Below are 55,763 nucleotides of genomic sequence, written 5' to 3' on the forward strand. Positions count from 1 at the left end.
TCGACTTCGCTCAGGGCGAATGGAGGAGAGGAAGGCGCTTGGGTCGGGGAATTGGGCGGCCTACACCATCGCGCGGGCCGCCCTTTGCCTTAAAAGCGGAAAGAAACGGTCCCGCGCAGGCTGTGCCAGCGCATCTTGTCGTCGCTGCGGCGGAAGTCGGTGCCGCTGGTGTTGGGTGCGATCAGGAACGGATTGCTGGCGAGCAGGACCGGGCTGCCGGCGAGTGTGGTGCCGGCGGTGACGCGGACGCGGGCGTCGTCGTCGCGGTATTGGTGGAACATGTATTCCATGCCGATCGAGATGTTCTTGGTCAGCTTCTGCTCGATGCCGCCGCCGCCGAGGATGCCCCACTGGTTCTTCGACCCGCTGGCCGAAAACGCGTTGGCGGTGTTGGTGGTGAAGAACAGATTGTCGATCTTGGCATAGCCCGCACCGAACGTGCCGTAGAACAGCGTGGTGTTGATGGCATAGCCGGCGCGACCGCGGACCGAGGCCTCCCAGTCGACCTTGCGCGCCATCGTGTAGCTGGCGGGCGTGGTCGAGAAGCCCGAGGTGCTATCGGTGATCTCGGTCTTGCCGAATTCGCCGACGACGCCGACGACGATGTTGCCGCGCTGTACGTCGAAGCCTGCACGGCCGTAATAGGCCCAGCCGTCGTCATCGTTGCGGCAGCCGTACGCAGCGGCACCGGTGCGGGCCGAGCCGTTGCAGAAGCCCGGCGAGAACGCGTTGGCGCCGGTGATCGTGTTGACGCTGTCGCTGAAATTGCCGTCGCCGTTGCGGTCGAACAGGATCGACGAGCCGACGTCGTTGGGCTGGACGTCGTAACCGCCGGCCGCACCGATATAGACGCCCGAAAACGGACGATCCGCGGTGGTTTCCTGCGAGATGAGCTGAGCCTGGGCCGGGACGGCGGAAAGGCCCGCAACGGCGAGGCCGGCGAGCGCGGTGAGCTTCGTTAGGTTTTTCATGGTCATTCCCCAAACAAGGATCGCGGCGCTCCTGAATGCGCCGCGATTCCGAGGTTTCTGTTCAATCCGTGACGACGATCACGCGTTGGCGCCGCTGGTCCGAAGTGAATCGGTGCGGTTGTTGGTCCCGTTGGGGAAGAAGCCCCCGCCGATCCTTGCGGTATTGGTCAGGTAGGCGATGTTGTGCACCTGCGCGACCGACCGGCTGTAGGCCAGACCGTTGGCGTCGGTCGGCACGATGTTCGAGACCGTCGGATCCGTCCCGGTGATGCCCTGGTCGATGTCGCCGATCACGCCGGTTGCGCTGTTGGTGACGGTGCCGTCGAGGCTGTCGCGCGCGTCGCTGATCCGGTTGGCGGCGGTGATCAGCGACGGGGTCGGGTTCGGCGTCTGCAGACCCTTGCGGTACAGGATCGTGCGGATCAGGCCGGCGTGATACGCCTCTGCCGCGAGGATGCCGGCGGCCGCCTCGAGATAGGTCTTGTTGGCGATCAGCGCGGCTGCGCCCTTGTAGGCCGAGACGCCGACGTCCTCGAAGATATACGCGCCGAGGAGGAAGCTGTTGTCGTCGGCATAGGGGTTGAAGACGCCGGTCGCACCGACGACGCCGGCCGCGCGGGCGGCCGCCGTGAAGGCACCCGGAGCGGCAGCGGTGCCGGCCGAGATGTCGATCGCGGGCTGGGCGACGGCGGCGGTGCCGAGCGCGGTGCGCAGGAACGCGACGTGCGCGACTTCGTCGATCGCGATTTCACGCGCATATTCACGGACGACAGTATCCTGGAACGGAACCTGCGCGCCGCCGGTGACCGCACCCTGCGTACCGGTGCCGGTGAGCAGGCTGGCGTTCAGGCCCACGCCGAATGCCGCGAACGCATAGAACTGCGCTTCGAGATATTCGAGGTTGAGCGCGAAGTTCAGGATGTCGGCATCGTTGAGCGTGGCGGCGGGGGCCGGCGTCGGCGTGGGGGTAGGTCCAGGCGCGAGATCGGAATCGTCGCTGCCGCATGCCGAGAGCAACGTCGCGCCACCGATCGCGAGTGCGGATCCACCGGCGAAACGGAGGAAGTTGCGACGTTCGTTGCGACGGCCGGCGATCGCGTCGAAGAGTTCCAGCTTGGTATTGAGATCGGTCATTGGGTTAATCCCTGAAAAGCGAAGATGAGCGTTGGGCGAGGATGCGATCGGCGGATGTGATCCGGCCGATCGATCAGGCTGCCGCGGTGCTCGTCTTGATGTTGCCGTTCATGCCGTTCGGGTAGAACCCGCCTGCCGATGCCGCACCGCTGTTGAGATAGACGATGTTGAGCACCTGGCTGGCCGAGCGGCTGTACGCGACGCCGTTGTTGTCGAGCGGGACGATGTTCGACACGGTCACCGCGGCCTGCGTGGTGGCGAGGTTGATCGGCGTCGCGCTGTACGACGAGATGCCCTGATCGATGTCGTTCGCACCGAAGATCGTCGTGTTGGCACCACCGCCGTCGAGGCTGTCGCGCGCCCGTGAAATCGCATCGGCGGAGGTGCGCAGCGACGGGGTCGCGATGCCCTTGCCGTACAGCGTCGTGCGGACGATCGCGGCATGATACGCCTCGACCGCGAGCAGGCCGGCGGCGGCTTCGAGATACGCCTTGCTGGTCAGCAACGGCGCGGCGCCCTTGTAGGCGGTCACGCCGACGTCCTCGAAGATGAACGCGCCGAGCAGGAACGCTTCGTCGGTTGCGTACGGGTCGAACGCGGTACCGGCGGGAACGAGGCCGGCAGCCTGGGCGGCAAGCGAGAACGCGCTGGTCGGCGAGACGCTGACGTCGATCACCGGTTGCGCGACGGCGGCGGTGCCGAGCGCGGTACGGAGGAACCTGACGTGCGCGATCTCGTCCTGGGCGATCTCGCGGGCGTATTGCGACACGATCGGGTCGGTGAAATTGACCTGGCGACCGCCGCGGACAGCACCCTGGGTGCCAGTGCCACCGAGCAGGCTGTTGTCGAGGCCGGTGCCATAGGCGGCGTAGGAGTAGAACTGAGCCTCGAGATATTCGAGGTTGAGCGCGAAGTTCAGCACGTCCGCATCGGTGATGGTCTGTGCCGACGCCGACGTGGACAGGGACATTGCGGTCGCACCGGCTGCGGTCATCGCAGCGGCGCCCAGCGCGGTCTTGAAGAATTCACGTCGTTCGCTGCGCCGTTCCACTCGCGCATCGAGGGCTTCGATCAGGTGCACGCTCTCGGTCATATCAGGGTCCTCCCCTTGTTGTTGCAGACGTCGGAGTTATTGAAACAATCGAACAGTCTGGACCGATCAGAGCAACACCCTGTCGCCAAGGCCCGGCTCGTAACGCGCTCTATTGCGGGCAGAAACCTGCCGTCCAAAGCGAGAAACGGACGTCATGGGGAGATGGACGCAGGATTAACGAGGGTGTGTGAAATATATTTTTGGGGGTGCGGGGAGGTGTGGTGGGGCGGCGGCGTCGGGTAGGCCTTTGCCGCACGGATCGCGTTCTCGTGGATCTGCTCCACCCCAACCGCTCCCCTGAAGGGGAGGGACTTTTGGTTGCGTCTGTTGGAGGCCTTGGGGCCGCCATGCGCGGAGACTTTACCTTACGATCCTCCCCCTTCCGGGGGAGGATCGATGGGTCTGGGGTTTGGCTTAGTTTGCCCCGGACCGGCCAGGCCGGGCTTGGATTAGAAGGTGTAGGTCAGGCCTACTGCGCCGAGCCACTGGTCGGCATCGCCGACGTCGGCGACGATCGGGCTGTCCTTGTACTTACCGAGCATGCGGCCGTAGAGCACGCCTGCGCCGACGCCGAAGCCGTGGCGGAGATCGCCCGACAGGCTCTGCACCACGAACAGCGACGCGTTGACGCGGCGGAAGCCACTGTCATTGACGTCGTAGGTGCGCAGGCCGCTGGCGAGCGTACCGATGGGCGTCACCGCGGAATAGGTGCGGCCGAAGCCCTTGCCAACGTAATCCGCCGACACGCCGAGCGAGACGAGCGTACGCACCGACAGCGGCGTGGTGTAGTTCACCTGCGGCGTGACGACGTAGCTGTCGTAGGTGCCCGAAACGTCGTGGACATAGGCGACGCGCGCGGTGAGCGTGTCGTAGTCGCTGGTGATGACGCCGGTCCGGGCGACGCCGACATAGCCGCCGAGTTCGAACGCGGTGTCGATCTTGCCGAGCGCGCGGACCTGGCGGTTGTCGATATCCCCGGTGCGATCGCGACGGACCCCGCCGATGACGCCGACTTCGTAGCTGGTGCCGACTCCGCCCGTGTTCGGGATCAGGTTGAAATAGAGTTGCGTGCCGCGGAGGAAGAAGTCGTGGCCGCGGACCGTGCCGACAAAGGCGCCGGCAGGGGTGAAGGAATTGCTGTCGGCGCCTTCGTAATCGGGCATCGACACCACGCCGAGCGCGACCGTGACGCGGTTGTTGTCGCGCGGGTCGGTGATCGGCGGCGACGGGTTCGGGTCCGTCTGGGCGAAGGCTGGCGTGGCGGTCGCGAGCACCGCGATTGCGGCAGACGTGAAGAGAGTGAATGCGCGCAAGGAAATGCTACGGAGAAAAGGTTCCATCGCGCAACGCCGTACGACCCTTTTCGGTCCGTTACGATCGGTCAGAAGATGTAACGCATTTTCACTTGTTGTATTTCGGCATCACCGGCGAGCATGAACCGGGCCGCCGAAAAGCGCGGCGGACCGAACCGGACGGCCGCATCGCGCGAAAAGCCATAGCCCTCGCGCGGGATGCCGGCGAACGTATCCAGCTTTGCGTTGCTGTTCTCGTCGTGGATGATCGCGAGCGCATAGCCGCGCTGCGGCAGGCCGGGGAAACTGGTCGTGCGTACGCTCGCGGGGATCGACCGAGTGAGCGCGTTGGCGTCGTCGACGCAGGCGGGGAAGTTGGCGGGATCCGCGGTCAGGCAGATCCGGATCATGCCCTTTGCCGACCGGACGTTGCCGACCTCTACGTCAAGCCGCGTGACCGGCGCCGCCGCCGCCAGCATCGCCCATGCCATGACGCCGGCCGTCACCAGACGCGATTTTCGCGCCATGCCGGGCATGCGCTTTCGCGTGCGCCTTGGCGAAGTCGCCAAGCCCGTTGTCGGTGCCGCAGAGCCGATCCCAGACGCGGAAATATAGCCCATAATTGCATCCGTATTGTTCATGATGACGTTGATGATGGCTGGCCGTTATCAGCCATCCCCCCAATGCTCCCCGCCACATGAACCTAGGGAAAATCTCCCACCCCATGTGGTTGGTCACTCCCATAACCGTCATGATCGTCAGGACCAAACCCAGTGCGCCGACATGGATCGGAATCAGGAACACCAGTAGCGGAATTACCACAGCGCCGGTGATCGCCTCGATCGGGTGAAACGCCATCGCCGCCCATGCGGTCGGTGGGCGGCTGGCATGATGGAGCGCGTGCGCTAGCTTGAACGGCTTCGGCCGATGCATCCAGCGATGCGTCCAGTAGAACCAGGTGTCGTGCGCGAACAGGAACAGCAGCACCGAGACGGGCAGGTACCAGAGAGGATAGGCGTGGACGTCGGTATAGACCAGGGTCCAGCCACGATTGTCCCAGCCCCAGGCGACGATCCCCGCCGGGACGCCGTAGATCGCGGCCGATGCGACGCTCCACAGGATCTCGCGCCGCATCTGCGTGTCTAGACCGGTGTAGAGCCCCGGATGGCGGGCGCGCGTCGCAGCGGCGAACGCCCCAGAGACGATCAGATAGCGCACCCCGACGATCACGGTCATCGCGGTAGCTGAGAGCAGAATGGCGAGCCACATAGAGGCGCTTATACAGACGTTTGCAGCGCGGGGTAATGGGGAACGGGGCGATAATGCCTCGGCTAGAATGCCGCGCCCAGATACGGCGTTCGTCGCGGCGCTTTCGTCTGCCGAATCCTTCTGCTACTCAGACAAATAAAATTACGAAGTAGAGGATGCTTAATGTCCGAACCATGCTGCACCGGCCCTTCCCGCAGGCGTTTCCTGACTGGCGTGGGGACCGGCGCGTTGCTGGCGAGTTCGTTCGCGATGGGCCCGCACGCGGCATTTGCATTCGTACCGCAAGGTCCGCAGGCGCCGCAGCCGACGACGTTGCCGACCGCGAGATTGCGGGCGTTCGACTTGGCGGACGTCACGCTGGGCGAGGGGCCGTTCCTGCATGCGCAGCGCAAGACCGAGGCGTATCTGCTCGCGCTGCAGCCCGACCGGATGCTCCACAATTTCCGCGTCAATGCCGGCCTGGCGGCGAAGGCGCCGGTTTACGGCGGCTGGGAATCGGATCCGCTGTGGGCGGATATCAACTGCCACGGCCATACGCTGGGGCATTACCTGTCGGCGTGTGCGCTGGCGTATCGATCGACTGGCGACCGGCGGTTCAAGGCGCGGATCGACCATATCGCGCGTGAGTTGGCGGCGTGCCAGACGGCGTCGGGGAGCGGGCTGGTCTGTGCGTTCCCGGACGGGCCGGCACTGGTGGCGGCGCATCTGCGCGGCGAAAAGATCACCGGCGTGCCCTGGTACACGTTGCACAAGGTGTATGCGGGCCTGCGCGATGCGACATTGCTGGCGGACAGCGACACGTCGCGCGCGGTGCTGCTGCGGCTGGCCGACTGGGCGGTGGTCGCGAGCCGGCCGCTGAGCGATGCGCAGTTCGAGACCATGCTGGATACCGAGCATGGCGGCATGAACGAGGTGTTCGCCGACCTCTACACGATGACCGGGACCGCCGACTATCGCACGATGGCAGAGCGGTTCTCACACAAGGCGATCCTCGCGCCGCTCGCGAAAAGCCGCGACCATCTCGACGGGCTCCATGCCAATACGCAGGTGCCGAAGATCATCGGCTTCCAGCGGGTCTGGGAGGTGACGGGCAAGCCGGAATACCGCGATGCGTCCGAATTCTTCTGGAAGACGGTGGCGCTGACGCGGTCGTTCGCGACCGGCGGGCACGGCGACAACGAGCATTTCTTTCCGGTGGCCGATTTCGCCGAGCACGTCCTGTCGCCGAAGGGATCGGAGACGTGTTGCCAGCACAACATGCTGAAGCTGACGCGCGCGCTGTTCCTGCACGATCCGCAAGCGGGCTACGCCGATTACTACGAGCGGACGCTGTATAACGGGATCCTCGCGTCGCAGGACCCGGACAGCGGCATGGCGACGTACTTCCAGGGTGCGCGGCCGGGATACATGAAGCTGTATCACACGCCGGAGAACTCGTTCTGGTGCTGCACCGGCACGGGGATGGAGAACCACGTCAAATATCGCGACTCGATCTATTTCCACGACGACCGCGCGCTGTACGTGAACCTGTTCGTGCCTTCGGCGGTGCGCTGGAAGGACAAGGATGCGGTGCTGACGCAGGTGACGGCGTTCCCCGATGCCGCGACGACGACGATGCGCTGGACGCTGAAGCGGCCGACCGACCTGACGCTGAAGCTGCGCCATCCGGGGTGGAGCCGTAGCGCAGTGGTGCTGGTGAACGGGGTCGAGGCGATGCGGTCGACCAATCCGGGGCGGTATCTGGAGCTGGCGCGCGGGTGGCGCGACGGCGACACGGTGGAACTGCGGCTGGATATGCGCGCCGGGGTCGAGCGATCGCCGGCCGCGCCGGATATCGTCGCCTTTACCTATGGGCCGCTGGTCATGGCAGGCAGCTTCGGGCGCGAAGGGTTGGCGCCGGGATCGGACATCATCGTCAACGAGCGCAAATATGGCGAGTATAACGCGGCGCCGTTCACGCCGCCGACGCTGGCGGGCGATCCCGAGACGATCGCGCAGGACATGCGCAAGGGGGACCGCCCGCTGGAGTTCACGATCCTCGCGGCGGACCGGCAGCCGGTGCGGATGGTGCCGTATTTCCGGGTCGCGCATGAGCGGTATGCGACATACTGGCCGATCGCGCCGGCCTCGACCTGAGCCGGCCGGACAATCTGCGTATTCGCGGCGAATTCCGTGCGGTTGCAATAGCCTCTATGCAGTGCGGCGAAACGTGATAGCCTCCCTTCCAGAGCAGGATGACCTGCCATTCGGAGAGTGATGCATGGCTGACCACAGCGCCGCGCGCGGAAATACTGGTACGAGCGGGGACCATAAGGGGCTGATCTACGCGATCACCGGCGGGATTTTGGCCGTGGGACTGTTGTTGATGGCGTTCTACGACCGGGCGGGCGATCCCGGACCGGCCGCGTCGTTGCAGAAACCGGTCGTCACCGCGCAGAAATAGCGACGGGCGCGACTCGGTCGAAGATCAGGATCGGCGCGTCGCGGTAGGTACCCGTGGTGCGCAAGCGATAGCCGAGTCGGTCCGCGAGACGGATCGAGGGGGCGTTCGCAGGATCTATGATGCAGGTCGTCCTGGGGATCCGTGCGTCGGTCCAGGCGAGGATCGCGGCGAGGGCTTCGCTGGCGTAACCGTGACCCTGCGAATCGCCGTTGAGAGCCCAGCCGACTTCGGGTGTCGCGTCGATCGATGGCATGATGGCTCTGCGAGCCTCGATCAGGCCGAGTTCGCCGATCAAGTGACCGGTGGCGGTGTCGCGCGCGACCCAGCTGCCATAGCCGAAGAGCGTCCATTGGCCGACCGAGCGGAGCAGGCGGATCCACACGTCCTCGCGCGATCGCGGCTGGCCGCCGATCATCGTGTAGACGCGCGGGTCGGTCCACATCGCGGCGCAGTCTTCGAGGTCGGTGGCGACGTGGCCGGTGAGCGTGAGGCGTGCGGTGGTCAGCGTGGGGGCGGATGTCGGCTGGGGCATGGCGTGCTGTCTAAGGGCGATTCTGGTGGAGGGGTATCCGGCGCGGAGTTTCTGCCTCGGCGGAAGGGGGGGCGTTGGCCGGATTGAGCCACTTGCGTTCGAATGTGCGGAAGCCGACCCACCCCCAGCCCCTCCCTTTCAGGGAGGGGAGTAGGTTCGGCTTTCCGCTTCCCGCAGCGATAACGGACGGCTGTAATTCGCCCTGCAGAGGAGGTGTCGCCGACGGTGACGGCGGTGATGGATACGGAGCAGGCGTTATCGCTTTCCTCCTCCCTCCGTCTGGCGAGGGCCAGCCACCTTTCCCTGATGGGAGGATCGTTGGGGAGCCAGCCCTGCTCCCCTCCCTGGAAGGGAGGGGAGCAGGTTCGACCTTCCTCCTTCGGACGGAGCAGACGCTGAGGTTGCGATCCTCCCCGCCAGTGGGAGGTGTCGCTGACGGTGACGGAGAGGCGGGCACGGAGCAGGCGTTCTCCCCCCCCCGTCTGGCGAGGACCAGCCACCTCTCCCTTGCGGGGGAGGATTGGTAGGCGTGCCCTCCGGCAACGCAGGTTGCCTTCTCAGGCGATTGCTTTGCAAAGGTTGTTTTCGAGGCTCTCGGTTTGCGCTAGTCCGAGGCATGGCATCGACGATCTCCTGCGACGTTGCGATCGTTGGCGCGGGTTTGGCCGGCGGGATGATCGCGCTGGCGCTCAAGGCCAGGCACCCGACGCTGGACGTGCGGCTGATCGACGCCGCGCCGGTGGTCGGCGGCAATCATCTCTGGTCGTTCTTCGGCAGCGACGTGGCGCAAGCGGATCGCTGGATCGTCGCGCCGCTCGTGGTGCATTCGTGGCAGGGGTACGACGTGCGCTTTCCAGCGCATGAGCGGACGATCGACGCGACCTATTTTTCGATCGAAAGCAGCAAGCTCGACCGCGAGGTGCGCCGCGTGCTGCCGCCGCATGCGCTGATGCTCGGGCGGAAGGTGTCTGGCGCGAGCGCGACGGCGGTGGTGCTGGCGGATGGCGACCGGATCGAGGCGACCGGCGTGATCGACGCGCGCGGGCCGGGCGACCTGTCGTTGCTCGATCTCGCGTGGCAGAAGTTTCTCGGGCGCGAGCTTGCGTTGAGCGTGCCGCACGCGAGCCCGCGGCCGATGGTGATGGATGCCACCATTCCGCAGATCGACGGGTATCGGTTCGTCTACTGCCTGCCGTTCGGCGCCGAGCGGATGTTCGTCGAGGACACCTATTATAGCGACACGCCCGATCTCGATATTCCCGTGCTGGGCGCGCGGATCGACGAATATGTTGCCGGGCGTGGTTGGTCCGTGGCGAGCGTCGAGCGTGAGGAATCGGGGGTACTGCCGGTCGCGATGGGCGGTGATTTCGAGGCCTATTGGCGGTCGGGTGGCGCGCATGTCGCCAAGGCCGGGATGCGTGCGGGGATGTTCCACCCGACGACCGGCTATTCGCTGCCCGATGCGGTGCGAACCGCGTCGATGCTGGCGGACCTGAACGATTTCTCGGGCGCGAAACTCCACGATGCGACCCACGCCATGGCGCGGGCGACGTGGAAAAGCCGCGGATTCTACCGGATGCTCGACACGATGTTGTTCCGCGCCGCCGAGCCGGAGGAACGCTACCGTATCCTCGAGCGCTTCTACCGCCTGTCACCATCGCTGATAGGCCGTTTCTACGCCGGACGCTCGACCCTCTCCGACAAGGCGCGGGTCCTGACCGGCAAGCCCCCCGTTCCCATCGTGCGCGCCGTCCGCGCCATCGCAGGCAGTATGTCATCATGAAGACCGCAATAGTCATCGGCGCAGGTTTCGGCGGGCTGGCGCTCGCGATCCGGCTGCAATCCGCGGGCGTGCAGACGACGATCGTCGAAAGCCGCGACAAGCCGGGTGGGCGGGGCTATTATTGGGAGCGTGACGGGTTCACGTTCGATGCGGGCCCGACGGTCATCACCGATCCGGATTGCCTGCGCGAATTGTGGGCGCTGAGCGGGCGCGACATGAGCGAGGACGTGACGCTCGATCCGGTGCTGCCGTTCTACCGGCTGAACTGGCCCGACGGGACGAATTTCGACTATACCAACGACGACGTGCAGATGCGCGCCGAGATCGAGAAGCTGCATCCCGGCGACTGGGCAGGGTACGAGAAGTTCCTGCAATATTCGGCCGGCGTGTTCCACGAAGGCTATGAGAAGCTGGGGCACGTCGCGTTTCTCGACTTCGGGTCGATGATCAAGGCGGCGCCGGCGCTGGCGAAATACCAGGCCTGGCGGTCGGTCTATTCGATCGTGTCGAGCTTCGTGAAATCGGAGAAGCTGCGCGAGGCGTTGAGCTTCCACACGCTGCTGGTCGGCGGCAATCCGATGACGACGAGCGCGATCTATGCGTTGATCCACAAGCTGGAGCGCGACGGCGGGGTGTGGTTCGCGCGCGGCGGGACCAACCGGCTGGTGGCGGCGCTGGTGACTCAGTTCGAGCGTCTGGGCGGCGTGTTGCGGCTCGACGATCCGGTGACGTCGATCGAGACTCTGGGCGACCGCGCTACGGGCGTGACGACCGCGAGCGGGTGGTCGGGTCAGGCGGATGCGGTGGCGGCGAACAGCGACATCATGCACACGTATCGCGACCTGCTGGCGACGTCGCGGAGTGCGAAGCGGAAAACCGGGTCGCTCGAGCGGAAAAAATATTCGCCGTCGCTGTTCGTGGTGCATTTCGGGATCAAGGGCACGTGGCCGGGTATCCCGCACCACATGATTCTGTTCGGGCCGCGCTACAAGGGGCTGCTCGAGGACATTTACGATCACGGCGTGCTGAGCGAGGACTTCTCGCTGTACCTGCATCATCCGACCGTGACCGATCCGTCGCTGGCGCCGGAGGGGCATTCGACCTTCTATGCGTTGGCGCCGGTGCCGCACATGGGAAAATTCCCTGTGGACTGGGACGAGATCGCGCCGATTCTAGAGAAGCGCATCCTCGACGAGATCGGGCGGCGGTTGATCCCGGATATCCACGAGCGGATCGTGACGAAATTCTCGTACGCGCCGAAGGATTTCGCGCAGGATCTGAATGCGCATCTTGGGTCGGCGTTTTCGCTGGAGCCGGTGTTGACGCAGAGTGCGTATTTCCGGGTGCATAATCGCGACGAGCATATTCCGAATTTGTACTTCGTGGGGGCCGGGACTCATCCGGGTGCTGGGATTCCTGGGGTTGTCGGGAGTGCGAAGGCTACCGCTCGGTTGATGCTGGAAGGCGAGAAGTAAGGTTCGTTCGAGCAGGGGCGGACTGCGGCGGCTCACGAGGCGCCGCGGTCCGCCCGGTTGCGGCACGAGAGTAAAAGGCGCGAGCGCTGCGTCCGAAATGGAGGCAATCGACCGTATCGGTAGAGCGGAAATTCGGCTCGTGCGCTGATACGACGCCGAAACGGACGGATCCCCGATATGCGTCGTTACGCGAACCCTTAGCGTCCTTTTCGAGCAACGGATCGAGCGACATCCAATGGTTCGCCGATCCGACCCGCTCGGCGGAAAAAGGATGCCGATATGTCGATCAAGGCGAGCAAGAAAGAATGGATGGCGCTGAGTGCTGAACAGCAAACTCAGATCGCTGGTATCATCGATACGAATTTCGCGGGACAGACCATCGAGCCTGCCGAGGGTGGCACTGCGATCGTACAAGGCGGAAGCGTATGCGAGATCGCCTGCGACGTCGCGCAGTCCGCTGCGATCAGCGAATGCAAGAAGCTTCCGTTCGGCCGAAGCATATGCATCGCGATCGCGAAGGAGGCCGGCAGCTACTGCCGCGATCAGTGCTAAGCAATTGAAGCGCGGGACCGATCGTGTTCGCGCGGTCGGTCTCGTTTCCACGGCTTGTGGCGTGCGCCCGCATCTCGTAGCGAGGCGGCATGAAACGTCTTGCTGTGTATTGCGGGTCGGCGACGCCGGCTGATCCTACCTATATAGAGGGCGCTCGGGCGCTGGGGCTGGCTTTTGCCGAGCGGGGGATTGGCCTCGTTTATGGCGGTGGGCGGACCGGGCTGATGGGCGCGATCGCGGATGGCGCGCTTGCGGGCGGCGGCGAGGTGATCGGCGTCATTCCGCAGGCGCTGGTCGATGCGGAGGTCGCGCATCGGGGGCTTACCGAGTTGCATGTCGTACAGGGCATGCATCAGCGGAAGCAGATGTTTACCGATCTTTCCGACGGGTTCGTGACGATTCCGGGCGGCACGGGGACGATGGACGAGCTGTGGGAGGCGTTGAGCTGGGCGCAGCTTGGGTATCACGCGGATCCGGTGGGGTTGCTGAATACCGCAGGCTATTACGATCACCTGATCGCGTTCTGGGAGAAGATGGGCGAGGTCGGGTTTTTGCGGCCGCAGCACCGGGATCTGCTGATCGTGGCGGATACGCTGGACGTGCTGCTCGACCGGATGGGGGAGCATGTGCCGACGCAGCCGATCGTGCGGATGAACGCGTCGGATTTGTGAACGTCGTTGAATCGTACGTCGAGACCCCGCTCCACCCCGGCGGAGGCCGGGGCCCAATTGGGAAACATGAATTGGTTTGCGTTGCGCGTCGTTACTCCAACCTTTCCAATTGGGCCCCGGCCTTCGCCGGGGTGGTGCCTGTAATGGTGGTAGCGCGTGGGATGGCGGCATGACCTCCGCGCTCCCCTCCCGCGAGGCGATCGTAGCTACTGCACACGAATCGATCTCGCGCGGGTCGAAGAGTTTTGCGGTGGCGAGCCTGTTGTTCGACAAGCCTACGCGGGAGCGGGCTTGGTTGTTGTATGCGTGGTGCCGGCGGTGCGACGATATCGCGGATGGGCAGGACCACGGTCACGGGATGACATTGGTCGAGGACGCGCCTGCCCGACTGGTCGCGCTGTCGGCGATGACCGAGCAGGCACTTGCGGGCGAAGTCGTCGGCGAGCCGGCGTTCGATGCATTGCGGATCTTCGCGGCAGAGACCCGGCTGCCGAAGCGGTTTGCGCGCGATCTTATCGAGGGGTTCGCGCTGGATGCGCGTGAGTGGCGGCCACGATCTGAGGCCGATCTCTACAAATATTGCTACCATGTCGCGGGCGTCGTCGGGTGCATGATGGCGATCGCGATGGGCGTCGATCCCGAGGACGAGGACACGCTCGACCGTGCGTGCGACCTGGGGATGGCGTTCCAGCTCGCCAATATCGCGCGGGATGTCGAGGAGGATGACCGGGTCGGGCGCTGTTACCTGCCCGAGGACTGGCTGGTCGAGATGGACTTTCCGCCGGGGCAGCACATGAAGCCTCCGTTTCGGTCTCGGCTGGCGGTGTTGACGAAGCGGATGGCGGATCGGGCTGCGGCGTTCGAGGCCAGCGCGCGGGAGGGGACTCCGGCGTTGTCGTTCCGGTCGGCCTGGGCGGTGCTGTCGGCGGCGGGAATCTATGGAGCGATCGGGCGGACCGTTGCTGCCCGGGGGGAGCATGCTTGGGACCACCGGGTGACGACCTCGGGGATGCAGAAGCTGGGGTTTATCGTGACGGCGGCGCGGGAAGCAGCCCAGCGGGAGAAGCTATATCCTCGTGCTGCGAGGGATGCGCAACTGTGGACACGACCTAGGGTTTGATTATTCGCTCCTATCCGTTCGTCCTGAGCGAAGTCGAAGGCCATGAGACTCAAATGCTTCGACTTCGCTCAGGACGAACGGGAGTGTGGTGCCTGCACGTTGCAGGAACCGATAAGGTTTAGCCCTGCGGCTTTGCCTTGCCGGCCTTCGCCATCAACTGGCCCTGAGCACGGCAGTTGGCGCCGATCATCGGGTACGGAACATCGGTGTTTTGCGCCAACTGGTTGGGGAGCGCCGCACGGCATTGCGCCATCGTCTCGTAGCGTGCCGGGATGACCCGCGCCTCGGTGCAGTTCACATTGCTGTCACCGCAGCCCATGATGGCCATGACGTAGAACAGCGGTTCCATTTCATTCTCCAGTGGATCGCGGTGGCAGGCGTTGCGCCCGGCGTCGGACACGGTAATTAAAGCGACGAAGTGGCAGGATTGTTCCCCCAACTGCTTTCGCCGGGGCTTGACTGCGCCTACATCGCATCGATCCATGCCCCCTGATACCTACACCTCCACCCGCGCGGACCAGCCGTTGCTGCCGACGCTTCGCCGCTTCCTGCCGTTCCTGTGGCCAGCGGGGCAGCCGAAGCTGAAGGCGCGGATCGTCGTCGCGATGCTACTCGTGATCGCGTCGAAGCTGATCCAGGTATTTGGCGCGGCGTTCACGTTGAAATACGCGGTCGACCGGATGGCGGGGAACGATCGCGGGGCGCTGACCTTGGTCGTGCTGCTGGTGGTCGGGTACGCCGCGTCGCGATTCGGGACGACGCTGTTCGACAACCTGCGCAATGCGGTGTTCGAGCGCGTCGGGCAGGATGCATCGCGGCGGCTGGCGGCGCAGGTGTTTCGGCACCTGCATGCACTGAGCCTCGATTTCCATCTGTCGCGGCGAACGGGAGCGGTCACCAAGGTGGTCGAGCGCGGGACCAAGAGCATCGACACGATGCTGTATTTCCTGCTGTTCAACATCGCTCCCACCGTGTTCGAACTGGTGCTGGTGCTCGGGCTGTTCTGGACCAAGTTCGGCTGGCCGCTGGTCGTCGCGACGGTGGTGATGGTGGTCGGCTATATCGCGTTCACGCGGATGGTGACCGACTGGCGCAATGCTCTGCGCGCGCGGATGAACGACTTGGATACCGGGGCGGTCGCGCATGCGGTGGATTCGCTGCTGAACTTCGAGACGGTCAAGTATTTCGGCGCGGAGGAGCGCGAGGCGAGGCGGTACGACCAGGCAATTACGGCGTATTCGGAGGCGGCGGTTAAGAGCGAGAATTCGCTCGCGTGGCTGAACCTTGGGCAGGCGCTGATCACGAATGTGATGCTGGCGGGCGGCATGGGGTTCGTCGTGTGGCGGTGGAGCCGGGGCGAGGCATCGGCCGGCGACGTGGTGTTTGTGTCGACGCTGCTGGCGCAGCTGTTCCGGCCGCTCGACCTGTTGGGGATGGTGTATCGCACGATCCGTCAGGGTGCGCTCGACATGGCGGCGATGTTTGACCTGATCGATACGCCGGCGAGCGTGGTGGATGCGCCGGGTGCGCCTGCGCTGGCGGTGAGCGCGGGGCATGTGCGGTTCGAGGGGGTGTCGTTCGGGTATGACGCCGGGCGGCCAATTTTGCGTGATCTGGAGCTGGATGTGCCGGCGGGATCTACGCTTGCGGTGGTCGGGCCGTCGGGCGCCGGCAAGTCGACGCTCGCGCGGTTGCTGTACCGGTTTTACGACCTCACGGGCGGCCGGATCACCGTCGACGGGCAGGATATCGCGCAGGTGCGGCAGGCTTCGTTGCGGGCGGCCATAGGCATCGTGCCGCAGGATACGGTGCTGTTCAACGACACGATCGGGTATAATATCGCCTATGGCCGCGAGGGGGCCGAGATGCCCGAGGTCGAGGCGGCGGCGAGGGGTGCGGCGATCGCGGGGTTCATCGAGCGCCAGCCTTTGGGGTATGCGACACGCGTGGGCGAACGCGGGTTGAAGCTGTCGGGCGGCGAGAAACAGCGCGTGGCGATCGCGCGGACTTTGCTCAAGAACCCGCCGATTTTGATCCTGGACGAGGCTACCTCGGCGCTGGATAGCCGAACCGAGGCGGAGATTCTCGATACCCTCGAGGCGATCGAGCGCGGGCGGACGACGATCGTAATCGCGCACCGGCTGTCGACCGTGGTGCATGCGGATCAGATCGTCGTGCTGGAGGCGGGGCGGATCGTCGAGAAGGGCACGCATGGCGAGCTGCTGCGGCAGGGCGGCGTGTATGCGGAGATGTGGAACCGGCAGGCGCAGGAGCGGGCTGGGGATCATGATGGGGCGTTGGCGGCGGAGTAGGGTGCGCGTAGCCATCGCGGTCATCAGCGCGCGCCCGCCCCGTCGGACGGGTTCAGTGGTCATTTTGTAGAGCAAGTAATGGCCACCAAATTCGAACGGCAGCTCCTCCTTCCTTGTTCTCCCGCGAAGGCGGGAGCCCAGTCTGGATCCCCGCCTTCGCGGGGAAACAGGGTTGGCGACGGTCTCTGGGGCTCTTACGTCCCCCGCTATCACCCCGGCGGAGGCCGGGGCCCAATTGGGGTGCGTTGCTGACGGATGGTGGCGCGTCGTTATTGCCACTTTTCCAATTGGGCCCCGGCCTTCGCCGGGGTGGAGCCCTGAAGGCTAACGCCTCTGTTCCCTCGCGAACTCGGGGGGACAGGAATCACGAGCGGTGCCGCTGCTTGTCCTGAGCTCCCGCTTTCGCGGGGGAACGGAAGGAGAGGGGGCACCGGGCGGCGCCACTATGCCGGGATCGATGGGTCCAGTTCGCGCAACCTTGCCTCGATCGCCTCCGAATATTGGTAGATGTGCGTCAGGTCGGATAGCAGATGCCGGGTCTCGTCCTTGCCGGCGAACATGCCGAGATATTTGGTGGTGATGCCGTTGAAGTGCATCCGCGCGATGGTCTTGCGGTTGTTGTCGTCGAGCAGGATCGCGCAATAGGATTTCGCGTCGCGGACGATCACGCGTTTCGGGTCGACCAAGCGTGAGGCGATCGCCTGGATGATGTGGAAGCCGGAAATCTCCTCCTGCGTTGTGACGATGCCGTCGCCGTCGGAGGGGTCGTCGTCGGCGCCTAGCGGCAGGTCCTCGACCGGGCTCGAAGCCTTCAGCGCGGACGACAGGCGCTCGTTTACGAAATCGCGGATCAGGGCGGCGATCGCGGGCGCGAGAAGCTTGGCGAAACCGTCCTTGATCGCGGGGGTCAGGCGCCCGCCGTGAACGCGCTGCGCCATCATCCGGACGAACTCGTCGGAGGGTTCGGCGAACTCCTTTTCCAGTTCGAGGCGGATCAGCGACTGCGTCTTGAGGTTGCCCGCCTCCTGGACGATCTTGTCGATGTCGAACGCCGCCTTGGTGAATTTCTCGAGCGTGCGGATGTCGGCGGGCTTGATCGCGTCCATCGTGAAGGTGAAGAACGGCTTGTTGTCCATCTTGTTCGGGCGCTCGATATCCGAATAGAATTGGTAGACGACGCCGTTGGTGAGCACCGCGAGACGCGCGTCGGTGACGCTGAAATAGCGGAACAATTGCCCCGCGTGGTTGACGTTGAGCTGGACCGAGGACGGCTTGCACTCGATCAGGATCGACACTTTTCCGCCCGCGCAGATCGCATAGTCGACCTTCTCGCCCTTCTTGGTGCCGACGTCGGCGGTAAATTCGGGTACGACTTCGGATGGGTTGAAGACGTCGTAGCCGAGCGACTGGAGGAACGGCATGACGAGCGCGGTCTTCGCCGCTTCTTCCGTCAGCAGCACCTCGCGATGTTCGATCGTGCGCTTCTGTAGCTCCGCCAGCCTGATGCTCAGTTCCATGTGCTTCCCCCCAGGTGAACGGCAGAGGATGCGCAGGGAAGTCGTGTCGGTCCATGACGGTGGCGAAACAACTTGCCCCGATTTCGATCTAGTCGTCGCGGCATCCCGATCGGGAGCGATCGCGGATCACGCATTGCGGCAGGCGCGATCGAACCCTAGGTCCGGGGCGATGGCACTCGACCCCCTTCCCGATCTCCAGCGCATCTTTGGCTTTCCTGATTTTCGTGGCGTGCAGCGCGATGTCGTCGACCGGGTGCTTGCGGGCCAGCGGACGCTGGCGGTGATGCCGACGGGGGCGGGGAAGTCGCTGTGTTATCAGTTGCCGGCGACGATGCTGGAAGGGACGTGCGTGGTCGTGTCGCCGCTGATCGCGTTGATGCACGACCAGCTGCGGGCCGCTACCGCGGTTGGGATCAAGGCGGCGACTTTGACGAGCGTCGATACGAACCGTGAGGAGACGATCGCACGGTTCCGGGCTGGCGATCTGGACCTGCTGTATGTCGCGCCGGAGCGGGCTTCGAACGAGAGTTTCAGGAACCTGCTCAGCCAGGCCAAGCTCAGTCTGTTCGCGATCGACGAGGCGCATTGCGTCAGTGAGTGGGGGCATGATTTCCGGCCGGACTACCGGTTGCTGCGGCCTTTGCTCGACAGCTTTCCGGAAGTGCCGCGCCTCGCGCTGACCGCGACCGCGGACGCGCATACGCGGGCGGATATCCTCGAGCAGCTGGGGATCTCCCGCGAGGGGCTGATCGTGTCGGGGTTCGACCGGCCGAACATCCGCTATGCGATTTCGGGGCGCGACAACGTCAACCGGCAGATCGCGGATATCCTGGAGAAGATCCCGGGGCCGGGGATCGTCTATGCGCAGACGCGCGCGGCTACCGAGAAGCTGGCGGAGGCGCTGGGGCGGAGCGGGCGGCCGACGCGGGCGTATCATGCCGGGCTCGATCCGCAGGTGCGCGCGAAGAACCAGGCGGATTTCGTCGCGAGCGAGGACATGGTGATCTGCGCCACGGTCGCGTTCGGGATGGGGATCGACAAGCCGGACGTGCGGTTCGTGTGCCATGCCGGGCTGCCGAAATCGATCGAGGCCTATTATCAGGAAACCGGGCGCGCGGGGCGTGACGGCGATCCGGCGATCGCGCACCTGTTCTGGGGCGCGGAGGATTTCGCGCGTGCGCGGCAACGGATCGGCGAGGTCGAGCCCGAGCGGCAGGCGGGGGAACGCCAGCGGCTGACCGCGATGGGCGGGCTGGTCGAAACCGCCGGGTGTCGGCGGCGGATCCTGCTCAAGCATTTCGGCGAGGACCGGCAGGAGGATTGCGGGAATTGCGACAATTGCCTCGGCAATGTCGACGCGGTGGATGCGACCGAGACCGCGCGGAAATTCCTATCGGCGGTGTTTCGGACCGGGCAGATGTTCGGGGTCGGCTATATCGAAGGCATCCTGACGGGGGTGTCGTCGGAGCGGAGCCTGATGAACGGACATGAGGCGCTGTCGGTGTACGGGATCGTCGATGGCGACGAGGTCGCGTTGCTGAAGCCCGTGTCGCGCGCGCTGATGCTGAAGGATGCGCTGCGCACCAATCCGCATGGGGGCCTCGAATTCGGGCCGGCGGCCAAGGCTATCCTGAAGGGCGAGGCGACGGTGTCCATCGTCGTGCCGCCGAAGCGCGAGCGGCGGCGCAAGGCTGCGCCGGGCGCCGTGCCGAACCCGGTCGACGATCCGCTGTTCGAGGCGCTGCGGGTGCGGCGGCGCGATCTGGCGAAGGAGGCGGGCGTTCCGCCGTATGTGATCTTCCACGATTCAGTGCTGCGTGACATGGCGGCGCAGCGGCCGGCGTCGCGGGCGGCGCTCGCGGTGCTTTCAGGCATTGGCGCGCGGAAACTCGACGCCTATGGGGATGCCTTCCTCCAGGTGATCCGCGAGTCCGCATGATACGGCACATCAACGAAAGTATTTCGGTCGCGCCGCAGATCGGCGTCGAGCACGTCGCGGAGATCGCGGCGGCGGGGTTCAAGACGATCGTCAACAACCGGCCGGACGACGAGGATGCGGGGCAGCCTTCTGGCGACGCAATCCGCGCCGCGGCGGAAGCAGCTGGGCTCAAGTACGTCTCGATTCCGGTGACACATGCGGGCTTTTCGCATCCGCAGATCGACGCGATGACTCAGGCTTTGGTCGATGCGGACGGGCCGGTGTTGGCGTATTGTCGGTCGGGGACGCGGAGCTGCAATTTGTGGGCGCTGGCGGCGGCGAAGGCGGGGCGGAACCCGAACCTGCTGCTCGCGCAGGCCGAGGACGCCGGGTATGACCTGCGCGGAATTCGACCGATGCTGGACGCGCTCGCAGGGCCGCGATGACGCCTGCGATCGTCGGCGGCATCGTCGGCGGCATCGTCGCGGTCGTTGTCGTGCTGTTCGCCGGTCTGGGCTGGGTCGTCTTGCGGATGCGGCGGGTCGTGAAGATCGAGACTCCGGAAGAGGCGGCGGATGCGGCGCAGGCGCAGCTACGCGGGTTTGCGGTGGCGGGGGCTGTGGTCGGTGCGGATGGCCAGGGTGCACTGGCGATCGCGGACGACGGACGCGTCGCGGCAATCAAGCGGATCGGCAAGCATCTGGCGGTACGCGAAGTATCGTGGCGCACGGTGCGGGCGACGCATGAGGGCATCCTGGTGGAGACCGGGGACAAGGCGCTGGGGGCGGTTATGCTCGCGCAGGTCGATGTCCTCGACATCCGCAGGTTGGCGCCGAAGAGTGTACGGGTCTGACCATCCGCTGACGCCGCGGTAATCCTGCGGCAGCGGTCCTGACGCTTGCGGAACGTTTTCGTGCCTCGACGCGTCGCCGCACTAGATGAGAACATGGTTTGCTAAGCGCTGGGTGCGAGTCTCCGGCATCGTCGTCGTGGCCGTGGTCGCGTTGAGCCTGGTCGGGCTCGCAATGTTCCCCTGGGGATCGTTGAAGGGCGTGATCGAACGGCAACTGACCGCGCGCTTTGGTCGGCCTGTGACGATCGGCGGGATCGAGCGGGTCGACGGGTTCGGCTTCTCGCCGACGATCCGCATCACGCAGGTCCGTATCCCGCAAGCGACATGGGCCGGAAGCGGCAATTTCGTACGATTGCGCGAGGCTGAGGCGACCTTCTCCGCGCTGTCGCTGTTGAAGGGCGGGTTCGGTCCGCGCGACGTGAAGGCGTCCGGGCTGTACCTGGCGCTGGTGCGCGACAAGCAGGGGCGGACCAACTGGGATCGTCCGGGCGAGGCCAAGGGGGGCGGCAGTTCGAACGACCTGCAGGGCCTCGTCATTCGCGACAGCGTTATCTTGTACCGCGATGCCAAGCAGGGGCGGCAGATCACCGCCCGGTTCTCGTCCGATCCGGTTGCGGGCATCCGTGCGAATGGTACCGGCACCGTGCGGGGCGCGGCGGTGCGGATCGCGGTTGCTGGGCCTTCGATCGAGAAATCGCTGGGCAAGCCGTGGCCGTTCACCGCGTCGATCGACGGGGATCAACTGTCGATCTCGGCGAAGGGGCTGATGGATCGGCCGCTCGATACCGATGCGATGACGCTGGATGTGACGGCGCGGGCGACCGACTTGAAGCTGATCGATGCGGTGATCGAGGCGGGGCTGTTCCGGACGCAGCCGGTGTCGTTCAGTGCCCACGTCCGCCACGATTCGCCGAAGTGGGCGATCACGCAGTTGAAGGGCGTGGTCGGGCGGTCCGATTTTGCCGGATACGTCACGGTCGACAAGCGCGACGGCCGCAGCAAGGTGAACGGCGATATCGTATCGCGCCAGTTCGACTTCGCGGATCTGTCGTCGGACGAGGCGCAGGCGAAGGGCGCCGCGCTGGAACGCGCGATCGGGCCGAGACTGGTGCCGAATACGCGGATCGACATCGGCAAGATCGACACCACAGACGCGGCGTTCGGGTTCCGCATCCAGCATATCGTCGCTGCGCAGGGTAAGTCGCCGATCGTGTCCGCCAAGGGACGGATCGCGATCGATCACCAGTTGCTGACGCTCGACCGGCTGGTCGCAAGGCTGCCGCAGGGGACCGTTTCCGGCAAAGTGACCGTCGACCAGAGGGGCAATCGCAAGACGCCGACCGTCGCGATCGACCTGCGGTTGCGCGGCAGCAGCGTGCAGGCGCTGGCGGGTGGGCGCGGCGACTTTAGCGGGAATGTGAGTGCGCGGGTGCGGCTGAAAGGACCGGGCGAGACGATCCGGGCGGCGGTCGGGAACGCCGATGGCAGCATCGGGTTCGTCGCGCGGGACGGGCAATTGCCGCAGGGAATCGCCGCGGCACTGGGATTCGATGCGGCGCGTGCGCTGTTGGCGAAGGACGGGGAACGGGCGGGACTACGCTGCGTGGTGGTCAAGCTCGACGTGACTCGTGGGCGAGGGCGGGTCGATCCGATGATCGTCGATACCACCGCCAGCCAGTTGCACGGGCAGGGGAGCGTCGTGTTTCCCGCCGAAGCGATCGACATCCGGCTGAGTGGCGCGCCGAAGCAGCATGCGCTGCTGCAACTGCCGGGATCGGCGTACATGACGGGCACGATCCAGCAGCCGCATGTGACGATCCCGCCAGAGGTCAAATCGGTGGGGAATATCTTCAAGGCGATCGGGCGAGCGATCACCGGGAAACAGGGCCCGACGGCCAGCGATGCGGATTGCGCGGGGTTGGCGGCGCGGGTCCTGCGATAGGCGAGACATCGTCAGATACAGAAAGCCCCGCCCCGCGGGGTGCGGGACGGGGCTGAATGTCAGCGATATCGCGAGAATATCAGCGGTAGAAGATGTGGTTGCCGATCGAGGCGACCTTGATCGCACGGACCGACGGGCGGCGATCTGGGGTGTTGAAGTAGAGCGCCTTGTCGGCCGGGCTGTTCCACGCGTCGGCGAGGGCGACCTTGGCGACTGCGATCGCGGTACGATACGCGGTGCCGGCGTTGATGTTGGGGATCTGGCCACCGCGGACAAAGCTGAACTGGCCGCGCTGCTTGACGACGGCACAGACGTCGGCGGGGAAACGACCCGACTTGGCGCGGTTGATGATGACTTCGGCGACTGCGAGCTGACCGGTCAGAGGCTCACCCTTGGATTCAAAATAGATAGCACCGGCAAGGCACTGGAGCGCGTCGTCGGCGGCGGCGCTATCCTGCGCGGCAACGGCCTGGGCGAGCGTGTCGAATTCTTCTTCCTCGGCAGGAGCGATCGGCTCGACGGCTGCAACGGTGGTTGCGGCGGGAGCAATCTGCGGAACATTCTGCGGGGAAAGCGCGTTTAGATTTGCGAGAGCGGTAAGATTGGTAGTCGAGCGATCGATGCCAGTAGCCTGACCCGGAGCGCTGTTGCCGAGCAGGCCGGCGAGGGAGAACGTCATGACTGCGATCGTTGCAGCCCGCTGAAGAATCGTCATTCAAACTTATTCAGGTGCGGTTGGACCGCGGTTCGTTCGTCAAAGACGATCGCCCGAGCATCCCCCCGACTGCGTAATCGATCCGGATCGCACCCGCATCGACACAACGCCAATCAATGATGCAATCCCCCTCTATTGGGGGGGCTTTCGAGTCAATCGTCGAGGATCGTTTCAGCGGCGAACCGTTCCGCCGCTGCGATGTCCACCTCGATCACCCACATATCAGGGTCGCGCGCGCGGCGGCGACGCCAATACCCGTCGAGATCCTCGAGCGGGGTGGAGTCGATCAGGGCGGTTCGTCCGTCGGGTCCGATGCCGCGCTCCAGCAAGCGGGGAGGGGCGCCTTTGTCGACTGCGATGACCAGGATGGCGCCGCCTTGCGGATCGCCTTTCGCCATCACCGCGCCGAAGCCTCCAGCGTCGTTGACGCGCCGCAGCAAGGCGCTGACTAGGATTCCGCTGGGCAGACGGCCGCTCATGCTGCGCTGCGGTATCCTAGGAGACCCGCGAGCGCGATCCGCGAGCGCATGAAGGTACCGGTGCCGCGTGCAGCTTCTTCGCCGTCGGCGTCGATCAGGCGCGCGTCTGCAACGAATACACGTCGCTTGCCGCTGATCCAGCGTCCCTCGGCGATGACGGGGCCGACCTTCAGCGGGCGCGTGAGCAGCAGGTTGAACGCGGTGGTGAGCAGGAAACGGTCGGTGACCAGGCTGTTGCAGGCGTAGAAGGCGGCATCGTCGAGCATCTTGAAATAGCTCGTGCCGTGCGCCGCGCCGCCGGCATGATAATGGCGTTCGTCGATCGTGAAATGAATGCGCGCGACGCCGGCTTCGGGGATTTCCAGCGAGGAGTCGAAGAAGCGGTTAATCGGGGCCTGGGCGTAGAGGGACTCGAGAGCGCGGAAGTGTGCGTCTGCGCCTGCTGTGTTGGGGGTGTCAGACATGCCGGCGCCGCCCGAATACGCCCACTCCGTCATCCCAACGAAAGTCAGGACCCGGAGCCACGAAGGGCAGCCGTTGGTTACCCTGGGTCCTGACTTTCGTCAGGATGACGGACGCGGGGACGGCGCGGGGATCATGCTGCATCGCGGACCTCGTCGGCGGTGAACAGCGCGTAGACTGCGTCGGGGGATCCGCCGCCGCGCAGTTTCTCCAGGAACGCCTTGTCGCGCAGTCGGCGCGAGACGCGGGCGAGTGCCTTCAGGTGGACCGCGCCGGCATCGGTGGGGGAAAGCAGCATGAAGACGAGATCGACGGGCAGGTCGTCGACCGCCTGGAAGTCCACCGGCTGCGCAAGCCGCGCGAAGACGCCCGTCACCTGAGCAAGGCCTTCGAGCTTGGCATGGGGAATCGCGACGCCGCCGCCGAACCCGGTCGAGCCGAGCTTCTCACGCGCGGCGAGGCGGTCTGCAATCAACTTGGGGTCGGCGTCGATCAGGTCCGACGCAACCGTGGCGAGATGCTGGAACACCGCCTTCTTGTTAGTAGCGATGACGCCCGTCTGCACCGCGTCGGGACGCAACAAATCACTGAAATCGGTCATGGTCTTCATGTGTCTCAAGCGCCCCCGCGCGCGTCCGCCTTAGCGGGTTGCGCGGGGGCGTAAAGGCGCGGCCGAGAGACCAGCGCCTTTATGGACCCTTATTACTGAGGAGGGGAGGCCGCGCCAGTCGAAGCGGCCCGCTGTGGCTCGACCCAACCGATCGTGCCGTCGCCGCGCTTGTAGACCATGTTATGCGCGCCGGTGCCTGCATTCTTGAACAGCAATGCAGCGGTGTTACGCAGATCGAGCATCATCACCGCGTCGGATACGCTGGCCTCTGGAATGTCGACGCGGGTTTCGGCGATGATCAGCGGTGCATCCGCAACATCGTCCTCCTCGACGCTCTCCTGGAACAGGGTGTAGCCGGCATTATCATAGCCGTTGCTCTCGGCCATCGCGACCGCTTCGCCGGCGTGGCGATCCTTAAGGCGGCGCATGTAGCGGCGGAGCTGGGTTTCGATCTTGGCCGCGGCAGCGTCGAACGCGGCGCGAGCGTCATACGCGTCGCCATGCCCCTTGAGCACGAGGCCCTTCATCACGTGCGAGACGATATCGCATTTGAAGCCTGCATCGTGCGGCCCCTTGCCGAACGTCACTTCCGCCGAAATGGCGCGCGAGAAATACTTGTCGGCGATACCCTGGAGTCGGTCTTCCACGTGGCTGTTGAGTGCTTCGCCAGTGTCAACCTGGTGACCAGAAATCCGGATATCCATTGTCGTCTCCTTGTCGGCGTTACAGTCTCGGGCGGTCCTGTTGGCTCCACCCTGCCAGCGTCATCCGGACGCCACGGCCCCCCAAATCGGATCCTTGATCCCCTTCATAAACGCCGCATGCGCCGCAAGGTCTCCCTCGCTCACCGCGAAAACACGCGGCGGACGAACGACACGAGGCGCCCGTGCGACGATCGGAGTCGATGCGCTGCTGCCGGGGTCACTGAGCAGGCCAAGGCCGATCTGGCGACCGCCCATCAGCTCGACATAGACCTGCGCGAGCAACTGGGCGTCGAGCAGCGCGCCGTGGAGCACACGGTGGCTGCGATCGATCCCGAAGCGCGAGCAGAGCGCATCGAGCGAATGCTTGGCGCCCGGATGACGGCTGCGCGCGATCTGCAGCGTGTCGACCATCCGCTTCATGTGGATGATCTGGCGGCCGCATTTCGTCAGCTCGCCGTTCAGGAACGAGAAGTCGAAGCCGGCATTGTGCGCGATCATCGGCGCATCGCCGACGAAGTCCAGCAGATCCTCGACGGCGTCGGCGAATCTGGGCTTGTCGGACAGGAACTGTTGGCTGAGGCCGTGAACGTTGAACGCCTCGACCGGCATGTCGCGTTCGGGATGGTAATAGGCGTGGAAGGTACGACCGGTTTCGACCCGGTTGACCATCTCGACGCAGCCGATTTCGACCATGCGGTCGCCCCCGGAAAAACTTAGGCCGGTGGTTTCGGTATCGAAGACGATCTCACGCATCGTGATGGTATCGGCTCAGATTTCCAAGGATGCAAGCACCGCCCGGACTTGCGCACGTGTCTCGTCGAAGCTGATGTCGGTGCGAATCACGTGATCCGCGCGGGCGCGTTTCTCGGCGTCGGGGGTCTGGCGAGCCAAGATTGCGGCGAACTTCTCGGCGGTCATGCCGGGGCGGGCGAGGACGCGCGCACGTTGGACGTCGGGGGCGGCAGAGACGACGACGATCAGGTCGACGTTGCGGTCGCCGCCGGTCTCGAAGAGCAAGGGGACGTCTAAGACGACTCGCTTGCCGGTGTGCTGCGCGAGGAAGGCGGCGCGCTCCTCGCCCACCGCCGGGTGGACGATGGCTTCGAGTCGCTTGATCGCGGCATCGTTGCCGAACACCGCTGCACCGAGTTTCGCGCGGTCGACTGCGCCTGCGATGGTCGTGCCGGGGAAGGCGGCTTCGATCGTGGGGACCAGGTGGCCACCGACGCCCTGTAACCGGTGCACGGTCGCGTCGGCGTCGAACACCGGCACGCCTTCGTGGGCGAACATCGCAGCGACGGTCGACTTGCCCATGCCTATCGAGCCGGTCAGCCCGATGATCATTTGACCAGCAACGCCCGGAGGTCCTCGTCGCGATCGCGCGGTGGTTCCACGTGGAACAATATCTCGAATGCGACGGCCGCCTGGCCGATCAGCATTTCAAGGCCGTCGACGGTTTCGAGGTCCCGTGCACGTGCCGCCTTAAGCAGACCCGTTTCGAGCGGCGAGTAGACGATGTCGTAGACCAGCGAGTCCGGGTCGAGCGCGCCGAGGTCGATATCGAGCGGCGGCTGACCGGTCATGCCCAGCACGCTGGCGTTGACGAGCAAGCGCGAGGGTGGGGCAGCTGGGCCGATCGGCAATGCCTGCCCCTTCAGCCCGAACGCCGACAGCAGCGCCGCACCCTTGAGCGGATTGCGGTTGAGGATGGTCACCGGGCCGACGCCCATCCGCGACAGCGCGAACAGGATCGCGCGGGCGGCGCCACCGGCACCGATCACCGTGACGGGCTGCCCGGCGATGTCGAGATCGTCGATCGGCGCCCAGAATCCGGCGGCATCGGTGTTGGTGCCGATGCAGTCTCCCGCCTGGTTGCGGAATACGGTGTTGATCGCGCCGATCGTCCCGCGGACGTCGCCGGGGTCGGAAACGTGGTCGAGCGCGGCGAGCTTGTGCGGCATGGTGATGTTGCACCCGCGCCAGGCGGGGTCGGCTTTGCGCTCGGCGAAATAGGCGGGGAGTTCGTCCGGGGTTACGTGTTTGTGGCGATACTCGGCGTCGATCCCGAGCGCGTCGAGCCAGAAGCCGTGGATCAGTGGAGATTTCGACTGTGTGATCGGGTCGCCGATCACTTCTGCATAGGGGCGGGTCATTCGAAGCTCCGTGTTCCCCGCGATGGTGGGGATCCAGTTTGGGCACCCGCCTTCGCGGGTGAGCGCGGTTTAGTCTACTGCAGTTGGATTGCCATGCGCCGTCCGCCGCCCCGAACAATCCTTCCCCTTGCAGGGAGGATCAGAAGCTTCGGGTCATGCCGGCAATTCGCCACGCACGCGCAGGAAGTCGAGAACGTTCAACAGCGGCATCCCCAGTACCGTAAACTGGCTCCCCTCGATCTTAGCGAAGAGTTGCGCGCCGGGCCCCTCGATACGGTAGCAGCCGACGCAGCCTGAGATCGCGGGCCATTCCGCATCCAGATAGGTTTCGATGAACGCCTCCGACAGCGGGCGGACGTGCATCTTCGCACGCTCGACATGGCGCCAGATCGCCTGGCCGTTTTCGGCGATGACCGCGGCGCTCCAGAGATCGTGACGCTTGCCCGACATCAACCGCAGATGCGCCGCCGCATCGGCCCGGTCGACGGGCTTGTCGAGGATCGTACCGTCCTCCAGCGCAACCAGCGAGTCGCTGCCGAGGACGAGATAGCCCGGCATGCGCGCGGACACCTTGAGCGCCTTCAATTCCGCCAGTGCATCGGCGAGATCGCGCGGGGACAGGTCGCGGAGCGCTGCCTTCGCCGCATCCTCGTCGACGCCTGCGAACGTCGCCTCGAACGGTACGCCCGCCGCGGTCAGCATCGCGCGACGCGAGGCGCTTTGCGAGGCGAGGATCAGGCTCATGCCTCGACCTTCACGGCGTCATCGCTCCGCCGCTGATTGCACAAGGCGATGATCGCGGCCGCCGTTTCCTCGATCGAACGCCGCGTGACGTCGATCACTGGCCAACCATTGTCGGCGAACATGCGTCGCGCAAAGGCCAGTTCGCGCATGACCGCTTCCTCCTCGACATAGGATGTGTCGGGCTGCTGGTTGAGCGACAGCAGGCGGTTGCGGCGTACCTGGATCAATCGGTCAGCACTCGTCGTGAGGCCGACGATCAGCGGGTTCTTGAGGCTATACAGGATCTTCGGCGGTGGGCTTTCGACCACGATCGGAATGTTCGCGGCCTTGTAGCCTCGGTTGGCAAGGTAGATCGAGGTCGGCGTCTTCGACGAGCGCGACACGCCTGCGAGGACGATATCGGCCTCCTCCCATTCCTCCCACGCAATCCCATCGTCGTGCGCAATCGTCCACTGGATCGCATCGACACGGGCAAAATACGCCGCATCGAGGACGTGCTGACGACCCGGCCGCGCCTTTGCCTGCTGCCCGAGCAGTCCCGAGAGCGCGTCGTTGACTGGGTCGAGCGGCGCTACTGCCGGCAACCCCAGCGCCAGACACCGCTGCTCGAGAATCCGCCGCGTCGTCGGGTTCACCAGCGTGAAGATCACCAGGCCGGGGTTCTGCGCGATCTCCTGGAGGATGCGTTCGAGGTGCGCTTCGGTCCGGACCATCGGCCAGAAATGGCGGACGGTCTCGACGTCATCATATTGCGCCAGCGCCGCCTTCGCGATGTTCTCCAGCGTCTCGCCGGTAGAGTCCGACAACAGATGAAGGTGAAGCCGCATCATCGGCGTCTTATCCCCGGCGAGCGGGTCCCTGGGTATGAATCTGTGGATAACATGCGGAAAAGAGCTAGCGTAACTCGCCCCCCTCGCCAAGCGACCGTGGCGCCGTGGATAATAGCGATTCCATCCACACGCTCGCGCACAGCCGTCGATTTTATCCACAGGCTGTGAGTAACGGGGAGCCTTGAATCGAATCAGCGCGTTTGTGCGGGTGCCGAGGGGTCAAGCTGTTGGCATTTCCGGGATCACCGCATAAGTCCCGGGTTCAACCGCCCAACCACTGCAACAACCTATTTCTTGAATCTTCTTATAGTAGAAGAAGGGTGCTCCGCTGACCGATCCGACCCCCAAATCGCCTGTCCTAAAGCCGCTGTTGGCGACCCTTCGCGGTGAGCGGCAGGCGGTCCCGCCGCTGTGGCTTATGCGGCAGGCGGGGCGGTATCTCCCCGAATACCGCGAGCTGCGTGCCGAGAAGGGTGGCTTCCTCGCGCTCGCGACCGATCCCGACGCGGCAGCCGAGGTGACGCTCCAACCAATCCGCCGGTTCGGATTCGACGGCTCGATCCTGTTCTCGGATATCCTGATGATCCCTTGGGCGCTCGGCCAGGATCTGACCTTCGGGGTGGGTGAGGGACCGCGGCTCGAGCCGGCATTGGTCGACCATGCACTCGACCGGTTGCAGCCGGTCATGGGACGGCTGGAGCCGGTCTACGGCACCGTCGCCAAGGTTGCTGCTGCGTTGCCTCCTGCGACGACGTTCCTGGGCTTTGCGGGGTCTCCCTGGACGGTCGCGACCTATATGGTGGCGGGGAAGGGGAGCAAGGATCAGTCCGAGACGCGGCGCTTTGCCTATCGTGACCCGGAGGCGTTCGGTGCGATCATCGATGCGATCGCAGACAACACCGTCGAGTATCTCGCGCGGCAGATCGAGGCGGGCGTCGATGTGGTGCAACTGTTCGACAGCTGGTCGGGCTCGCTCTCGCCTGCGCAGTTCGAACGCTGGGTGATCGCGCCGACCGCGTCGATCGTCGAGCAGCTCCACGCGCGCTGCCCCGGCGTGCCGATCATCGGCTTTCCCAAGGGGGCAGGGGGCAAGTTGCCAGCGTATGCGCACGAGACGGGCGTCGATGCGATCGGGCTGGACGAGACGGTCGATCCAGTCTGGGCACACGCATCGTTGCCTGTGGACATGCCGGTGCAAGGCAATCTCGATCCGCTGGCGTTGATCGCGGGCGGTGCGGATCTCGATGTGGCGATCGACCGGATCCTCGCGGCGTTCGTCGAACGCCCGCACGTCTTCAACCTCGGCCACGGCATCCTGCCCGACACGCCCATCGCGCATGTCGAGCAGCTGATCGCCCGCGTAAGGAGCACGACATGAGCGGTTTTCTCGGCGCTGCGTATGATTGGGTGAAGGCCTCGCATCTGATCTTCGTGATCTTCTGGATGGCGGGGCTGTTCATGCTGCCGCGCTACCTCGTGTATCATCAGGAGGCGCTGGCGGCTGGTAACGCAGGCGAGGCGGCGAACTGGGTCGAGCGCGAGGGCAAGATCCGGCATATCATCCTGACGCCGGCGATGATCGTCGTCTGGGTGCTGGGGATCGCGCTGGCGCTGAACCTGGGGCTGGCGGACGGCGCGCCGGGGCTGGGGTGGCTGCACCTCAAGCTGCTGCTGGTGTTCCTGCTGACGGGCTATCACGGGTGGACCGTGGGCTATGCGAAGAAACTTGCCGCGGGGAAGCCGACGCTGACGGGGAAGCAGTTGCGGATGCTGAACGAAGTGCCGGCGCTCGCGGTGACGCTGATCGTCGTGTTGGCGATCGTGAAGCCGTTCTGAACTTCGCCCCTCCCTGGAAGGGAGGGGCTGGGGGTGGGTCGGCCCGTTCAAGCCACCCGCGTCCCTCCATGCGGAAGCGAACCCACCCCCAACCCCTCCCTTCCAGGGAGGGGCGAAAAGGCTCGCTTGACTAACCGCCCCCCCAATTCTAACTCCTTCTCCCAACACGGCCTCCTGGCGTCCTGCCCGGTCGTGGGTTCAAGCAGACTCGTCTCGCCCAGTTCCGCTTCCCAAGCGCGCCGCCGACCGAGCGTTCTCCCGTTGATTGCTATCCGGAAATCCCCATGCATCTCAAAGACCTGAAGAAGAAGAAACCCGCCGAGCTGGTCCAGCTGGCCGAGGAACTGGGGGTCGAGAGCGCCTCGACGCTGCGCAAGCAGGACCTGCTGTTCGCGATCCTGAAGGTGCAGGCGGACAATGGCGACCAGATCATGGGGCTCGGCACGATCGAAGTGCTGCCCGACGGCTTCGGCTTCCTGCGCTCGCCGGAATCGAACTATCTCGCTGGTCCCGACGACATCTACATCTCACCGAACCAGGTCCGGAAGTTCGGCCTGCGCACCGGTGACACGGTCGAGGGCGAAATCCGCGGGCCGAAGGATGGCGAACGCTATTTCTCGCTGGTGAAGCTCACGGCCGTCAATTTCGATGACCCCGACGTCGTCCGCCACCGCGTCAATTTCGACAACCTCACGCCGCTCTACCCAGAGAGCAAGCTCACGCTCGATCCCGCCGACCCGACCGTCAAGGACAAGTCGGCGCGCGTGATCGACATCGTCTCGCCGCAGGGCAAGGGCCAGCGCACGCTGATCGTCGCACCGCCGCGCGTCGGCAAGACGGTCATGTTGCAGAACATGGCCAAGGCGATCACCGACAACCACCCCGAGGTGTTCCTGATCGTCCTGCTGATCGACGAGCGCCCCGAGGAAGTCACCGACATGCAGCGCAGCGTGAAGGGCGAGGTGGTCAGCTCAACCTTCGACGAACCCGCGCAGCGCCACGTGCAAGTTGCTGAAATGGTGATCGAAAAGGCCAAGCGCCTGGTCGAGCACAAGAAGGACGTGGTGATCCTGCTCGACTCGATCACGCGTCTGGGTCGCGCTTACAACACCGTCGTGCCGTCGTCGGGCAAGGTCCTGACCGGCGGTGTCGACGCGAACGCGCTGCAGCGTCCGAAGCGCTTCTTCGGCGCCGCGCGCAACATCGAGGAGGGTGGTTCGCTCTCGATCATCGCGACCGCGCTGATCGACACGGGCAGCCGCATGGACGAGGTGATCTTCGAGGAGTTCAAGGGCACCGGCAACTCCGAAATCGTGCTCGATCGCAAGGTCGCGGACAAGCGCATCTTCCCGGCGCTCGACGTCGGCAAGTCGGGTACCCGCAAGGAAGAGCTGCTGGTCGACAAGGCCAAGCTCAGCAAGATGTGGGTCCTGCGCCGTATCCTGATGCAGATGGGCACGATCGACGCGATGGAGTTCCTGCTCGACAAGATGAAGGATTCGAAGACCAACGAGAATTTCTTCGACAGCATGAATCAGTAACCGAGTGCGGCCTGCTGCAAGCTGCAGCAGGACTCGCACCGGTTCGGCCGGCGGGGCGCAGCCTCGACCGACGGCATGGGCTTTGCCCATGTCTGGCCAAGCAGACCAAAGCGGCACGCGAGAGCATGGCTTTCGCGTGCCGCTTTGCTATTACCCCACCATGAAATCCGTCACCGGGAGCTGACATCTTGAGTATCATCGCCATGCTGGCCACCGCCGCATCGGGAGTCGCCGGACCCGGCTCACCGCTGGAGATCTGGCAGCACATCGTCGCGGACTTTTCCAACCTCGGCGATCCGAAGGCGCTCGCCGCGTTCGGCTCGGTCCTGATGATCGACCTCGTCCTGGCGGGCGACAACGCGATCGTCGTCGGCGCACTCGCCGCCGGGCTTCCTGCCGATCAGCGCAAGAAGGTCATCCTGATCGGCATTGGCGCCGCGCTCGTACTGCGCATCTTCTTCGCGCTGATCGTGACGTGGCTGATGGGCATCGTCGGGCTGATCTTCGCGGGCGGCCTGTTGCTGCTGTGGGTCTGCTGGAAGTTCTGGCGCGAAATCCGCGAGGGCGCACAGAACGCAGGGTCCGAGGAGATCGAGGGCGATGAACGCTCGGGTCTGCGGTCCTCGAAGGGTTTCGCAAGCGCGGCCTGGGCGGTTGCCGTTGCCGACGTGTCGATGAGCCTGGACAACGTCCTGGCGGTCGCTGGCGCGGCGCGCGAGCATCCGGGCATCCTCGTCATCGGCCTGCTGCTGTCGGTCGCGATGATGGGTCTTGCCGCGAACTACATCGCGCGCGTCATCAACAAGTATCGCTGGATCGCCTATATCGGTCTTGCCGTGATCCTCGTGGTCGCGATCAAGATGATCTACGAAGGCTGGGTCGGTACCGGCGACACGCTGGGGATCATCACGCTGCTGCGCTGATCGATCGCCGATTGTGGGATAGAAAAGGCCTCGCCAGGTGATCCCGGCCAGGCCTTTTTCATATCTGTCGTCAGCGCCCCGTCATGCTGGAACAAGCCGGGGCTAACGGGGGGGGACGTTAGCCCAGGTTCTCCACGAAGAACTTTGCCGTCCGCTCGTCCGCCAGATTCGCCGCCGCATCCGACCGCCGCTCGCCGAACTCGGTCGCGAAGCCGTGATCCTCGCCCGCGTAATCGTAGATCGTCACCTTCGCGTGATCGTCGAGCCCGGCATGCATCGCTGCCTGCGCCGCCTTGTCGACGAAATGATCCTCTTCCGGCACGTGGAGAAGTACCGGGTGCGCGATCGCGTGCTTCTCAGCCAGCAAGCCGTCGATCCCGACGCCGTAATAGCCGACGCTCGCATCGACGTCGGTCCGCGCCGCGGTCATGAATGCGAGCCGTCCGCCGAGGCAGTAGCCGACGACGCCGACCTTGCCACCGTCACCGAGTTCGCCGCGCGCCGCACGAATGCTGGCCTCGATATCGGCAATACCTTTGTCCTGATCGAACTGTCCCATCAGTTCGAGAGCGCGATCGAACTCCGGCTTGATGTCCGGATCGAGTTCGATGCCGGGCTCCAGACGCCAGAACAGGTCGGGCGCGATCGCGAGATAGCCGGCTTCGGCAAGCGTATCGCACTTGCGGCGGATACCTGCGTTCACGCCGAAGATCTCCTGGATCACGATGATCGCGGCCTTTGGCGTGCCCGCGGGCGTCGCGCGATATGCGGTGAATTCGCCATCGCCCGCCAGCGTGGCGATCTTGGTGGTGTTCGTCATAGCAATCCTCCTGGCGGCCGCTCGTGATCGAGCAGCCTGGATTTGGTGATGGGTCCGTTGCCCGCGGAATACGCACCAAGCGCCCCGCCGGCTCCAAGGATCCGGTGACAGGGGACGACGATCGGAAACGGGTTGCGCGCGCATGCTTGGCCGATCGCACGGGGGCTGGACCCGATCGCTTTCGCGAGCACGCCGTAGCTCGCGGTCTCGCCATAGGCGATGTCGACGATCCCCTGTCTCAGGACCGCGCCGCGCTCGGTAGGCGAGGGGGTGAGCGGCAGGTCGAACGCCGTTAGCCGCCTGGCGAAATATGCATCGAGCTGACGGAGCGCTTCTCGGATCGCTGGCGTATTGCTCAATGTCGCCTCGCCGGTCGCGAGGATCTCGATCGCGTCGATCCGCTCCGCGGTACCGGTCACGCGGACCAGTCCGATTGGCGTTGCGATCGAGGCTGCATCGCGCGCATACATTGCCACGCTATGCAGCGCGCGGATGGGCGGCTCAAGCGCCATCTGGGACGCGGTACATGAAGATGAATATCGAGATCGAATGCACCCCCGAAGAGGCGCGCCGCGCGGTCGGCCTGCCCGATCTGACACCGATCCACGATCGCTATGTCGCGATGATGATGGACGCGATCCCGGACGGCCAGATGAAGCCGGAGATGCTCGAATCGATGATGCGCGGCTGGCAGCCGATGGGCGAGGCGGGGATGGCGATGTGGAAGCGCATGTTCGACACCGCGACCAAGACGGGCGGCTGAGTTTCACGTGAAAACGATCTTCGCGGTATCGAGCGGGCGTCCCCCCGCGGCGATCGCCGTTGTCCGGGTGAGTGGCCCGCAGGCATTTGCGGCGGCCGAGGCTCTGGCGGGGCCGTTGCCCGCCGCCCGTCATGCGAGCCTCCGTGGTTTGCGCGATGCCAACGGCGCGCTGCTCGACCGTGCGCTGGTGATCGTCTTTCCGGGACCGACGACGGCGACTGGTGAGGATCTGGTCGAACTTCATTGCCATGGGGGCCGTGCGGTTATCGCCGCTGTCGAACGCGCGTTGTCGGCGCAGTCCGGTCTCTGTCCGGCCAAGCCCGGTGAGTTTACTCGCCGTGCACTGACCAATGGCCGTATCGATCTCACCGAAGCGGAAGGCCTCGCCGATCTGCTCGAGGCGGAGACCGAGAGTCAGCGCATCGCCGCAATGACCGCAGCCGAGGGTCGCGTGAGCCAGACGGTTCGCGGCTGGATGGACTCCGTCGCAATGCTGTCCGCACGGATCGAAGCGATACTCGACTTCGCCGACGAGGACGACGTGGCGAGCGATACGGCTGCGTTCGATGCGATCGTTGCGGAGATCGACGCGCTGGCGGCCGAGATCGAGGCGGTGGTCGATGCCCCGCCGGTCGAACGCCTTAAGGACGGCCTTCGCGTCGTAATCGGCGGCCCGCCCAACAGCGGCAAGTCGACGTTGCTCAACCTGCTCGGTGAGCGCGACGCAGCGATCGTCTCGCCGATCTCCGGCACGACGCGCGACCGGATCGAGGTGCCGGTGATCCGCAATGGCGTCGCCTATGTGCTGACCGACACCGCCGGCCTGATCGATACGCTCGACCCGATCGAGGCGATCGGCGTGACTCGGGCCGAGGGCGCGCTGGCGGCCGCGGACATCGTTCTTTGGCTGGCCGATACCCCACCGCCGCGGACGGATGCCATCTGGATCCATGCGCGCGCGGACCTGCCGGGGCGGTCGAATATCCCCGCAGGGCGGGCGCTCGCGATTGCGCAAACCGATCGCGGTTCGCTCGACCGGCTTTGGGCGGAGGTGCATCAGCGGGCGATGACCATGCTTCCGCGCGGCGATGGAATCGCGCTCAAGCAGCATCAGCGGCGGCAGTGCGGAAAGGCCGCCGAGGCGCTGCGCTACCGGAGTTCCGACGCGCTCATTGTCGCTGAGCATCTTCGCCAAGCCCGCGCGATCCTGGCCGGCGTTCTGGGTCTCGACGCGACCGGGGAGATGCTCGACGCGCTGTTCGGACGTTTTTGTATCGGCAAGTGATGTTCCACGTGGAACATCTTTGACGCACCCGCTGGGCCGCACTAGGGCTGAGCTATGTTCGATGTAGTGGTGGTTGGCGGTGGCCATGCCGGAACCGAAGCCGCAGCCGCGGCGGCGCGTAGGGGGGCGCGCACTGCGCTCGTGTCTTTCGACGCGCGGCACATTGGTGCGATGTCTTGCAATCCGGCGATCGGCGGTCTCGGCAAAGGCCATATGGTTCGCGAAGTCGACGCGTTCGACGGACTGATCGGACGCGCTGCCGATGCGGCGGCGATCCACTACCGGATGCTCAATCGCAGCAAGGGATCGGCGGTGCAGGGCCCTCGCATCCAGGCAGACCGTCGGCTCTATTCGGGTGCAATCCAGACTATGCTGGCCGCGACCGAAGGGCTCGCGATCGTCGAAGGTGAAGCGACTGCGCTGCATTTCGACGGCGATCGGGTAGCTGGCGTCGTGCTTGCGGATGGCTCGATCGTCGCAGCCCGCGCAGTCGTGCTGGCAACCGGTACGTTTCTCGGCGGCCGCATCTTCCGCGGTGATGATCGCGAGGAAGGTGGCCGCATTGGCGAGCGTGCGGCCAAGCCTTTGGCCGATCAGCTTCGCGCCCGCGACTTGCCGATGGCGCGACTGAAGACGGGGACGCCGCCGCGTCTCGATGGCCGCACGATCGACTGGGGCGCACTCGCCGAGCAGCCGTCTGACCTTGATCCGTGGACGATGTCGCCGATGACCCGCGTGCGTCCGCTACCGCAGATCGCCTGCGCCATCACTCGCACCACCGACCGAACGCACGCGATCATCCGCGAGGCGTTCCACCGGTCGCCGCTGTTTACCGGAGCGATCGAAGCAGCCGGTCCGCGCTATTGTCCGTCGATCGAGGACAAGGTCCACCGCTTCGGCGACCGCGACGGGCATCAGGTTTTCCTCGAACCCGAGGGCCTCGATGATGCGACGGTCTATCCCAACGGCCTCTCGACGTCGCTCCCGGTCGAGGTCCAGGCCGAGATGCTGGCGAGCATTCCGGGGCTCGAACGCGTGACGATGACGATGCCGGGGTACGCGGTCGAGTACGATTATATCGATCCGCGCGCGCTCGACACGCGGCTGGCGCTGCGTGCGATCGAGGGCGTGTTCTGTGCCGGTCAGATCAACGGCACCACCGGCTACGAGGAAGCGGCAGGGCAGGGGCTCGTCGCCGGGCTCAACGCCGCGGCGTATGCGTGTGACTTGGCACCGGTGATCCTCGATCGCGCGTCGAGCTACCTGGGCGTTATGATCGACGATCTCACGCTGCAAGGCGTGACCGAACCCTATCGGATGCTGACGGCGCGCGCCGAGTTTCGCCTGTCGCTGCGTGCCGACAATGCAGAGACGCGGCTGGGTGGCATCGGCGAAGCGGCCGGATGTCTTGGACCGGAACGGCTCGCGCATCAGCATGCGCTGGCCGAAAACCGTGCCCGGTTCCGCGCGTCGCTCGACAGCGAGCGCACCGCGACCGAAGTCGCCGATCAGGGCGTGGCCATCGGCCGCGATGGCGCGCGCCGGACTGCGTTCGACTGGCTCCGGTTCGAAGGCGTGACGCTCGCGCATGTCGCGCCGGATGCTGCGGCGGGGATCCCGACGGCGGTCGTTGACGAAGTATTAGAGGACGCGCGCTACGCTCCGTATATCGAGCGGCAGGCGCAGGAGGTTGCGCGGCTGCGGGCCGACGAGGCGATCCGGTTGCCGGAGGACCTTGCCTATGACCGCGTGCCGGGCCTGTCGAACGAGATGATCGATCGCCTGAGCGCGGCGCGGCCGACTTCGCTGGCGGCGGCGGCTCGAGTGCGCGGGATTACGCCGGCTGCGTTGTCGGCGGTATTATTGCATACGAAACGAGTGCCAGCATGACCGAAGACGACGCGCAGAGTTGGACGACCGAGCGGTTCGGCGCGGAGGCGACCGAGCGTCTGGCGGCTTTTGTGGCTATGGTCGTCGAGGAAGCACCGCATCAAAATCTGATCGCGCCGTCGACGATCCCCACCATTTGGGACCGGCACGTGGTCGACTCGCTTCAGCTTGTTGGCCTTGCGGGGGCGGATGCGTCGGCGAAACGGTGGCTCGATATCGGCACGGGCGGGGGCTTTCCCGGTATGGTTGTAGCCCTGGTTCGCGAGGGGCAGGTCGATCTTGTCGAACCCCGGCGACGGCGTGCGGACTTTCTTCAGCTCTGTGTCGCTCGGCTTGGCCTCGGCGAGCAGGTTCGGGTACATGCTTCCAAAGTAGAGAACGCGACTGCGGACGCGTCGATCATTTCCGCCCGTGCGGTTGCGTCACTGCAAAACCTTTTGCGTGGCGCGGCACATTGCGCCACAACGGAGACGCGGTGGTTGCTTCCTCGGGGGCGTTTCGACGAGGAGGAGCTTGCCGCGCTCAAGCAGCATTGGCGGTTTATGTTCCACGTGGAACAAAGCGTCACGAACCCGGAGTCGTCGATCGTGGTTCTGGATCGGGTAAGCGCGCGATGATCACCATCGCGGTCGCCAATCAAAAGGGTGGGGTGGGCAAGACCACCAGCGCCATCAATCTCGCGACTGCGCTCGCCGCAACGGGAATGCGCGTGCTGCTGGTCGATCTCGATCCGCAGGGCAATGCGTCGACCGGGCTTGGCATCGGTCATTCGCAGCGCGAGCGATCGAGCTACGACGTGCTGGTTGGCGAAACCTCGATCGCAGAAGCGGTCGTGCATACACGCGTGCCGCGGCTCGACATCGTTCCCGCGACGGTCGACCTTTCGGGCGCGGAGATCGAGCTGGTCGATTTCGACGCCCGCACCCACCGGCTCGATCGGGCGGTGAAGGCGGCGCAGGGGCCGTGGGATATCGCGCTGATCGATTGCCCGCCGTCGCTTGGGCTGCTGACGATCAATGCAATGGTCGCGGCGGATTCGCTGCTGGTGCCGCTGCAATGCGAGTTCTTCGCGCTGGAGGGGTTGTCGCAGTTGCTCAGCACGGTCGAGCGGATCCGCCAGCGGTTCAATCCGGGGCTGTCGATCCTCGGCGTCGCGCTGACGATGTTCGATCGGCGCAACCGGCTGACCGACCAGGTTTCGGCGGATGTCCGCGCGGTATTGGGGAAAGTGGTGTTCGAGACGGTGATCCCGCGGAACGTGCGATTGTCGGAGGCGCCGAGCCACGGGTTGCCTGCGTTGATATACGATCATCGCTGCTCCGGTTCGCAGGCATATATTGCACTGGCGCGTGAACTGATCGGCCGGCTTCCTGCAACGGCGCAGGCGGCGGCATGAGCGACGGTAACAAACGCGGCCGTCCGGGGCTGGGCAGGGGACTTAACGCGCTGCTTGGCGAAATGGCGCGTGAGACGCCTGTTTCGGCTGATGGTGCAGCGCGGCAATCTTCTGGTGTGCGAATGCTGCCTGTCAGTTCGCTGTCGCCGCATCCCGATCAGCCGCGTCGGCATTTCGACGAGGCGATGCTCGACGAGCTGGCGGCGTCGATCGCGTCGCGCGGGCTGATCCAGCCGATCGTCGTCCGTCCACACGGGCATGACTATCAGATCGTTGCGGGCGAGCGGCGCTGGCGGGCGGCGCAGCGCGCGCGGCTGCACGAGGTGCCGGTCGTCGTCCGCGACTTCGACGATGCAGAGACGCTCGAGATCGCGCTGATCGAGAATATCCAGCGCGAGGACCTCAACGCGATCGAAGAGGCGCAGGCGTATCAGCGGCTAGCCGGCGAGTATGGCCACACGCAGGAGGTGCTCGCGAAGATCGTCCACAAGTCGCGCAGTCATGTCGCCAACCTGTTGCGATTGCTTGAACTGCCGGCGCAGGTGCAGTCGCAGGTGGTCGATGGATCGCTGTCGATGGGGCATGCGCGGGCGTTGCTCGGCTCGCCCGACGTGGAGTCGCTGGCGGATCAGGTCGTGTCGCGCGGGCTGTCGGTGCGCGAGACCGAAAGACTCGCGCGCGATGCGAAGCCCGGGCGGAGCCGTAGTGGCAAACCGGCCGAGCTGCGGATCCCCGATGCGGATATCGCCGCGTTGGAGCGCCAGCTGGCGGATCTGCTGGGTCTCCAGGTGCGGGTGGCGCATACCGAGACCGGCGGCACGCTGACGCTCAGTTATTCGACGCTGGATCAGCTCGACATGGTGTGCCAGCGGCTGACGGGCGGGGCGATCTAGGCCGCGGCGTCACCCGACCCGGTTACCCCCTTCCGTTCGTGCTGAGCGAAGTCGAAGCACCTGCGTACCGGACCATCCTTCGACTTCGCTCAGCACGAACGGGGGAGAGGTGAGACGAACGGCGAGGAGGAGCGGAGCAGACACGGATGCGGTTGCGGAAGAGCGCTAGTTTCGTCGTGCGATCGCCTGGGAAAGCGCCACCACCGCCGCCTCGGCGACAACCCCGCCGGCGTTCCCGGACGCCATGATCGCGCGCTCCGCTGTCCGCACGCGCTGGATCGCGGTGGCCAGCATCACCGGCGACCAGCGGCGCAAGGACCGCGCGGTGCTGACCTCTTCCTTGAAGAACACGCGGTGGCGTTTCATGACCGCGTCGACCGACTCCCCCCGGTCGATCTCGCCGCGCATGTCGGCCAGCGCGATCAGCCGGCGGACGAGTTGGCGCAGCCACGGGATCGGCGATGTGCCGGCCTCTTCTAGCACCGCCAGTTCAGCACCGAGATCGTCGACCCGCCCCTCGATCACCGCATCGATCGCGCGGCTCATCTCCGCATCGCCTAGGTCCGCGCCGATCGCATCGAGCGCATGGTGATCGAGGTCCGCGGGGCGATCGGGAGCAGCGTCGAGGTACAGCGCGAGCTTCTCGATTTCTCGGGTGATGACGGCGCGGTCGCCGCCGGTGGTATCGACCAGACGGCGGGCGACGCCTGGGGCGGGGCGGAGGCCGTTCTCGCCTGCGATCGTCGTCGCTAGGCGTTCGGCGTCCTGCGCCGTCGGGGCGTAGCAGGCGAACGCCATCGCTCGGGGGGAGTCGATCGCGAGCTTGACGATCTTGGCAGTCGATTTGACCGTCGGGGCGATCGCGACGACCGGGTTGCCGACGCGTTCGGCCGCGAGCAGGTTGGTGAACGCTTCGAGGCTCTCCTCCCCGGCGGACGCGACGCGGACGAACCGGGCGCCCGCGAACAGTGACAGCGACGCGGCTTCGTCGGTTAGCCGCCCAGGGTCGCTTTTCAGCGTAGACCCGTCGAGATCGACGCGCTCGGCATCGGCGCCCATCGCCTTGGCCAGTAGCCGGGCAAGATCACTTGCACCGGCCTCGTCGGGGCCGTGGAGCAGGTACAGGCGGATGTCGCCGCCCGGTTTGGCCAGCGCACCGCGGATCTGGCCGGCGCTGGCCTTCACTTTGCGGGCGTAGTGGCCTGCGCCGCCGCAACCGCCGGCGTGTTGCGCGCATACAGCGCAACACGCGCGACGATTTGGTCGGCGACGATCTGCGACAGGCGTTCGAGTGCGGTGTTCTCGGCGGCGATCGTCGCATATTCGGAGCGAACGACGTCGATCCCGGCGTCCGAGCCCGCGGTCGCATCGAGCAGTACCGAGCCGTCGCCGATCCGTACGAGTTGATAACGCGCGCGTAGGGTCCGGCGTTCGCGCGAGACGCTGTCGTCGGTACGGACGCCGAGCCCGCTGATCTGGTCGTCGAGGCGGATGTCGATCCGGTAGAGCGCGAGCGCGCCGTTCGACGGCAGGCGATCGCGCAGGGCGGTGGCCATCAGCCAGCCGTTCTTGCCGGCGATCGGCGCGATCTCGACCTGGCCGAGCGCGCCTGCGACCGGACCGCTGCTGCCCCCTGCATAGAGCGGATGCAGGCCGCAACCTGACAGCGCGGGGGCCAGCACGAGCGCGCTGAGGATCGCTAGGCGCTTCATGCGACGATGTTCACGAGACGGTCGGGCACGACGATCACTTTCCGGGGCGGCTTGCCCTCGAGCAGGCGGACGATCTTCTCAGAGGCTAGCGCGGCGGCTTCGACCTCGTCCTTCGGCGCGCCCTTGGCGAAGACGAGCGTGTCGCGCAGCTTGCCGTTGACCTGCACCGCGATCGTGACTTCGTCGTCGACCAGCATCGCCGGATCGACGATCGGCCATGCGGCGTCGGCGATCAGGCCGTCATTGCCCGCGGTCGCCCAGGCTTCCTCGGCGACATGCGGGACCATCGGGCTGACGAGCAGCAGCAACGTTCGGACCGCCTGGTCGCGGTCTGCGGAGGGCGGTGCCTTCTCGATCGCGCTGCACAACGAATACAGCCGCGCGACTGCCTTGTTGAACTGCAAGGCATTGATATCGCTCTCGATACCTACGGTCGTGCGGTGGCACAGCTTCCGCAATGCAATGTCTTCGCCCTCGGCTTTCGCCGCGTCATCGGACTCGATCAGCCGCCAGAGCCGCTGGACGAACCGCCACGCGCCTTCGATGCCGGATTCGCTCCAAGGGAGATCGCGCTCGGGGGGCGAGTCGGAGAGCACGAACCAGCGCACCGCGTCGGCGCCGTACTGGTCGACGATCGGCTCGGGATCGACGGTGTTCTTCTTCGACTTCGACATTTTCTCGACGCGGCCGATGTGGACACGGCGACCGGTCGCTTTTTCTCGGAGTACGCCGTTTGCGTCCTTGTCCACCTCTTCAGGAGACAGCCAGTAGGTCCGGGCAGTCTCGCTGGCATCGGCACCGAAATCGGAAGCCTGATAGGTTTCGTGCGTGACCATGCCTTGCGTGAACAGCCCGGCGAACGGCTCGGCGATGTCGAGCATGCCGATATGCTTCAGCGCGCGCGTCCAGAAGCGCGCGTAGAGCAGGTGCAGGATCGCGTGCTCTACGCCGCCGATATACTGGTTGACCGGCAGCCATTTCTCCGCGCCCGTCCGGTCGAACGGCTTGGCGTCGGGCTGACTGGCGAAGCGGATGAAATACCACGACGAATCGACGAACGTGTCGAGCGTATCGGTCTCGCGCCGCGCGTCTGCACCGCAGGACGGGCAGGCGACGTGCTTCCACGTTGGATGGCGATCGAGCGGGTTGCCGGGGATGTCGAAGCTGACGTCCTCGGGCAGGACGATCGGCAGCTGGTCCTTGGGCACCGGCACCGCGCCGCACGCGTCGCAGTGGATGATCGGGATCGGCGTGCCCCAGTAGCGCTGGCGGCTGACGCCCCAGTCGCGCAGGCGAAACACGGTGGTGCCCTTGCCCCAGCCTTCGCCCTCGGCACGCTCGATCACGGTGCGCTTGGCGTCCTCGATGTCCATCCCGTCGAGGAAGTGCGAGTTCACCAGGCTGCCGGCGCCGGTCCAGGCGGTGTCGCCGACGAACACGGGGGCTTCGTCATCGCCTTCGCTGACGACGCGCTTGACCGGCAGGTCGTATTTGCGCGCGAAATCGAGATCGCGTTGGTCGTGCGCGGGCACGCCGAACACCGCGCCGGTGCCGTATTCCATCAGCACGAAGTTCGCGATGTAGACCGGGAGGTGCCATGTCTTGTCGAGCGGATGCACCGCGCGGATACCGGTGTCGAAGCCGAGCTTCTCCTGTGTGTCGAGTTCCGCCGCGGTGGTGCCGCCACGCTTGCAGAGCTCGATGAAGGCCGCGGCGTCGGGGTTCGTCTCGGCGATGGCGCGCGCGATCGGGTGATCGGCCGCGACCGCGACGAAGCTGGAGCCGAACATCGTGTCGGGGCGTGTAGTGAAGACTTCGACCGACTCTATTCCCTTCCCGCTTGCGGGAGGGGAGGCATCCTCGGACGCTGCCGCCGCGTTCGCGTCAGGCCCTCCCCCGACCCCTCCCGCAAGCGGGAAGGGAGCAGTGAGTTGGAACTTGAACTGCAGGCCCTGGCTGCGGCCGATCCAGTTCTCCTGCATCAGCTTGACCTTGTCGGGCCAATGCTCGAGCGCGGCCAGCCCATCGACCAGCTCGTCGGCGAAGTCGGTGATCTTCAGGAACCACTGCGACAGTTTCCGACGCTCGACCAGCGCGCCCGAACGCCAGCCGCGACCGTCGATCACCTGCTCGTTGGCGAGCACGGTCATGTCGACCGGGTCCCAGTTTACCGCCGATTCCTTGCGATACACGAGCCCCGCCGCGAACAGGTCGAGGAACAGCGCCTGTTCGTGCCCGTAATATTCGGGCTCGCAGGTCGCCAGCTCACGCGTCCAGTCGAGTGCGAAGCCCAGGCGCTTCAGCTGCGCCTTCATCGTCGCGATGTTGGCACGCGTCCAGTTGCCCGGATGCACGCCCTTTTCCATCGCTGCGTTCTCGGCGGGCATGCCGAACGCGTCCCAGCCCATCGGGTGGAGCACTTCCATGCCCTTCATCCGACGGAACCGCGCGAGCACGTCGCCCATCGTGTAGTTCCGGACATGCCCCATATGGATGCGCCCCGACGGATAGGGGAACATCTCGAGCACGTACGAACGCGGCTTGGTCGACAGATCGTCGGCGGCGAACGTCTTGCGCTCGTCCCAGACCTTCTGCCACGCCGCGTCCGCCTTCAACGCATTGAAACGCGACGCCATTATTTCGTCCTCAGCCCGCGATCGAGGCGCGGCGCAGGTCGCGGGCCTTGGTCAGGATTATGTCCTCGAGCTTCTGCGTGGTCGCGGCCTGGACCGGCGACGAGATCCACTGGCCGTTGCGGTTGACTTCGCGGAGGGCGGCGACGCGCAGCGCATCGGCCCGCAGGTCCTGATCGAGGATCGACACGGTGACCTTCATGCGCTCGGTCGGGGTCTGCGGGTTGGTGTACCAGTCGGTCACGATCACGCCGCCGTTGGAATCGGTCTGGAGCAGCGGCATGAAGCCAAGCGTGTCGAGGCTCGCGCGCCACAGATAGCTGTTCACGCCGATCGTCGTGATCTTCGACGCGGCGAGATCCGCCTTGGGACGCGCCGATCCGCCGCCGCAAGCGACGAGAGGCAGGGCAAACAGCACGACTGCGATACGCGAGCGGCGGAACATGGGCATCATCCTGGCAAGAAAATCTGCGTTTGCTCTACAGGCGAGCCCGCGCGCCCGCAAGCAGACGCCCGCATGCGAGAGCGCACCGTATAGAGCGCCTGTCGAATATCGCGGTGAGGCGCATCAGCGAGCGCCGTCAGCGTATGATTGGGTCCGATCCGGTAGCGCTATCGCGGTGACATGTGTGCTGATTGCAACACTGTCCGACAATTCGGCGACCAGGGGTGAGATTGGTCGGTTCTGCGGCCTTTGCTCGGGATCAATTCATGTTAGATGCTGTTTAACAGGATCCGAATACGGGATTCGAAGGACAGATTCGTTGTGATGACGCGTGGGGGAATATTCGGGGTGGTTGCCGGGGCGCTTGTCGCCACCGCTGCGATCGTCGCGCCCGCCTTCGGTGCCAGCGAACAGCCTGCCCGGATCGGCAAGCAGAATGTCGCCGCGGTCCGCGGTATCGGTTCGTTCACCCCGGCTGCCGCCGATCCCCGCCTTGCCGCGATGTTCGCGCGCGGTGGTTTCGATGCGCGCAGCTTCCGCTTTACGCCAGCCGAAACGCGGCAGGACAATCGCGCAGTGACCGTCGCGGTCCGTGCGCAGACCAACCGCGGTATCGCCAACACGGCGAGCCTGGCATCGACGACGCCGACCGTCGGCATCGCGCCGATCGCGTACAACCTCGGCATGTCGGTCGGCTGGAAGCGGTTCGCGATCTCCGGCGACGTGAACAAGCTCGATCTCGGCGCGATGCCGGGCAGCCGTGAAGCGGCCGATCTGGCAGTAAGCTACAGCGCAAAGCGGTTCAGCGGCACGGTGAAGGCTGCGGCGGATCGTCCGCTGGCGAACGCACCGCACCTCGTCGAGGACGCGCCGAGCTATTCGGTCGATCTCGGCGGTTCGTACGCCTTGACGCGTAGCCTCGCCGTGACGGCCGGCGTGCGGTACCGGTCGGACCGCGAGCGCTTCGTGAAGGTCGACGACGACCGTCGCGACAGCCAAGCCGTGTATCTGGGCACTGCCTTCCGCTTCTAAGCGTTCGACGGAGCGATGCTCTTCGGTGATCCAGACGGATGGCGGCTAACGTCGTTTAAGTGGTATTCAACGCGCATCTCCCGTCATCCTGACGAAAGTCAGGATACAGGGTCATGAGACGCAGTGATCGGTTACTCTGGATCCTGACTTTCGTCAGGATGACGGTGCGTTGCGGGCAGCCAAGCATCGATTGCGGCCCAGCCGTGGAAGCCGAAACGGCGGATTTGCCGCCAGCGCGACTCGTTCATACCGCCTAGCGCTATCACTGGTATGCCGAGCCCTCGTCCGATCCACATGGCCTGCGCCGAACCTATCCCAATTGCCCCGTCATGCGATCGGGTTGCGTGAATCGGGGATACGAACAGGGCATCAGCCTCTTCGCGCTTGCCGGCCAAGGCCTCGCGTCTCGAATGCGCTGGCCAGGTTCTGATCCCGTCGGTCCGGGCCCGACCATGCGCGCCGTCGGCCGCGATCGTGGACTTGCCGGCCACCACCACGACCAACCGGCGCGCTCGTGCGATGCGCTTGACCCGCCGCAGTAACGCCCGTCGTTCCGGCTCGGGTGTCGCGTAATGCCGAAACACGATTCCTGATCCGGGCGGCAATCGCGTCAGGGCACGCCACAACGCGTCGCCCATCCGCTCGTCCGTCATCAGCCAGCGCGCGGGAATGGGGTTACGACGAGCCACGCCGCTGCCTATAGCGCGCCGCATGATTGCTGACGACACCACCAAATTGCAGGCCATCCGCAGCCGGATCGCCAAGGCCGCCGAAATCGCCGATCGCCGCGTTACCGACGTGACGCTGATCGCGGTCTCCAAGACGCATCCGATCGAGGCGATCGAGCCGTTGCTCGTCGAAGGCCAACGCGTGTTCGGCGAGAATCGCGTGCAGGAAGCGTCCGAGAAATGGCCGGCGTTGCGCGAGGAATATCCCGACGTCGAACTGCACCTGATCGGCCAGCTCCAGTCCAACAAGGCGGCGGAAGCGGTGGCGTTGTTCGACTGCATCCACGCGGTCGATCGTCCCTCGCTGGTGACTGCACTCGGGAAGGCGATGGCCGCGAGCGATCGTCGCCCGGACTGCTTCCTCCAGGTCAATATCGGCGACGAACCGCAAAAGGGCGGCTGCGCGATCGCCGACCTGCCCGCACTGGTGGAACAGGCGCGTGCCGGCGGTTTGCCGATCGCCGGGCTGATGTGCCTGCCGCCTGCGGACGTCGAGCCGGCGCCGTATTTCGCGCTGCTCGCCAAGCTCGCGCGCGATCATGGGCTGACCGGGCTGAGCATGGGGATGTCCGACGATTTCGAGACCGCGGTGACGATCGGTGCGACTCACGTTCGGATCGGCAGCGCGTTGTTCGGCGCGCGGGGTGTCGCAGCATGAGTATTTCGGTACGGTTCGACGCTCTGCTGTTCGACTTCGATGGCGTGTTGATCGACAGCGAAGCCGTCGGCAACCGCCACATCGCGGAATGGCTGACGGCGGCCGGTCACCCGACGACCGCCGAAGATTCGATGGCGAACTTCATGGGGCTTGCCGGGCCGCAGTTCATCGACGCGGTCGAACGCTGGATCGATCGGCCGCTCACCGACGACTTCTACGCGGCGCGCAAAGCCGAGGACGAGCGGGTGATGGCGGCCGGCGTCGACGCGATCGAGGGCGCGGTGGCGTTCGTCCGCTCGCTTCCTGCCGACCTGCCCAAGGCGATCGTTTCTTCGAGCCCGGTCTCGTGGATCGCACGGCATCTGGAGCATATCGGCCTGCGCGATGCGTTCGGCGACCACCTTTATAGTGGGCGCGAACACGTCACCAACGGCAAGCCCGCGCCGGATCTGTACCTGTTTGGCGCGCGGCAACTTGGGGTGGATATCGCGCGGACGGCGATTCTGGAGGACTCGCCGGTGGGTGCGACCGGGGCTGTGGCCTCGGGAGGGTATGTCATCGGGCTGTCTGCGGGGTCGCATTGCAATGCGGAACACGGGGCGCGGCTGAAGGCTATCGGTGTGGATGCGCTGGCGGAGAGTTTCGAGGACGTGGCGCGGTTGCTCGCTTAGGCGGGGATACATCCACTCTGCCTATTCCGAAAGGGACAGGCTCCCCTCCCTGAAAGGGAGGGGCAGGGGGTGGGTAGGCCAGCTTTGGCCGCGACGGTACGGTGATACGGAAGCCTACCCACCCCCGACCCCTCCCTTTCAGGGAAGGGGGGAAGTCGCGTTCGCCGGATGTGGTCAGTCCCGCTTCCGCCGCCAGATCACGCCGATTCCTGCGACCTGGTCATACGGGATTGCCGCGGCCTCGCGCGTTCGCATCTTGAGTTGGTACCGCCGGCTGCCGCCATGCGGAACACGGGGCGCGGCTGAAGGCTATCGGTGTGGATGCGCTGGCGGAGAGTTTCGAGGACGTGGCGCGGTTGCTCGCTTAGGCGGGGATACATCCACTCTGCCTATTCCAGAAGGTGCAGGCTCCCCTGGGGTGGGTAGGGTTCCGTATTACTGTACTGTTGCGGCCAAAGCTGGCCTACCCACCCCCGACCCCTCCCTTTCAGGGAGGGGGGAAGTCGCGGACATTTCGATGTTGGCCCCCGCGCTCGCCGGTGGTGGTCAGCCCCGCTTCCGCCGCCAGATCGCGCCGATCCCTGCGACCAGGTCATACGGGATTGCCGCGGCCTCCCGCGTTCGCATCTTGAGTTGGTACCGCCGGCTGCCGCCATGCGGAACACGGGGCGCGGCTGAAGGCTATTGGGGTGGATGCGCTGGCGGAGAGTTTCGAGGACGTGGCGCGGTTGCTCGCTTAGGCGGGGCAACATTCATTCGGCCTATTTCGAAAAGGTGCAGGCTCCCCTCCCTGAAAGGGAGGGGCGGGGGGTGGGTAGGGTGACTTTGGCCGCGACGGTACGGTGATACGGAAGCCTACCCAACCCCGACCCCTCCCTTTCAGGGAGGGGGGAAGTCGCGTTCGCCGGATGTAGTCAGCCCCGCTTTCGCCGCCAGATCGCGCCGATCCCTGCGACCAGGTCATACGGGATTGCCGCGGCCTCGCGCGTTCGCATCTTGAGTTGGTACCGCCGGCTGCCGCCATGCGGGACGTGGATCGCGCTCGCGGGCATGCCGAGCATCGCGAACAGCATGCGGATGCGTGGCTGGTGATAGCCGTCGGTGCAGATCATGCATTGCGCATACTTGCCCACGCGGGCGAAGGCGGTCGCCGCGACGACGCTCTGCAACGTATCCACGCTGGTCTCGTCGAGATGGATCCGCGAACGATCGACCGTTTCCGCCAGCACTTCGGCCATGACCGACGCTTCCGAAGGCCCATGCGTGCCCTTCGCACCCGAGCAGAACAGGTCCGCATCGACGTAGCGCGCCGCCGCCGCGGCTGCGAACGCGATGCGGCGGGCGAGAGTGGGGCTCGGGCTGCCATCGGGACGAACGGCCGCGCCGAACACAACGATCAGGCGGCGCGAGGGTGGTGGGGAAGGTGGAATGTCGGTCAGAACTGATGCCCCGTGCGGTCGCGCTTGGTCGCGAGATACTGCGCGTTGTGCGGGTTCGAGGGCAAGAAGTGCGGGACGCGTTCGATCACCGTCACGCCTGCCGCTTCGAGCCCCGCGACCTTGGCGGGGTTGTTGGTCAGCAACCGCACCTCGCGCTGGCCGAGCAGAGTCAGCATCCGTGCCGCCACGCCGAAATCACGCGCATCGACCGCGAAGCCGAGCCGGGTGTTCGCATCGACCGTATCGAAACCCTGATCCTGCAACGCGTACGCGCGCAGCTTGTTGACCAGGCCGATCCCGCGTCCCTCCTGCCGCAGATACAGCAGGATGCCCCATCCGCTATGCCGGATCGCATGGATCGCGGCGTGCAACTGCGGCCCGCAGTCGCATTTGAGGCTGCCGAGCACGTCGCCCGTCAGGCACTCGCTGTGCAATCGGACCAGCGGCGGATGGCCGTTGGGCTGGCCGATCAGCAACGCGATGTGCTCGTCCGCGCTCTCGGGGCTGCGGAATGCGACGATCTCGGCGTCCTCCGCACCCTCGACCGGAAGGCGCGCGCGCGTTGCGAGCGTCAGGCGGTTCGCGTCTTCATGTGCGTCGATGTCCGCAGTGGTTATGCCGACTTCGGGCTCGCCGGTGCCGAGGAAGAAGGCGGGCAGCAGTCCGGCAATTCGCGCGAGGCGTAACGCGGCGGCGGCCGCTTCGGGATCGGTCACCGGGAGCGTGCGGAACGGACCCTTGAGCGGAGTCGCGAGGTCGAATTGCGGGTCGGCCAGCGCGGTCGCGGCGGCGAAGTCGATCCAGGGCGCGCGGTCGACCAGCACCGGTTCGGTGGGGTCCGCCGCCGCGAGCTGGTTCGCGAGCTTCAACGTTGCCGCGCGGCCCGACGAGATCAGCACACCGCCGTTCGCTTCGGGATCGAACGCCGCCAACCGCTCCGCATCCGCCGTCTCGACTGCGAGCAGCACCAGCTCGTCGATCGCGATCGGCCAGCCACGTCTCAGTGCATCGACCGCGCGGGCGGCGGCGCGGGGGTTACTCAAAACGCGAACTCGGTCATGATCGGGACGTGGTCGGATGGCTTGAGCCAGCTTCGGCAGCGTTCATAGACGTGATGCGACACTGCAGCTTCGGCAGCCGCACCGGTCGCCCACATGTGATCGAGCCTTCGCCCACGGTCCGATGCGGCCCAATCCTTGGCGCGGTAGCTCCACCAGGTGAACAGGCGCGCGGGGGCGGGGTGGAAGCGGCGGCCGAGATCGACCCAGTCGCCTGCCGCCTGCAATTTGCCGAGCGCCTCGACCTCGATGGGGGTGTGGCTGACGACGTCGAGCAACTGCTTGTGGCTCCAGACGTCCGATTCGAGCGGGGCGATGTTGAAGTCGCCGACCAGAATGGTGGGGCCTGGCAGCGTTTCGGACCAGGTCGTCATGCGCTCGATGAAGTCGAGTTTCTGGCCAAATTTGGGATTTACCTCGCGGTCGGGGACGTCGCCGCCGGCCGGGACGTAGACGTTTTCGAGCCGTACGCCGTTCTCGAGGCGGACACCGATGTGGCGCGCCTCGCTGTTCGCCTGCCAGTCGAATCGGTCGTCCTCGACGATCGGGACCCGGCTCAGGATCGCCACGCCGTGATGCATGCGCTGGCCGTGCAGGACGATGTGTTCGTAGCCGAGCGCGCGGAACGCCTCCAACGGGAAGTCGCCGTCGATGACCTTGGTCTCTTGCAAGCACAGGATGTCGGGCTGCTCGTCGCGCAGAAACTGTTCGACGATGGCGATCCGGAAACGGACCGAGTTGATGTTCCAGGAGACGATCTTCACCGCCGCGATGTAGCGTTGCGGGGGGGTGGGGACAAGGAAGCGTCTGAGGCGCGACAGTCTCCCATCCCTGAAAGGGAGGGGCAGGGGATGGGTCGGCTTCCACGAGTTCTGACCGTCGTGTTGGGAACTGTCTTGACGAAGGTAGAAGGCGCCACGGGCAAAGCCCATGTCGTCGACCGAGCTGAAGCTCGTCGGCCGCGCTTGAGCGAGTTAGGCAAATTCATTTGCCTGCCGCTCTACGCGAATGACCCCCGCTCCGGGGGCATGGAGCGAGGGCCGACTCAGCGTTCGTCACGCAGGCAAGAGGTGAGGAAACCATCCGGGCAACAGGGGGAAAAATCCCGAATGCCCCACATCCGCGAGCCACTCTCTAGTGGGCGGAACCTGTCGCTTGCATGAATGACGCGATTTTTATGTTACTTTCTTACACCCGTGCGACGCGGGTCGTTCCAGCGGAACGTGTTGTCGCTGATCGCCTCGCCGAACTTCTGGTTGGTCAGGCGGATCGTCGTGCGGTTGTTCTGGCTGTCGAGCGCGACCCAGCCTTGCAGCATCAGCCCGCCCGGCGCGCCCGCGCTACGGACGAACACCAAGGTGATCCGGCCGTATTCCGGATGCTTCGGATCATTCGCTTCGACCGACACGATCCGCTGGTCATAGCCGGGGACGAGTTTGGCATAGCGCGTGATGTCGCGGGTCGGGTCGAGCAGCACGCCCAGCGGCGAGTTCTTGATCGGCCAGCGCTGCACCTGCTTCACCGAATAATCGATGAAGGTCAGCGCCCCGCCCTCCGCGACAATCAGGATCGGTACGCCCTTCTCGTACTGGAAGCGCAGCTTGCCGGGCTTCTTCAGCGTCAGCACGCCGGTCAGCACCTTGCCGTTGCGATCTGCCTGCGAGAAATTCGCGGTCATCGTCTCGACCGACTGGAGGTGCTTCTGCACGGCCGCGAGATCGCCGGTGGCCTGTGCAGCGATCGGCGCGGGCAGGGCGGCGACGGACATAGCAGCGATCGTCGCGATCACCGCGGGGCGGGTATTGAACATCGAAATCTCCTTGGAACGCGGACAATTGCCGCCCCGCGCTTGAACCGCCACTGAATTCGACGAGTTCCGTTACAGAGTAATCGCCGCCTTCATGCCGAGCACGCCGACGTCGTTCGCGTCATGCACGCCGCCCGGGTTGTGGATGAACTGCACGTTCGGACGGAGTTCGAGCCACCGCGTCGGGTGGACGCTGTAGTAGATCTCCGACGCATATTCCGCGCCCTGCACCGGGGGCTGGGTCGGATCGAGTGCCTGGCGCTTGGCGACGCGTCCGTTCACGTTGGTCCGCGCCACGCCGAAGCCGAGGATGTCGTTCGGCCGCCACGGTACCAGCCCCTTGTAGAACAGCCCGGCGGCGACCTGGTTGTCGGTGGTCGAGGTCGCGCGGTCGGCCTGCGTCGCGTTGAGGAACACGCTGAGCCCGGTGACCGACTTGCCGTCCTTCGAGGTGCCGGTGACCTGTTGCTGGATGTTGAAATAGACGCCGTAGCGCGCGCCGCGGCGGAGCGGTTCGAGGCCGGTGATCGCGATCGGCCGGCGGTTCAGGTCGTAGAAGACGTCATCGCCGTTCGACGTGTTGACCCAGCCACCGACCTTGTACGCGCCAACGCGGCCGTCATCGTCGCCGCGACGCCATTCGGCCTCGACGGGGATCAGCGCGCCGGTCGCGCCGTGGAACCGGCCGATCACGAAGTCCTTTTCGAGGTTGCGCGGGTTCACTTCGTAGGCGGCGGTCTTCAGCGTGAGGTGGTCGTTGACGTCGTAGCGCAGTCGCGCGCCCCATTGGCCGACCGGCCAGTTATACCAGTAATCGCCGACCAGATTGCCGGGCTGCGCGCCGCAGAAACTGAGGTTCTGGAAATAGCAGGAGAAGACCGCGAAATCCTCGCCGGGATTGGTGCGGCCAATCTTCAGTTCGAGCTTTTCGCCGAGTTTCTGCTCGTACCAGAATTGCGTGAGGCGCAGCGTCTGACCGCGGCCGTACACTTCCTGCACCTGTTGCAGCACGCCGAGATTGGCGTCGGCGCCGAGGTCGCGACCGCGGCGGTAGGTGACGGTCGCCTGGAACGCGCCGCCCCGGAGCCCGACGACCTTGTCGAGATCGAGCAACACGCCGACGTCGAACTAGCCGGTTTCGCGCAGCAGCTTCCGGTCGCCGCCGGAGAAATTATAGCCGCTTTCCGAGGCATAACGGGCGCTAAGCCCGACGCCGCGATCGGCGAGGCGTTTGCGGATGTCGAACCAGTCCGCGAACAGGCCGGGGGGCGGGGTGCGCTGCGTATCGGCGGTGAGGGCGGACGGGGAGAGATCGCTGTCGCGGCGGACGCCCGCGCGGGGGCGGTGCTGCGTGTCGGTGGTGCTGCTGCCGGGGGTTTGCTTGACGGTGCCGCCCTGTCGAGTCGCCGGGCGCTGGGTATCCGCACGCAGGGCGTTCTGGTTGATGTCATCGTCGGGTGCCGCATGTGCCGACACCGGAACCATCGCCAATGCCGCTGCCAAGCCCCACAGGTATTTCATAGATGTTCCACTCTCTGCGCAGCAGCGTCGATCTTGCGAACGCGTGCCGCGTATCTGTCAGTAGGCTTATCTCCCCTCCCGGAAGGGAGGGGGCGGGGGTGGGTCGGCTTCCGCATCGAGAACCGTTGCGGCTCGCGCTAACCTACCCATCCTCAGCCCCTCCCTTTCAGGGAGGGGAGCAGGCAGGGCGCGCGCGCTGGCTCAACGCTAGATCGCATGCCCCTCGGTATCGCGCAGCACTTCGCGCCGCCCGACATGGTCCGGGCGACCGACGATACCGTCCTTCTCCATCCGCTCGATCAAGCGCGCGGCCGAGTTGTAGCCGATCCGCAACTGGCGCTGCAGCCACGAGGTCGAGGCCTTTTGCGACTCGCAGACCAGCTGGATCGCCTGGCGATATTGCTGGTCCTCCGCCGAATCCTCACCGGTCGGCGAGCCTTCCAGCGCGAAGCTCTCCTCGGGCTCCTCGGTGACCGACGAGATGTAGTCGGGCAGCCCCTGCGAGCGCCAGTGGTCCGCCACCAGCCGCACTTCGTCGTCGGTCACGAACGGCCCGTGGACGCGGACGATACCCTTGCCGCCGGGCATGTAGAGCATGTCGCCCTTGCCTAGCAGCTGCTCCGCACCCTGTTCGCCGAGGATGGTGCGCGAATCGATCTTCGACGTGACGTGGAAGCTGATCCGCGTCGGCAGATTGGCCTTGATGACGCCGGTGATGACGTCGACCGACGGGCGCTGCGTCGCCATGATCAGGTGGATACCCGCCGCGCGCGCCTTCTGCGCAAGGCGCTGGATGAGGAACTCGACCTCCTTGCCGGCGGTCATCATCAGATCGGCGAGCTCGTCGACGATCACCACGATCTGCGGCAACACGTCGTATTCGAGCTTCTCCTCCTCGTACATCGGCGCGCCGGTATCGGGGTGATACCCCGTCTGCACCTTGCGCCCGAGCGGCTGCCCCTTGGCCTTCGCGCCGCGCACCTTGTCGTTGAAACCGGCGAGGCTGCGGACGCCCACGGAGGACATCTGGCGATAACGATCCTCCATCGTCTCGACCGCCCATTTCAGCGCGCGCACCGCCTTGGCCGGATCGGTCACGACCGGCGACAACAGGTGCGGAATGTCGTCGTACATGCTC

58 protein-coding genes (1 of these 58 cut by a window edge) are annotated in these 55,763 nt (G+C 65.5%); 25 read left to right on the forward strand and 33 right to left on the reverse strand.

What is annotated here, in order from left to right:
* Nucleotides 1-89 precede the first annotated feature (89 nt).
* From U1708_RS09110 to U1708_RS09135, 6 genes are all read right to left on the reverse strand, one after another.
* Nucleotides 90-971, reverse strand: coding sequence for an outer membrane protein (locus tag U1708_RS09110; RefSeq protein WP_307087864.1), 882 nt, complete (start codon nt 969-971; stop codon nt 90-92).
* Between the two features lie 78 nt (nt 972-1,049).
* A complete protein-coding gene (locus U1708_RS09115) occupies nt 1,050-2,105 on the reverse strand; it encodes a ferritin-like domain-containing protein (RefSeq protein WP_332744877.1) in 1,056 nt (351 codons plus the stop codon).
* Between the two features lie 73 nt (nt 2,106-2,178).
* On the reverse strand, nt 2,179-3,198 hold the full coding sequence (locus U1708_RS09120; RefSeq protein WP_332744879.1) for a ferritin-like domain-containing protein: 1,020 nt from the start codon (nt 3,196-3,198) through the stop codon (nt 2,179-2,181).
* 449 nt (nt 3,199-3,647) lie between these two features.
* Nucleotides 3,648-4,511, reverse strand: a complete 864-nt coding sequence (locus U1708_RS09125; RefSeq protein ID WP_332744881.1) for a MipA/OmpV family protein — start codon at nt 4,509-4,511, stop codon at nt 3,648-3,650.
* A gap of 68 nt (nt 4,512-4,579) precedes the next feature.
* Entirely contained in the window at nt 4,580-4,996 is a 417-nt protein-coding gene (locus U1708_RS09130) for a DUF2141 domain-containing protein (RefSeq protein ID WP_332744883.1), read from the reverse strand.
* The gene (locus U1708_RS09135; RefSeq protein ID WP_307087875.1) at nt 4,935-5,759 is read right to left on the reverse strand and encodes a sterol desaturase family protein; all 825 of its coding nucleotides are present in this window, start codon (nt 5,757-5,759) and stop codon (nt 4,935-4,937) included. Before U1708_RS09135 ends, U1708_RS09130 begins: the two co-directional genes overlap by 62 nt.
* A gap of 162 nt (nt 5,760-5,921) precedes the next feature.
* Between U1708_RS09135 and U1708_RS09140 the strand changes: the two genes are divergently transcribed.
* Together U1708_RS09140 and U1708_RS09145 are read left to right on the forward strand one after the other, a co-directional pair.
* The gene (locus tag U1708_RS09140; RefSeq protein WP_332744886.1) at nt 5,922-7,895 is read left to right on the forward strand and encodes a glycoside hydrolase family 127 protein; all 1,974 of its coding nucleotides are present in this window, start codon (nt 5,922-5,924) and stop codon (nt 7,893-7,895) included.
* Between the two features lie 124 nt (nt 7,896-8,019).
* On the forward strand, nt 8,020-8,202 hold the full coding sequence (locus tag U1708_RS09145; RefSeq protein ID WP_332744888.1) for a hypothetical protein: 183 nt from the start codon (nt 8,020-8,022) through the stop codon (nt 8,200-8,202).
* On the opposite strand, the gene U1708_RS09150 is transcribed toward U1708_RS09145, so the two are convergent.
* Complete coding sequence (locus tag U1708_RS09150) at nt 8,186-8,734, reverse strand: GNAT family N-acetyltransferase (RefSeq protein ID WP_332744890.1); 549 nt, start codon at nt 8,732-8,734, stop codon at nt 8,186-8,188. The genes U1708_RS09145 and U1708_RS09150 overlap by 17 nt on opposite strands.
* A 616-nt stretch (nt 8,735-9,350) precedes the next feature.
* On the opposite strand from U1708_RS09150, the gene crtY reads away from it, so the two are divergent.
* The 5 genes from crtY to U1708_RS09175 all read left to right on the forward strand — a co-directional run bounded on the left by crtY (nt 9,351) and on the right by U1708_RS09175 (nt 14,335).
* Nucleotides 9,351-10,517, forward strand: coding sequence for a lycopene beta-cyclase CrtY (gene crtY / locus U1708_RS09155; protein ID WP_332744892.1), 1,167 nt, complete (start codon nt 9,351-9,353; stop codon nt 10,515-10,517).
* Complete coding sequence (locus U1708_RS09160) at nt 10,514-11,992, forward strand: phytoene desaturase (RefSeq protein WP_332744893.1); 1,479 nt, start codon at nt 10,514-10,516, stop codon at nt 11,990-11,992. The genes crtY and U1708_RS09160 overlap by 4 nt, the downstream gene beginning before the upstream one ends.
* 279 nt (nt 11,993-12,271) lie before the next feature.
* The gene (locus U1708_RS09165; RefSeq protein ID WP_332744894.1) at nt 12,272-12,544 is read left to right on the forward strand and encodes a hypothetical protein; all 273 of its coding nucleotides are present in this window, start codon (nt 12,272-12,274) and stop codon (nt 12,542-12,544) included.
* A gap of 89 nt (nt 12,545-12,633) precedes the next feature.
* On the forward strand, nt 12,634-13,215 hold the full coding sequence (locus tag U1708_RS09170; protein WP_332744895.1) for an LOG family protein: 582 nt from the start codon (nt 12,634-12,636) through the stop codon (nt 13,213-13,215).
* A 169-nt stretch (nt 13,216-13,384) separates the two neighbouring features.
* Entirely contained in the window at nt 13,385-14,335 is a 951-nt protein-coding gene (locus U1708_RS09175; RefSeq protein ID WP_332744896.1) for a phytoene/squalene synthase family protein, read from the forward strand.
* A 118-nt stretch (nt 14,336-14,453) separates the two neighbouring features.
* Here U1708_RS09175 and U1708_RS09180 read toward each other — a convergent pair whose 3' ends face one another.
* The gene (locus tag U1708_RS09180; protein WP_332744898.1) at nt 14,454-14,684 is read right to left on the reverse strand and encodes a hypothetical protein; all 231 of its coding nucleotides are present in this window, start codon (nt 14,682-14,684) and stop codon (nt 14,454-14,456) included.
* A 133-nt stretch (nt 14,685-14,817) separates the two neighbouring features.
* On the opposite strand from U1708_RS09180, the gene U1708_RS09185 reads away from it, so the two are divergent.
* The gene (locus tag U1708_RS09185) at nt 14,818-16,647 is read left to right on the forward strand and encodes an ABCB family ABC transporter ATP-binding protein/permease (RefSeq protein ID WP_332744900.1); all 1,830 of its coding nucleotides are present in this window, start codon (nt 14,818-14,820) and stop codon (nt 16,645-16,647) included.
* A 443-nt stretch (nt 16,648-17,090) separates the two neighbouring features.
* Here the strand turns inward: U1708_RS09185 and U1708_RS09190 are convergent, their stop codons facing one another.
* Nucleotides 17,091-18,164, reverse strand: coding sequence for a type I restriction endonuclease (locus tag U1708_RS09190; RefSeq protein ID WP_332744902.1), 1,074 nt, complete (start codon nt 18,162-18,164; stop codon nt 17,091-17,093).
* A gap of 169 nt (nt 18,165-18,333) precedes the next feature.
* On the opposite strand from U1708_RS09190, the gene recQ reads away from it, so the two are divergent.
* The 4 genes from recQ (at nt 18,334) to U1708_RS09210 (ending at nt 22,877) form a co-directional block, all read left to right on the forward strand.
* The gene (gene recQ / locus U1708_RS09195; RefSeq protein WP_332744904.1) at nt 18,334-20,103 is read left to right on the forward strand and encodes a DNA helicase RecQ; all 1,770 of its coding nucleotides are present in this window, start codon (nt 18,334-18,336) and stop codon (nt 20,101-20,103) included.
* Entirely contained in the window at nt 20,100-20,528 is a 429-nt protein-coding gene (locus tag U1708_RS09200; RefSeq protein WP_332744905.1) for a protein tyrosine phosphatase family protein, read from the forward strand. The genes recQ and U1708_RS09200 overlap by 4 nt, the downstream gene beginning before the upstream one ends.
* Complete coding sequence (locus U1708_RS09205; RefSeq protein ID WP_332744907.1) at nt 20,525-20,935, forward strand: hypothetical protein; 411 nt, start codon at nt 20,525-20,527, stop codon at nt 20,933-20,935. Before U1708_RS09200 ends, U1708_RS09205 begins: the two co-directional genes overlap by 4 nt.
* A gap of 85 nt (nt 20,936-21,020) precedes the next feature.
* Nucleotides 21,021-22,877, forward strand: a complete 1,857-nt coding sequence (locus U1708_RS09210; RefSeq protein ID WP_332744909.1) for an AsmA family protein — start codon at nt 21,021-21,023, stop codon at nt 22,875-22,877.
* 79 nt (nt 22,878-22,956) lie between these two features.
* Here the strand turns inward: U1708_RS09210 and U1708_RS09215 are convergent, their stop codons facing one another.
* From U1708_RS09215 to U1708_RS09260, 10 genes are all read right to left on the reverse strand, one after another.
* A complete protein-coding gene (locus U1708_RS09215) occupies nt 22,957-23,556 on the reverse strand; it encodes a cell wall hydrolase (protein ID WP_332744911.1) in 600 nt (199 codons plus the stop codon).
* A 188-nt stretch (nt 23,557-23,744) separates the two neighbouring features.
* Nucleotides 23,745-24,071 carry a DUF1491 family protein gene (locus tag U1708_RS09220; RefSeq protein ID WP_332744913.1) on the reverse strand — a complete coding sequence of 109 codons (327 nt, stop codon included), beginning with the start codon at nt 24,069-24,071 and terminating at the stop codon, nt 23,745-23,747.
* The gene (locus U1708_RS09225; RefSeq protein ID WP_332744915.1) at nt 24,068-24,535 is read right to left on the reverse strand and encodes a PaaI family thioesterase; all 468 of its coding nucleotides are present in this window, start codon (nt 24,533-24,535) and stop codon (nt 24,068-24,070) included. The genes U1708_RS09220 and U1708_RS09225 overlap by 4 nt, the downstream gene beginning before the upstream one ends.
* A 131-nt stretch (nt 24,536-24,666) precedes the next feature.
* A complete protein-coding gene (locus U1708_RS09230; RefSeq protein ID WP_332744917.1) occupies nt 24,667-25,134 on the reverse strand; it encodes a PTS sugar transporter subunit IIA in 468 nt (155 codons plus the stop codon).
* Nucleotides 25,135-25,235: 101 nt separating this feature from the next.
* On the reverse strand, nt 25,236-25,847 hold the full coding sequence (gene hpf / locus U1708_RS09235; RefSeq protein WP_332744919.1) for a ribosome hibernation-promoting factor, HPF/YfiA family: 612 nt from the start codon (nt 25,845-25,847) through the stop codon (nt 25,236-25,238).
* A gap of 60 nt (nt 25,848-25,907) precedes the next feature.
* Nucleotides 25,908-26,600, reverse strand: a complete 693-nt coding sequence (dnaQ, locus tag U1708_RS09240; protein ID WP_332744921.1) for a DNA polymerase III subunit epsilon — start codon at nt 26,598-26,600, stop codon at nt 25,908-25,910.
* Nucleotides 26,601-26,615: 15 nt separating this feature from the next.
* Complete coding sequence (gene coaE / locus U1708_RS09245; RefSeq protein WP_332744923.1) at nt 26,616-27,191, reverse strand: dephospho-CoA kinase; 576 nt, start codon at nt 27,189-27,191, stop codon at nt 26,616-26,618.
* Nucleotides 27,188-28,000: a shikimate dehydrogenase family protein gene (locus U1708_RS09250; RefSeq protein ID WP_332744926.1), complete on the reverse strand. Its 813-nt coding sequence runs from the start codon at nt 27,998-28,000 to the stop codon at nt 27,188-27,190. The genes coaE and U1708_RS09250 overlap by 4 nt, the downstream gene beginning before the upstream one ends.
* Nucleotides 28,001-28,153: 153 nt before the next feature.
* Entirely contained in the window at nt 28,154-28,744 is a 591-nt protein-coding gene (locus U1708_RS09255) for a Maf family protein (RefSeq protein ID WP_332744928.1), read from the reverse strand.
* Nucleotides 28,741-29,574, reverse strand: a complete 834-nt coding sequence (locus tag U1708_RS09260) for a pyruvate, water dikinase regulatory protein (RefSeq protein WP_332744930.1) — start codon at nt 29,572-29,574, stop codon at nt 28,741-28,743. Before U1708_RS09260 ends, U1708_RS09255 begins: the two co-directional genes overlap by 4 nt.
* 328 nt (nt 29,575-29,902) lie before the next feature.
* Here U1708_RS09260 and hemE point away from each other — a divergent pair, with 328 nt between their 5' ends.
* From hemE to U1708_RS09280, 4 genes are all read left to right on the forward strand, one after another.
* Nucleotides 29,903-30,952 carry a uroporphyrinogen decarboxylase gene (gene hemE / locus U1708_RS09265; RefSeq protein WP_332745155.1) on the forward strand — a complete coding sequence of 350 codons (1,050 nt, stop codon included), beginning with the start codon at nt 29,903-29,905 and terminating at the stop codon, nt 30,950-30,952.
* Nucleotides 30,949-31,410 carry a HemJ family protein gene (locus U1708_RS09270; RefSeq protein ID WP_332744932.1) on the forward strand — a complete coding sequence of 154 codons (462 nt, stop codon included), beginning with the start codon at nt 30,949-30,951 and terminating at the stop codon, nt 31,408-31,410. Before hemE ends, U1708_RS09270 begins: the two co-directional genes overlap by 4 nt.
* Nucleotides 31,411-31,694: 284 nt before the next feature.
* Nucleotides 31,695-32,951, forward strand: coding sequence for a transcription termination factor Rho (gene rho / locus U1708_RS09275; RefSeq protein WP_031395107.1), 1,257 nt, complete (start codon nt 31,695-31,697; stop codon nt 32,949-32,951).
* A gap of 203 nt (nt 32,952-33,154) precedes the next feature.
* Nucleotides 33,155-33,874 carry a TerC family protein gene (locus U1708_RS09280; protein ID WP_307089460.1) on the forward strand — a complete coding sequence of 240 codons (720 nt, stop codon included), beginning with the start codon at nt 33,155-33,157 and terminating at the stop codon, nt 33,872-33,874.
* Nucleotides 33,875-33,992: 118 nt separating this feature from the next.
* On the opposite strand, the gene U1708_RS09285 is transcribed toward U1708_RS09280, so the two are convergent.
* Complete coding sequence (locus U1708_RS09285) at nt 33,993-34,694, reverse strand: dienelactone hydrolase family protein (protein WP_332744935.1); 702 nt, start codon at nt 34,692-34,694, stop codon at nt 33,993-33,995.
* Nucleotides 34,691-35,164 carry a methylated-DNA--[protein]-cysteine S-methyltransferase gene (locus U1708_RS09290; protein WP_332745158.1) on the reverse strand — a complete coding sequence of 158 codons (474 nt, stop codon included), beginning with the start codon at nt 35,162-35,164 and terminating at the stop codon, nt 34,691-34,693. The genes U1708_RS09285 and U1708_RS09290 overlap by 4 nt, the downstream gene beginning before the upstream one ends.
* A 56-nt stretch (nt 35,165-35,220) precedes the next feature.
* On the opposite strand from U1708_RS09290, the gene U1708_RS09295 reads away from it, so the two are divergent.
* Genes U1708_RS09295 through U1708_RS09320 form a run of 6 tightly spaced genes read left to right on the forward strand, consistent with a single transcriptional unit; the run spans nt 35,221 to nt 40,921 of the window.
* Nucleotides 35,221-35,457: a DUF6489 family protein gene (locus U1708_RS09295; protein ID WP_248524238.1), complete on the forward strand. Its 237-nt coding sequence runs from the start codon at nt 35,221-35,223 to the stop codon at nt 35,455-35,457.
* Nucleotides 35,458-35,464: 7 nt separating this feature from the next.
* Complete coding sequence (gene mnmE, locus U1708_RS09300) at nt 35,465-36,742, forward strand: tRNA uridine-5-carboxymethylaminomethyl(34) synthesis GTPase MnmE (protein WP_332744939.1); 1,278 nt, start codon at nt 35,465-35,467, stop codon at nt 36,740-36,742.
* A gap of 54 nt (nt 36,743-36,796) precedes the next feature.
* Nucleotides 36,797-38,632, forward strand: coding sequence for a tRNA uridine-5-carboxymethylaminomethyl(34) synthesis enzyme MnmG (mnmG, locus tag U1708_RS09305; RefSeq protein WP_332744941.1), 1,836 nt, complete (start codon nt 36,797-36,799; stop codon nt 38,630-38,632).
* Complete coding sequence (gene rsmG, locus U1708_RS09310; RefSeq protein ID WP_332744943.1) at nt 38,629-39,249, forward strand: 16S rRNA (guanine(527)-N(7))-methyltransferase RsmG; 621 nt, start codon at nt 38,629-38,631, stop codon at nt 39,247-39,249. The genes mnmG and rsmG overlap by 4 nt, the downstream gene beginning before the upstream one ends.
* Nucleotides 39,246-40,028 carry a ParA family protein gene (locus U1708_RS09315; protein WP_332744945.1) on the forward strand — a complete coding sequence of 261 codons (783 nt, stop codon included), beginning with the start codon at nt 39,246-39,248 and terminating at the stop codon, nt 40,026-40,028. The genes rsmG and U1708_RS09315 overlap by 4 nt, the downstream gene beginning before the upstream one ends.
* On the forward strand, nt 40,025-40,921 hold the full coding sequence (locus tag U1708_RS09320; protein WP_332744947.1) for a ParB/RepB/Spo0J family partition protein: 897 nt from the start codon (nt 40,025-40,027) through the stop codon (nt 40,919-40,921). The genes U1708_RS09315 and U1708_RS09320 overlap by 4 nt, the downstream gene beginning before the upstream one ends.
* Nucleotides 40,922-41,086: 165 nt before the next feature.
* Here U1708_RS09320 and holA read toward each other — a convergent pair whose 3' ends face one another.
* Genes holA through U1708_RS09340 form a run of 4 tightly spaced genes read right to left on the reverse strand, consistent with a single transcriptional unit; the run spans nt 41,087 to nt 45,711 of the window.
* Nucleotides 41,087-42,106, reverse strand: a complete 1,020-nt coding sequence (gene holA / locus U1708_RS09325; RefSeq protein WP_332744949.1) for a DNA polymerase III subunit delta — start codon at nt 42,104-42,106, stop codon at nt 41,087-41,089.
* The gene (gene lptE, locus U1708_RS09330; RefSeq protein ID WP_332744951.1) at nt 42,103-42,633 is read right to left on the reverse strand and encodes an LPS assembly lipoprotein LptE; all 531 of its coding nucleotides are present in this window, start codon (nt 42,631-42,633) and stop codon (nt 42,103-42,105) included. Before lptE ends, holA begins: the two co-directional genes overlap by 4 nt.
* Entirely contained in the window at nt 42,630-45,269 is a 2,640-nt protein-coding gene (leuS, locus tag U1708_RS09335; protein ID WP_332744953.1) for a leucine--tRNA ligase, read from the reverse strand. Before leuS ends, lptE begins: the two co-directional genes overlap by 4 nt.
* 10 nt (nt 45,270-45,279) lie before the next feature.
* Nucleotides 45,280-45,711 carry a DUF3576 domain-containing protein gene (locus tag U1708_RS09340; protein ID WP_332744955.1) on the reverse strand — a complete coding sequence of 144 codons (432 nt, stop codon included), beginning with the start codon at nt 45,709-45,711 and terminating at the stop codon, nt 45,280-45,282.
* 324 nt (nt 45,712-46,035) lie between these two features.
* Between U1708_RS09340 and U1708_RS09345 the strand changes: the two genes are divergently transcribed.
* A complete protein-coding gene (locus U1708_RS09345; RefSeq protein WP_332744957.1) occupies nt 46,036-46,743 on the forward strand; it encodes a hypothetical protein in 708 nt (235 codons plus the stop codon).
* Between the two features lie 131 nt (nt 46,744-46,874).
* Here the strand turns inward: U1708_RS09345 and U1708_RS09350 are convergent, their stop codons facing one another.
* The gene (locus U1708_RS09350) at nt 46,875-47,432 is read right to left on the reverse strand and encodes a thiamine phosphate synthase (protein WP_332744959.1); all 558 of its coding nucleotides are present in this window, start codon (nt 47,430-47,432) and stop codon (nt 46,875-46,877) included.
* Nucleotides 47,433-47,454: 22 nt separating this feature from the next.
* On the opposite strand from U1708_RS09350, the gene U1708_RS09355 reads away from it, so the two are divergent.
* Both U1708_RS09355 and U1708_RS09360 read left to right on the forward strand, forming a co-directional pair.
* A complete protein-coding gene (locus U1708_RS09355; protein WP_332744961.1) occupies nt 47,455-48,129 on the forward strand; it encodes a YggS family pyridoxal phosphate-dependent enzyme in 675 nt (224 codons plus the stop codon).
* On the forward strand, nt 48,126-48,800 hold the full coding sequence (locus U1708_RS09360; protein ID WP_307087955.1) for an HAD family hydrolase: 675 nt from the start codon (nt 48,126-48,128) through the stop codon (nt 48,798-48,800). The genes U1708_RS09355 and U1708_RS09360 overlap by 4 nt, the downstream gene beginning before the upstream one ends.
* A gap of 914 nt (nt 48,801-49,714) precedes the next feature.
* Here U1708_RS09360 and U1708_RS09365 read toward each other — a convergent pair.
* The 7 genes from U1708_RS09365 to U1708_RS09395 form a co-directional block, all read right to left on the reverse strand.
* Entirely contained in the window at nt 49,715-50,191 is a 477-nt protein-coding gene (locus tag U1708_RS09365; RefSeq protein ID WP_332744964.1) for a YdcF family protein, read from the reverse strand.
* Between the two features lie 44 nt (nt 50,192-50,235).
* On the reverse strand, nt 50,236-51,282 hold the full coding sequence (ribA, locus tag U1708_RS09370; protein WP_332744966.1) for a GTP cyclohydrolase II: 1,047 nt from the start codon (nt 51,280-51,282) through the stop codon (nt 50,236-50,238).
* A complete protein-coding gene (locus tag U1708_RS09375; RefSeq protein WP_133020454.1) occupies nt 51,279-52,061 on the reverse strand; it encodes an exodeoxyribonuclease III in 783 nt (260 codons plus the stop codon). Before U1708_RS09375 ends, ribA begins: the two co-directional genes overlap by 4 nt.
* 416 nt (nt 52,062-52,477) lie before the next feature.
* Nucleotides 52,478-53,107 (reverse strand): LolA family protein, encoded by a 630-nt coding sequence (locus U1708_RS09380; protein WP_332744971.1) that lies wholly within the window; start codon nt 53,105-53,107, stop codon nt 52,478-52,480.
* Between the two features lie 69 nt (nt 53,108-53,176).
* Nucleotides 53,177-54,220 carry a carbohydrate porin gene (locus U1708_RS09385; protein WP_332744973.1) on the reverse strand — a complete coding sequence of 348 codons (1,044 nt, stop codon included), beginning with the start codon at nt 54,218-54,220 and terminating at the stop codon, nt 53,177-53,179.
* A gap of 12 nt (nt 54,221-54,232) precedes the next feature.
* Nucleotides 54,233-54,625 carry a hypothetical protein gene (locus tag U1708_RS09390; protein ID WP_332744975.1) on the reverse strand — a complete coding sequence of 131 codons (393 nt, stop codon included), beginning with the start codon at nt 54,623-54,625 and terminating at the stop codon, nt 54,233-54,235.
* A 207-nt stretch (nt 54,626-54,832) separates the two neighbouring features.
* Nucleotides 54,833-55,763 carry the end of a DNA translocase FtsK gene (locus tag U1708_RS09395; protein ID WP_307087969.1) on the reverse strand. The gene runs 1,382 nt beyond the window's last position, so only the last 931 of its 2,313 coding nucleotides appear in the window; its start codon lies beyond the right edge, outside the window; its stop codon occupies nt 54,833-54,835.

The sequence above is a fragment of the Sphingomonas arabinosi genome, from assembly GCF_036663715.1.
GTDB lineage: Bacteria > Pseudomonadota > Alphaproteobacteria > Sphingomonadales > Sphingomonadaceae > Sphingomonas.

Bases quoted from the DNA above. Each gene is read 5' to 3' on its own strand.
- U1708_RS09175 (WP_332744896.1), top strand. From the start codon at position 13,385: ATGACCTCCGCGCTCCCCTCCCGCGAGGCGATCGTAGCTACTGCACAC.
- U1708_RS09355 (WP_332744961.1), top strand. From the start codon at position 47,455: ATGATTGCTGACGACACCACCAAATTGCAGGCCATCCGCAGCCGGATC.
- U1708_RS09200 (WP_332744905.1), top strand. From the start codon at position 20,100: ATGATACGGCACATCAACGAAAGTATTTCGGTCGCGCCGCAGATCGGC.
- hpf (WP_332744919.1), bottom strand. From the start codon at position 25,847: ATGGATATCCGGATTTCTGGTCACCAGGTTGACACTGGCGAAGCACTC.
- lptE (WP_332744951.1), bottom strand. From the start codon at position 42,633: ATGAAGCGCCTAGCGATCCTCAGCGCGCTCGTGCTGGCCCCCGCGCTG.
- U1708_RS09170 (WP_332744895.1), top strand. From the start codon at position 12,634: ATGAAACGTCTTGCTGTGTATTGCGGGTCGGCGACGCCGGCTGATCCT.
- U1708_RS09120 (WP_332744879.1), bottom strand. From the start codon at position 3,198: ATGACCGAGAGCGTGCACCTGATCGAAGCCCTCGATGCGCGAGTGGAA.
- U1708_RS09290 (WP_332745158.1), bottom strand. From the start codon at position 35,164: ATGTATGCGCGCGATGCAGCCTCGATCGCAACGCCAATCGGACTGGTC.
- U1708_RS09185 (WP_332744900.1), top strand. From the start codon at position 14,818: ATGCCCCCTGATACCTACACCTCCACCCGCGCGGACCAGCCGTTGCTG.
- U1708_RS09180 (WP_332744898.1), bottom strand. From the start codon at position 14,684: ATGGAACCGCTGTTCTACGTCATGGCCATCATGGGCTGCGGTGACAGC.
- U1708_RS09135 (WP_307087875.1), bottom strand. From the start codon at position 5,759: ATGTGGCTCGCCATTCTGCTCTCAGCTACCGCGATGACCGTGATCGTC.
- U1708_RS09225 (WP_332744915.1), bottom strand. From the start codon at position 24,535: ATGTCTGACACCCCCAACACAGCAGGCGCAGACGCACACTTCCGCGCT.
- U1708_RS09320 (WP_332744947.1), top strand. From the start codon at position 40,025: ATGAGCGACGGTAACAAACGCGGCCGTCCGGGGCTGGGCAGGGGACTT.
- U1708_RS09230 (WP_332744917.1), bottom strand. From the start codon at position 25,134: ATGACCGATTTCAGTGATTTGTTGCGTCCCGACGCGGTGCAGACGGGC.
- U1708_RS09140 (WP_332744886.1), top strand. From the start codon at position 5,922: ATGTCCGAACCATGCTGCACCGGCCCTTCCCGCAGGCGTTTCCTGACT.
- U1708_RS09210 (WP_332744909.1), top strand. From the start codon at position 21,021: ATGAGAACATGGTTTGCTAAGCGCTGGGTGCGAGTCTCCGGCATCGTC.
- U1708_RS09110 (WP_307087864.1), bottom strand. From the start codon at position 971: ATGAAAAACCTAACGAAGCTCACCGCGCTCGCCGGCCTCGCCGTTGCG.
- U1708_RS09315 (WP_332744945.1), top strand. From the start codon at position 39,246: ATGATCACCATCGCGGTCGCCAATCAAAAGGGTGGGGTGGGCAAGACC.
- U1708_RS09250 (WP_332744926.1), bottom strand. From the start codon at position 28,000: ATGACCCGCCCCTATGCAGAAGTGATCGGCGACCCGATCACACAGTCG.
- U1708_RS09190 (WP_332744902.1), bottom strand. From the start codon at position 18,164: ATGGAACTGAGCATCAGGCTGGCGGAGCTACAGAAGCGCACGATCGAA.
- U1708_RS09115 (WP_332744877.1), bottom strand. From the start codon at position 2,105: ATGACCGATCTCAATACCAAGCTGGAACTCTTCGACGCGATCGCCGGC.
- U1708_RS09295 (WP_248524238.1), top strand. From the start codon at position 35,221: ATGAAGATGAATATCGAGATCGAATGCACCCCCGAAGAGGCGCGCCGC.
- rho (WP_031395107.1), top strand. From the start codon at position 31,695: ATGCATCTCAAAGACCTGAAGAAGAAGAAACCCGCCGAGCTGGTCCAG.
- U1708_RS09260 (WP_332744930.1), bottom strand. From the start codon at position 29,574: ATGATGCGGCTTCACCTTCATCTGTTGTCGGACTCTACCGGCGAGACG.
- U1708_RS09145 (WP_332744888.1), top strand. From the start codon at position 8,020: ATGGCTGACCACAGCGCCGCGCGCGGAAATACTGGTACGAGCGGGGAC.
- U1708_RS09390 (WP_332744975.1), bottom strand. From the start codon at position 54,625: ATGAAATACCTGTGGGGCTTGGCAGCGGCATTGGCGATGGTTCCGGTG.
- U1708_RS09150 (WP_332744890.1), bottom strand. From the start codon at position 8,734: ATGCCCCAGCCGACATCCGCCCCCACGCTGACCACCGCACGCCTCACG.
- rsmG (WP_332744943.1), top strand. From the start codon at position 38,629: ATGACCGAAGACGACGCGCAGAGTTGGACGACCGAGCGGTTCGGCGCG.
- recQ (WP_332744904.1), top strand. From the start codon at position 18,334: ATGGCACTCGACCCCCTTCCCGATCTCCAGCGCATCTTTGGCTTTCCT.
- U1708_RS09360 (WP_307087955.1), top strand. From the start codon at position 48,126: ATGAGTATTTCGGTACGGTTCGACGCTCTGCTGTTCGACTTCGATGGC.
- mnmG (WP_332744941.1), top strand. From the start codon at position 36,797: ATGTTCGATGTAGTGGTGGTTGGCGGTGGCCATGCCGGAACCGAAGCC.
- leuS (WP_332744953.1), bottom strand. From the start codon at position 45,269: ATGGCGTCGCGTTTCAATGCGTTGAAGGCGGACGCGGCGTGGCAGAAG.
- U1708_RS09380 (WP_332744971.1), bottom strand. From the start codon at position 53,107: ATGTTCAATACCCGCCCCGCGGTGATCGCGACGATCGCTGCTATGTCC.
- U1708_RS09280 (WP_307089460.1), top strand. From the start codon at position 33,155: ATGCTGGCCACCGCCGCATCGGGAGTCGCCGGACCCGGCTCACCGCTG.
- coaE (WP_332744923.1), bottom strand. From the start codon at position 27,191: ATGATCATCGGGCTGACCGGCTCGATAGGCATGGGCAAGTCGACCGTC.
- U1708_RS09340 (WP_332744955.1), bottom strand. From the start codon at position 45,711: ATGTTCCGCCGCTCGCGTATCGCAGTCGTGCTGTTTGCCCTGCCTCTC.
- dnaQ (WP_332744921.1), bottom strand. From the start codon at position 26,600: ATGCGTGAGATCGTCTTCGATACCGAAACCACCGGCCTAAGTTTTTCC.
- U1708_RS09285 (WP_332744935.1), bottom strand. From the start codon at position 34,694: ATGACGAACACCACCAAGATCGCCACGCTGGCGGGCGATGGCGAATTC.
- U1708_RS09205 (WP_332744907.1), top strand. From the start codon at position 20,525: ATGACGCCTGCGATCGTCGGCGGCATCGTCGGCGGCATCGTCGCGGTC.
- U1708_RS09270 (WP_332744932.1), top strand. From the start codon at position 30,949: ATGAGCGGTTTTCTCGGCGCTGCGTATGATTGGGTGAAGGCCTCGCAT.
- U1708_RS09345 (WP_332744957.1), top strand. From the start codon at position 46,036: ATGACGCGTGGGGGAATATTCGGGGTGGTTGCCGGGGCGCTTGTCGCC.
- U1708_RS09165 (WP_332744894.1), top strand. From the start codon at position 12,272: ATGTCGATCAAGGCGAGCAAGAAAGAATGGATGGCGCTGAGTGCTGAA.
- U1708_RS09255 (WP_332744928.1), bottom strand. From the start codon at position 28,744: ATGAGCCTGATCCTCGCCTCGCAAAGCGCCTCGCGTCGCGCGATGCTG.
- U1708_RS09160 (WP_332744893.1), top strand. From the start codon at position 10,514: ATGAAGACCGCAATAGTCATCGGCGCAGGTTTCGGCGGGCTGGCGCTC.
- U1708_RS09215 (WP_332744911.1), bottom strand. From the start codon at position 23,556: ATGACGTTCTCCCTCGCCGGCCTGCTCGGCAACAGCGCTCCGGGTCAG.
- crtY (WP_332744892.1), top strand. From the start codon at position 9,351: ATGGCATCGACGATCTCCTGCGACGTTGCGATCGTTGGCGCGGGTTTG.
- U1708_RS09220 (WP_332744913.1), bottom strand. From the start codon at position 24,071: ATGAGCGGCCGTCTGCCCAGCGGAATCCTAGTCAGCGCCTTGCTGCGG.